Here is a 44,956-nt window from a genome sequence, read left to right as displayed (position 1 = left end):
GTTTTACACAAAGTGATAAAAAACGTAAAGGCGCTAAGGAGGTTTTGACTGCTATCAACTTATTATATATAGTATAGTGTTATGGGTTTTGATTTGAGTATTGACTTTTTACATCCTCCTAGCCCCCTTCGAAGAGGGAATTGCCTTGAGGTAAAGATGCAAAGTGACAAAGGTTCAAAGTGGCAAAGGCCCAAAGAATGTTTTGACTATTACTATATAGTGATGCCATATTCTTCGAGCTTCCCACTTCCGACTCCAAACTTCTCTACATCCCCCTAACCCCCGAAGGGGGAGTTGACATTGAACAAGAAACATAAAACAATAAACTTTTCAAACCTCAAACCACCTCCGCGTGAGGGATTGGAGTGGCATCCTTTGCGAGGTACGAGCAAAGATATAACGCAAAGCCCGACCCGATAGGGGCACGCCATTATAGAAAGTTGGGTGCTGGGTGTTAGGTATTAGGTTTTGGGTGTTGTGTATTGGGTTTGGGGTGTTGGAAATAAAATACTGAATACTGTAAACTGAACACTGAAAAACATCTACAAAACCTAAAGCAAAAAACATGGATTTTTAAAAAGATAAAACATACTTATATATAGTGTTGTATGCGTGAAGACTTCGACTTATCTTTGCAAACTGAAAAACAATATATATAATGATTAAGATTACTTTACCCGATGGATCGGTTAAGGAGTTTGAAAAAAACACAACTCCAATGGATGTTGCTAAAAGCATTAGTGAGGGATTGGCTCGCAATGTTATTTCGGCTAGTTTTAATGGTACAAAAGTTGAAACAGTTACCCCTTTAACCACCGATGGGAGTCTTGTATTATATACCTGGAATGACGATGAAGGGAAACAGGCTTTTTGGCATTCTACTTCGCACATTATGGCGCAAGCGCTTGAAGCGTTGTATCCTGGAGTGAAACTTACTATTGGTCCTTCTATTGATAATGGTTTTTATTATGATATAGATTTAGGCGACCAAACAATTTCTGAAAAGGATTTTCCTGCTATTGAAGCCAAAATGCTTGAAATAGCTCGCGGGAAACACGACTATAAAATGCGTGCTGTAACAAAAGCAGAAGCATTGGATTTCTATAAAAAGCAAGGAAACGAATTTAAGGTGGAACTTATTGAAAACCTTGAAGACGGAACTATTACTTTTTGCGACCACGATACCTTTACCGATTTATGTCGTGGAGGACACATTCCGAATACTGGAATTGTAAAAGCAGTTAAACTATTGTCGGTTGCTGGTGCGTATTGGAGAGGTGATGAAAACAAACCGCAACTTACACGTATCTATGGAATCTCTTTTCCGAAGCAAAAAGACTTAAAAGAGTATTTAGAGCTTTTAGAAGAAGCCAAAAAACGTGATCATAGAAAACTTGGAAAAGAGCTTGAACTTTTCACTTTCTCACAAAAAGTAGGTCAAGGGCTCCCGTTATGGCTTCCTAAAGGAGCTGCACTTAGAGAGCGCCTTGAAAACTTTTTAAAGAAAGCTCAAAAACAGGCTGGTTATGAACAAGTCGTTTCGCCACATATCGGTCAAAAAGAATTGTATGTAACCTCTGGGCATTATGCCAAATACGGAGAAGACAGTTTTCAACCAATTCGAACTCCAAAGATGGATGAAGAATTTTTATTGAAACCGATGAACTGTCCGCATCACTGCGAGATATACAACAGTCGCCCGTGGAGTTACAAAGAACTACCAAAACGTTATGCTGAGTTTGGTACGGTTTATAGATATGAACAAAGTGGAGAGTTACACGGACTAACTCGAGTGCGTGGATTTACTCAAGATGATGCCCATATATTTTGTACTCCAGACCAATTGGATGAGGAATTCAAAAAGGTAATCGACCTTGTATTGTATGTATTTGGATCTTTAGGATTTGAAAACTTTACTGCTCAAGTATCGTTACGCGATCCTGAAAAACCAGAAAAGTACATTGGTAGTGATGAAAATTGGGAAAAAGCAGAAGCTGCAATTATTAACGCAGCAAAAGAAAAAGAACTTAACTACGTTATAGAAACTGGTGAAGCGGCATTTTATGGCCCAAAGTTAGACTTTATGGTGAAAGATGCACTTGGAAGAAGTTGGCAGCTTGGAACCATACAAGTAGATTACAACTTGCCAGAACGCTTTGACCTAAACTATAAAGGAAGTGATGATAAATTACATCGCCCAGTAATGATACACCGTGCTCCGTTTGGAAGTATGGAACGCTTTATCGCTATTTTATTAGAACACACCGCAGGAAACTTCCCGTTATGGCTAATGCCAGAACAGGCTACCATCCTGTCTATCAGTGAGAAATACGAAAAATATGCCGAAAAAGTTTTAAATTTATTGGAAAATGCCGAAATTCGCGCCCTTGTAGATAATAGAAACGAAACAATTGGTAAAAAAATACGAGACGCAGAAATGCAAAAAACCCCGTATATGCTGATTGTAGGAGAGCAAGAAGAGAAAGATGGCACAGTTTCTGTAAGAAAACATGGTGAGGGCGACTTAGGTACATTAACCATAAAAGAGTTCTCAGATTTGATAAATACAGAAATCAATCGTACATTAAAGAAGTTTTAAAATAAAGTTTAATTAAAAAATTATAAGCCATAGCAATTAAAAGATTTAACAGAAACGCTCAAAAGAGAGAAGTTAAGAATCCGCACAGAACCAACAGAGAAATTCGTGTTCCAGAAGTAAGACTGGTAGGCGATAATGTTGAGATGGATGTTTACCCAACTAAAGAAGCTTTAGCTAAAGCTGAAGAATTAGGATTGGATCTTGTTGAGATTTCACCAAATGCTAAACCTCCAGTTTGTAAGATAATGGACTATAAAAAGTTCTTATACGAGCAAAAGAAGAGAGAAAAAGCATTGAAGGCGAAAGCTTCAAAAGTGGTTGTAAAAGAAATTCGTTTTGGTCCGAATACAGATGACCATGATTACGACTTTAAAAAGAAACATGCAGAAAAGTTCTTGAAAGAAGGAGCCAAATTAAAGGCGTATGTATTCTTTAAAGGACGTTCTATTGTTTACAAAGACAAAGGAGAAATTCTGTTACTTAAGTTAGCATCAGAATTGGAAGATATTGGAAAAGTAGAACAAATGCCTAAGTTAGAAGGAAAGCGTATGACAATGTTCATCGCTCCTAAAAAAACTAAATAAAGTACAAAGTTAAAAGTACGAGGTACAAAGTTTTACTATTCAGAAGAATAAAAGTAATAAGCGGAATTATTAAATAAATATTAGGATTATGCCTAAAATGAAAACTAAATCTAGTGCTAAGAAGCGTTTTAAGCTTACAGGTACTGGTAAAATCAAAAGAAAGCACGCTTTTAAAAGTCACATCTTAACAAAGAAGTCTAAAAAGCGTAAGCTTGCACTTACTCACTCTGGTTTAGTAGATAAAGCAGATGAGAACAGTATCAAAGAACAATTACGTTTAAAGTAATCGTTCTTTCGGTTCAATTATTATTGTTTAACCCTGGAGTTAGGCCACAACCAAGTATGAAGTTATAAATACAAAGTTGTGAAACAAAGTGTCGAAAGACCGCCTACTACAAAAAATTAAAATTATGCCAAGATCAGTAAATTCAGTAGCTTCAAGAGCACGAAGAAAAAAAGTGTTGAAGCAAGCAAAAGGCTACTACGGTAGACGTAAAAACGTTTGGACGGTTGCCAAGAATGCGGTTGAGAAAGCAATGTCTTACTCATACAGAGACCGTAGAAACAAGAAAAGAACTTTCCGCGCTTTGTGGATTACTCGTATCAATGCGGGTGCTAGATTACACGGAATGTCTTATTCTCAGTTCATGGGAGGAGTTAAAGCTGCAAACATCGAATTAAACCGTAAGGTTTTAGCCGATTTAGCTATGAACCACCCAGAAGCTTTCAAAGCAATTGTTGAAAAAGTAAAGTAAACGTTTAACAACATATTTTTCCGCTTATTTAAAAATCCAGTCTTGAAAAAGGCTGGATTTTTTTATTTGGGCGTTCCCCAAGTCCGTTATCACTACCTTGGGTCGCGCTTTCCGCGCTACACGGTAGCTTGCTACAATCGCTAACGCAGAGAAGAAAATACAAAGAGTAAAAATCAACACCCAATAGCTAATAGATAAAAAAAAAACAATCTCATCCTAACAAACAATTAACGCAAATTAAAATCAGAAACTATATTTTTGCTCCTTATCAAAACTATATGGATTTATCAAAAGTTAAGTTGGTAGTAACCGATATGGACGGCACACTGCTCAACAGCAAAGGCGAAGTTAGCAACACATTCTATAAACTGTTTGAAAAATTCGAGCAGCACCAAATTCATTTTGTTGCCGCAAGCGGAAGACAATACAGTAGCATTACAAACAAACTAGCACCAATTGTAGACCAAATAACTATTATTGCTGAAAATGGAGGAATTGCAAAACAAGGTGTAAACGAACTTCTAACTACCAATTTACCGACAGAAAAGATAAATTCGCTTATCGAGCTCCTTCGAAATATCGATAACACTTATATTGTTTTATGCGGAAAAAACTCATCGTATATAGAAACCAACAATACCGAATTTATCAATCTTTTCAATGAGTACTATGCAGCCTACAAAATAGTTGAAGACCTTACAAAAGTTACCAACGACGATTTTGTAAAGATTGCCGTATACCATTTTGACAGTTCTGAAGATTACATTTACCCCGCAGTAAAACATTTGGAAGAAAGTTTACAAGTAAAAGTTTCTGGTAAAAACTGGTTGGATCTTTCGCATCCAAATGCAAACAAAGGATATGCTTTAAAATTAGTACAAGAAAAACTAGGTGTTACAAAAGCAGAAACAATGGTTTTTGGAGATTACAACAACGATCTTGAAATGCTTGCTTTGGCAGATTTTAGTTACGCCATGGAAAATGCACATCCAAATGTAGTGAAAGTAGCCAATTACCAAACAAAGAGTAACGATGAAAACGGAGTTGAATACATTTTAGATAAACTTATTTCAGCAAAAGAGATGTAATTTAATTACCCATAGCGGTAATTACTACAGAACGCGCACCACCAAAATCACGATGCTCACAAAGGTAAATACCTTGCCAAATTCCCAGATTTAAACGTCCGTTTGTAATGGGTATTTGCACCGATGCCCCCATTAAAGATGCTTTTATATGCGCTGGCATATCGTCTGGCCCTTCATACGTATGAATATAATAAGGTGCATTTTCGGGAACCATTTTATTAATATGACTTTCAAAATCGACTCTTACCGAAGGATCGGCATTTTCATTTATGGTCAAACTCGCTGAAGTATGCTTGATAAAAACCTGTAATTGTCCGATTTTAATTTTTTTGATTTCTGGAATCGCATTTAAAACTTCATCGGTAATAAGATGAAAACCGCGCTTCTGTGCTTTTAATTTAATTTCTTTCTGAAAAAAATTCATGCAACATTATGTTTTTTGCTTCTTCTTTTTTGCTGCTGGAAACAATACATTATTCAAAATTAATCGATATCCTGGAGAATTTGGATGCAGTTCTAATTCGGTTTTCGGATCGCCTACCCTATGCTGATAATCTTCAGGATCATGACCGCCGTAAAAAGTAAAAAAACCTTTCCCTTTAATTCCATGAATGTAACGCGCTTCTCCATTTACTTTATTTTCTGCTAACACCAAAACAGTTGGTCTAATTGTATTTGGATCGTATGCGGTTGTTTGCCCCATAAACCCTTTTACCAAAGTAGTATGATTTTGGCAAAGCATGGTAGGAATTGGATCCCATTTTGCTGAAAAATCCATCAAGGTGAAATAATCGGTTTCTTTTTGGATGGTACGTCGTTTTTCTGTCATATCGATTGAAGAAAACTCATATTCCATCGGATTGCGCTTCAGTACAAAATCGCGAAAAGCAAAAGTCTGAGAGAAATCTAATTGCGCTTGATAATTGGGAGCTGCAGGGTCTCCGTCAAACATTGTTTCACAAATATCGGTTGTACTTGCTGCCAGTGCAATATCAAAACTATCGGTTGCAGAACACATCGCAAACATAAATCCGCCTCCAACAACATAATCGCGAATTGTGGTAGCCACTGCCAATTTTTCTTTTGAAACTTTATCGAAACCTAATTCTTTTGCCAAAGCTTCAGCCTCTTGCTTCCCTTGAATATACCATGGCGTTGCGCGATAAGCGCCGTAGAATTTTCCGTATTGACCTGTAAAATCTTCATGATGCAAATGCAACCAATCGTACAACAAAAGTTTTCCTTGAAGAACTTCGGTATCATACACCACATCGTATGGAATTTCAGCAAAAGTAAGCACCATGGTTACTGCATCATCCCAAGGTTGATTTCCTTTTGGAGAATACACCGCTATTTTAGGAGCTTTTTCTAAAACTACCGCTTCTTGATTTTTAGACGGACTACTTATTTCATCTAAAATTTGCGTAGCCTTTGCATCCGAAAGTACTTCAAAAGAAACTCCTCTTATTTGACATTCTCTACGCGTATCCTCGGTATCATTCAGCAGAAAAGAACCACCCCGATAATTTAATAACCATTTCGCTTTTTCATTTTTTGCTAAAATCCAGTAGGCAATTCCGTATGCTTTTAAATGATTTTCTTGCGTTTCTTCATCCATCGGAATTAAAATGTACGACGCAAAAGAAAATTGCAATCCGCAAAACAATAAAAAAAAGAGCACCCAATATTTCATGGAATGCTCTTTTTGTAATTTTATATACGATGCAATTGGTTTCATTTTTCAGTTTTATCAAATTTAAACTGAAAATTACAATTATAAATCGAAACCGATGTCTTTTCTGAAGTTCATTTTATCAAAAGAAATTTTTTCTAAACTCTCATAAGATAATTTCAAAGCGTCATTAAAATGCTCGCCATAAGAAGTAACAGCAAGTACACGACCTCCAGAAGAAAGCACTTTGTTATCTTTTAGTTGAGTTCCCGCATGAAAAACTATGGAGTCTGAAACAGTTTCTAATCCTGTGATCTCTTTCCCTTTTTCGTAGGCTTCAGGATAGCCTCCCGAAACGGCAACCACCGTTGTAGCAGTTCTTTCATCTACCTCCAAATCAATCGTATTTAAAGTACCGTTTGCAGTAGCTTGCAACAATGTAACCATATCGTTTTTAACACGTGGCAACACCACCTCGGTTTCTGGATCTCCCATACGCACATTGTACTCGATAACGTAAGGCTCCTCTCCCACTTTTATAAGACCAATAAACACAAAACCTTTATACGGAATTTCATCTTTTTGGAAACCTTCAATAGTTGGTTTTACAATTCTGTCTTCTACCTTTTTCATAAAAGTAGCGTCGGCAAATGGCACAGGAGAAACAGCTCCCATTCCACCAGTATTCAATCCAGTGTCACCTTCTCCAATACGCTTATAATCTTTTGCTGTTGGAAGTGTTAGGTAGTTTTTCCCATCGGTAAGTACAAAAACACTCAGCTCTATTCCGCTTAAAAACTCTTCGATAACCACTTTGGCACTTGCGTTTCCAAATTTGGCATCGACTAACATATTTTTGAGTTCAGCTTTGGCTTCGTTAAGGTCGTTTAAAATTAAAACCCCTTTTCCTGCTGCCAAACCATCTGCTTTTAACACATATGGCGCATTGAGCATTTCTAAAAATGCGTAACCTGCCTCTAAGCTTTCTGAAGTAAAACTCTGGTAGGCAGCAGTTGGTACATTGTGACGCGCCATAAACTCTTTAGCAAACTCTTTACTTCCTTCTAAAATAGCTCCACTTTTTTGTGGCCCGATAACAGGAATATTTTTTAGTTTTTCGTCATTTAAAAAGAAATCGTGAACACCTTGCACCAAAGGATCCTCTGGCCCTACAACCACCATTTCGATATTTTCGGTCAATACTAATTCTTTAATTGCTAAAAAATCTGTAACCGCAATATTAACATTGGTTGCTATCTTCGCAGTTCCTGCATTTCCTGGAGCTACAAAAAGATTGGTAAGTTTGTTACTTTGTGCAATTTTCCATGCAAAGGTATGTTCTCTACCTCCAGAACCGAGTATAAGAATGTTCATTTTTACTGAATTAAATAGACTTTATTTTAAAACCTCAAAGGTACATCCAGTAAAAGCAAAAACATAATTTATTAAGTGAAAAGTTTTTTATTGATTGTTGATTGCAGTTTGATTATAAATCTTTTTTTCAGCTTCTTTACATCCCCCTAGCCCCCTTCAAAGGGGGAAATACATTATCCCTTGAGGGAACTTAAAAGGATGTTTTTAGTTTTAATTTCATCCTTCTAGGTACTAAATTTGCACCTATGACTTATATCAGTCCTCTTTTATAATATTTATCCCCACAGGATATAATCGTGCGGTAGCGGAGGAAATTCATTGTCCCCTTGAGGGGACTTTAGGGATGTTTTATTCTAAACTCCCTCTTTGCTCCACTAAGTTTCAAACTTTACTTTCTATTTCTATCTGAAAAATCGCGATGCTCCTTTTTATATAATTCGCTTTCAGGAAGATTTTTAAAATAATCATAAGTGATTTTCATTCCTGTTTCTCTTGAAGTTTTAGGTTCCCAACCAAGTATCTCCTTAGCCTTTGTAATATCTGGACGGCGCTGCAAAGGATCGTCTGTAGGTAGCGGCTTGTAAACTACTTTTTGATTTGTCCCCGTCAGTTTAATAATTTCTTCCGCAAAATCTTTAATTGAAATTTCTGTCGGATTACCAATATTTACAGGCTCGTGGTAATTACTCATCAATAACCTGTAAATACCTTCCACCTGATCATCAACAAAACAAAAAGAACGCGTCTGACTTCCATCGCCAAAAACAGTTAGATCTTCTCCGCGTAATGCTTGCCCAATGAACGCAGGAATTACTCGACCGTCGTTGAGTCGCATTCTTGGACCATATGTATTAAAAATTCGTGCAATACGAGTATCTACACCATGAAAACGATGGTACGCCATTGTAATAGACTCCATGAATCTTTTGGCTTCATCATAAACTCCACGAGGCCCTACTGGACTTACATTTCCGTAATATTCTTCTGTTTGCGGGTGCACCAAAGGGTCGCCATAAACTTCAGAAGTCGATGCCACCAAAATGCGAGCCTTTTTGTCTTTGGCCAAGCCTAGCAGATTGTGAGTACCGAGCGCACCTACTTTTAATGTTTGAATTGGAATTTTTAAATAATCAATCGGACTAGCAGGAGAAGCAAAATGTAAAATATAATCTAACGATTCAGAAACATCAACAAATGTTGTTACGTCGTGATTACGAAACTCAAAATTTTCATTGCTTTTTAAATGTTCGATATTTTTAAGGTCTCCAGTAATTAAATTATCCATTCCTATTACGTACATTCCTTCAGCAATAAATCGATCGCAAAGGTGAGATCCTAAAAAACCTGCAGCTCCTGTTATTAAAATTCGTTTCTTTTCCAATTTCAATTATTTGCAGACGAAGATACTTAAAAAATTGTTGTTGGCTGTTACAATTTGGGATTTGAAAAGTGTGATTAGGAGATTTAGATTTTACCTAAAATCATAGTTCTTTCTTTAGTTACAAAGATGCATAGACACAAAATTTCAAAGTATGAATGAAAACAAGTCTTCCTCTTTACTTATTTTTTTATTAACTTTCAATTCAACAATTAACCGATTAAACAATTCAACAACATGAGATATCTCGACTCCGCCTGTCTGCCGACAAAGGCAGGCTCGATATGACCGAATTTCACAAAGAGACAAAGAGACAAAGAGACAAAGTGGCTAAGTTTAAATAAAACAAATCTTTACTCTTTAACTTATTTACTTTTTGACTTTCAATTCAACAATTAACCGATTAAACAATTCAACAGATTGTGATATCTCGACTCCCTCTGTCTGCCGACAAAGGCAAGCTCGATATGACCGAATTTTACAAAGTAAAAAAGGAACAAAGTGGCAAAGTTTAAACAAAACAAATCTTTACTCTTTAACATATTTACTTTTTGACTTCCAATTCAACAATTAACCGATTAAACAATTCAACAGCATGAGATATCTCGACTCCGCCTGTCTGCCGACAAAGGCAGGCTCGATATGACATAACAAAAAACCTCAGCATTCACTTAAAAAGCAAACCTGAGGTTTTGTTATTTAATCTTTTAAATAAGGTAATTAAAAATCTAATTTATCCACATTTTGAGGATCCGCAGTCTTTACAGGTTAAACAACCTTCTTGATACACCAAATTGCTACCTTCACAATTGCTGCATTTTTGTCCTTTTGCAGCTGTACCGTCTTGCACGTAACGTTTTAAAGCTCTAGCAACTCCATTTTTCCAAGTGTTTATCGATTCTGAATCGAGTTGCAAACTATTAATTAAATGCACAACACGCTCAATCTCCATTCCGTGGCGAAGTGTACTCGAAATTAATTTTGCATAATTCCAAAATTCAGGGTTAAATTTATGTGAAAGTCCTTCAATAGTGGTTTTATAACCTCTTTTATTTTGATACTGAAAATCGTAACGCGAAGTTCCGTCTTCATTTCTATTTTTAATAATTACCCCGTTTTCAACCCAACGCGGAATCAAAATTCCATCTTCATCATCAGCCAAACCTGTAAATATCTCATACGGAGCACCGTCAATTAATCCGATAAAGGCAATCCATTTCTCTTTACTGTTTTGGAAACGAACTACATCTGCCTCTAAAACCTCTGGTCTTTTAGCTGTAAAAGCTCTTTTTTCTGAAGTTTCTTCTTCCTCTTTTTTCTCTTCATTAGAAATTAAAACACCGCTTCTAGAGCCATCTCTGTACACTGTAACTCCTTTACAACCTACCTTCCAAGCTTCTAAATATAGTTGCCCCACCAACTCTTCCGTAGCATCGTTTGGCAAGTTAATCGTCACACTAATAGAATGGTCTATCCATTTTTGCACGGCACCTTGTAACTGTACTTTACTCATCCAATCAACATCATTTGACGTTGCCTTGTAATATGGCGACTTTTGAATAAGCGCATCAATTTCTTCTTGACTGTAATTTTTGGTAGTATCGATGCCGTTTACTTGCATCCACTCTTTAAAACGGTGATGAAAAACTACATATTCTTCCCACGAGTCTCCTACTCCATCAATAAAATCAACACGTACATTTTTATCATTCGGATTTACTTTACGTCTTCTTTTATAAACAGGTAAAAACACTGGCTCAATTCCAGAAGTGGTTTGTGTCATCAAACTTGTAGTTCCTGTTGGTGCAATCGTTAAAAGCGCAATATTTCGACGTCCGTGTTCGAGCATTTCGTAGTACAACTTCTCGTCGGCTTCTTTTAAACGAAGAATAAATGGATTGTCTTTCTCACGATCGGCATCAAAAATACTAAAAGCACCACGCTCTTTTGCCATTTCTACTGAAGCTCCATAAGCAGCCAAAGCAATTGTTTTATGCACTTCTACTGAAAATTCATTCGCATCTTTAGACCCATAACGGTAACCTAATGCTGCCAACATATCTCCTTCCGCAGTAATTCCAACTCCAGTACGTCTTCCTTCGTAAGCTTTTTTACGGATATTCAACCAAAGGTTTTTCTCAACCAATTTCACTTCGTCACCCTCTGGATCTGCATCGATTTTTGCTAAAATATTATCGATTTTTTCAAGTTCTAAATCGATGATATCGTCCATAATTTGTTGTGCATATCCAACATGTTTTTTGAACAAGTCGAAATTAAAACTAGCCTTGTCTGTAAACGGATTTTCAACATACGAATACAAATTAATAGCTAGTAAACGACAAGAATCGTAAGGGCACAAAGGAATTTCTCCACACGGATTTGTCGACACAGTTTTGTAGCCTAAATCGGCATAACAGTCTGGCACCGACTCTCTCGCAATGGTATCCCAAAATAGAATTCCAGGCTCGGCAGATTTCCATGCATTGTGCACAATTTTATTCCAAAGTTTCGACGCCTCAATGTGTTTAGACACTTTTGGCTTTGCACTATGTATCGGGTATTTTTGCGTATAGTTAAGTTTTCCATCAACAGCTTTCATAAAATCGTCGTCGATACGAACTGAAACATTTGCTCCAGTAACTTTTCCCTGCTCCATTTTTGCATCGATAAAATCTTCTGCATCCGGGTGGTTTATAGATACTGAAAGCATCAACGCCCCACGACGACCATCTTGCGCTACCTCTCTAGTAGAATTTGAATAACGCTCCATAAACGGAACAATTCCTGTTGAAGTTAAAGCTGAATTTTTCACTTCGGACCCCTTCGGACGAATATGCGATAAATCGTGTCCCACACCACCACGACGCTTCATTAATTGTACTTGCTCCTGATCTATTTTCATAACTCCACCGTACGAATCGGAGTTACCATCGTTTCCAATTACGAAACAGTTTGACAAAGAACCTACCTGATACGGATTTCCAATTCCAGCCATCGGGCTTCCTTGCGGAACGATATATTTAAAATCTTTTATTAAATCAAAAACCTCATCTTCTGTCATTGAGTTAGCATACTTTTGCTCAACTCTTGCAATCTCTTTTGCAATTCTACGGTGCATATCGTTTGGAGTTGCTTCATAAATATTCCCTTGAGAATCTTTAAGTGCATATTTATTAACCCAAACGGTTGCCGCTAAATCGTCTCCTTTAAAATACTCCAAAGATGCTTTTATTGCTTCTTCTTGCGTATAGGTTTTTTTCAAACTAGAGGTCTCTGTTTTTTGCATTTCTTATTGATTTTGTGTGGATAATTAAACTATACGGGGGATTGCCAATCAGTTATAAAAAATTACAACTTTTCAGCAATACAAAGCTAACTAAAATTAAAACACGAATTGAAATTATTTTTAAAAAGTTTACAAGAAAAATAAATTAAAACACTAATTATCAATAAATTATAAATTTACTAACAACAAAAAGTTTACAACTTTTTAAATTTAATTAAAAGATAAAATGTTAAAATTCAATATTTTATTATTTTCAAACCTTTCTTGAAGATGATGAAGAATTAGCAATACTTATCATAAAAAGCATCGTTATTACAACCTATTTAACATGCGTATATTTTCTACAAAAAAACCTCTTACTGAAAAATAAGAGGTTTCTGTATGATTATGTTACGCTGAGTTTAATACTCAAAAGTTCCGTATGTACTATTTATGGTGAGTTTTTTGGTTTCCGACGCTTCCACACGCCCGATTACTTGAGCATTTACATTAAAAGATTTCGATATTTCGATAATATCTTGTGCAATACTTTCGTCTACGTACAACTCCATTCTATGTCCGCAGTTAAACACTTGGTACATTTCTTTCCAAGAAGTTTTAGATTGCTCTTGAATGAGTTTAAAAAGTGGTGGTACGTCAAACATATTGTCTTTTATCACGTGTACGTTATCGACAAAATGAAGTACTTTAGTTTGTGCGCCTCCGCTACAATGCACCATTCCGTTTATCTCTGAAGCGGTGTATTTTGCTAATATTTTCTGAATGATAGGCGCATAGGTTCTCGTAGGAGATAACACTAATTTACCAGCATCAATTGGGGCGTTTTCAACTGCATCCGTTAGTTTTACTTTTCCTGAATATACCAATTCTGAAGGTACCGCGTGGTCAAAACTCTCTGGGAATTTTTCAGCTAAATATTTATCAAACACATCATGACGCGCAGAGGTAAGTCCGTTACTTCCCATTCCACCGTTGTATTCGGTTTCGTAAGTTGCTTGACCAAACGACTCCAACCCAACAATTACATTTCCTGGTTTGATATTGGCATTGTCAATTACATCGCTACGTTTCATACGAGCCGTAACCGTTGAGTCAACAATAATTGTACGAACTAAATCTCCAACATCGGCAGTTTCACCTCCTGTTGAATAAATCTTTACACCGAACTTATCTAAATCGGCAATCAGTTCTTCTGTACCGTTTATTATTGCTGAAATAACTTCTCCAGGAATTAGGTTTTTATTACGCCCAATTGTTGAAGAAAGCATGATGTTTTGCGTTGCACCAACACAAAGCAAATCGTCTATGTTCATAATCAAAGCATCTTGCGCAATTCCTTTCCACACAGAAATATCTCCTGTTTCTTTCCAATACATATACGCCAAAGACGACTTTGTCCCTGCTCCATCGGCATGCATAATGATACAATGTTCGTCGCTTCCTGTTAAATAATCGGGAACAATTTTACAAAAGGCCTTTGGGAACAATCCTTTATCGACATTTTTTATAGCGTTATGAACATCTTCTTTGGATGCTGAAACCCCTCTTTGTGCGTACCTTTTGCTAATTTCTGAACTCATGTATCAATGTTTTGTGCAAAAATAGCCATAAATAAAAAGCACACAAACAAAAGTTGTGTGCTTCTTGATATCTTCTTTTAATTCTTTTAATATTGTCTGTGCTGTTCTATATAAATCCAATTTTAAAAAACACGGTAATTTTTCAATATTAGTATTTCATTTTTGTCTTGACACAAAAACGAAACAAACCTGCCTGCGGAAGGCAGGAAAGTCAAGACTGATTTAAAAAGCTCTGAAAATCTACGGAACCTTCCTCCACAGATCAAAAAAACTCGCTTCGCTCAAACAGTTTTTGATCTTTTACCCTTACTGCTTCCTTGATTTTCTATGCTTTTTAAATAGGTCAACCCTACATGAAAGTAGAACTTCAATTACTTTGTAAAAAGCAACTCTCTGTATTTTGTTAATGGCCAAATATCATCATCTACCAACAACTCCAATTTATCACAATGGTAACGGATTTGGTCAAAATACGGCAACACTTTATCGCAATACGCTTCGGCTTTTAATTGCGCCTTTTCGAGTCGGTTTGCCTTTTTACGCTCTTCAATCATAAACTTCACTTTCGAATTTATTTCAGAAATATGACTCGATATCTCTTCGATTAAATCGATTTGCTCTGGCGCTAACTTTTTAAAGTCATTTCCGAAAACTTCCTTTAACCCTTGTACATTTTTAATTAGTGTATTTTGATATTTAATTGCTGTCGGAATTACATGGTTTCTAGCAATATCACCCAACACACGACCTTCAATTTGTACTTTGTGCGCGTATTCTTCAAGCTCAATTTCTTGGCGTGCAATAATTTCTACCGAATTCATCACCCCCATTTCTTCATACAAATCAATTGCCTTTTTAGAAACAACCGCTTTTAGAGCTTGTGGCGTTGTTTTGTTATTGCTCAGTCCGCGTTTTTCAGCTTCTTTCTCCCAAGCTTCACTGTAGCCATCGCCTTCAAATCGTATTTTTTTGGATGCTTTGATATATTCGCGAAGCACATTAAAAATAGCTTCATCTTTCTTTAAGCCTTTCTTATCAATTAAAGCATCAACTTCAATTTTAAATTCTTTTAATTGCTTTGCCACAACAGTGTTTAAAACCGTCATTGGTTTAGCGCAATTAGACTTCGATCCAACTGCTCTAAACTCAAATTTATTTCCTGTAAAAGCAAAAGAAGAGGTTCGGTTTCTATCAGTATTATCTAAAAGGATTTCTGGAATTTTCCCAACGACATTCAACTTTAAATCGGTTTTTTCCTGTGGAGACAACTTCCCTTTCGACACATCTTCCAACTCATCCAAAACCTTGGTAAGTTGCGAACCTATAAATACTGAAATGATAGCGGGAGGTGCTTCTCCAGCTCCCAAACGATGATCGTTGGTAGCGGAAGCAACAGACGCACGAATAAGCTCTTCGTTATCGTGTACGGCTTTGATGGTATTAATAAAAAAGGTTAAAAACTGAAGGTTTTTTGTTGGTGTTGTGCCCGGACTTAACAAATTCACACCACTATTTGTAGCCAACGACCAGTTGTTGTGCTTTCCAGAACCGTTTACTCCTGCAAAAGGTTTTTCATGAAAAAGAACTTTAAAATTATGTTTATCGGCAGTTTTGTCCATCAAATCCATTAAAAGCGAATTATGATCGACCGCTAAGTTTGCTTCTTCAAACAAAGGCGCCAATTCAAACTGATTGGGTGCCACCTCATTATGACGAGTTTTTACAGGAACACCAAGCTTAACACAATCGTGCTCCAATTCGCGCATAAAATTTAAAACTCGGTCTGGAATCGATCCGAAGTAATGATCGTCTAACTGTTGCCCTTTTGCTGGCGAATGCCCTAAAAGTGTTCGCCCTGCCAACACTATATCTGGACGCGAATACACCAAAGCCTTATCAATTAAAAAGTACTCCTGCTCCCAACCTAAAGTTGCATTTACTTTTGTTACACTTTTATCAAAATAACGCGCCACCTCGGTAGCTGCAATATCGATTGCATGCAAAGCTCTTAACAAAGGTGCTTTATTGTCTAGCGCTTCGCCTGTGTATGACACGAAAACCGTAGGAATACACAAGGTTGTACCATAAACAAAGGCTGGCGATGTAGGATCCCAGGCGGTATATCCTCTAGCCTCAAAAGTATTTCGGATTCCACCGTGCGGAAAACTAGAAGCATCTGGTTCCTGTTGCACCAATTGGTCGCCACCAAATTTCTCTACCGCTTGCGAACCATTTATAGGCTCAAAAAAAGAATCGTGCTTTTCGGCAGTTGCGCCCGTTAAAGGCTGAAACCAATGTGTATAATGTGTCGCTCCTTTTGAAACTGCCCAATTTTTCATGGCAGAAGCAATCTCATCAGCAAGTTTTCGGTCTATTTTTCCACCGCCTTCGATAGCACTTGTAACACTTTCAAAAGCTTCTTTCGACATTACCTGGCGCATCACCATTTCATTAAATACATTTTCACCATAAATATCAGAACGATTTCCTTGTACATTTATAGGATGTGGTTTTCTTTCAAACGCCTTTTTTAAAGCTTTAAACCTGATTGTCGACATATATCTTCGTTATAAAAAAGTTGATTTTAAATTCTAAATGTTTTATTGATAACAAAAGTGTAATTAATGTAAAATTACAGCTATCTTCAAGTAAATAAAATATTAAATTATTATTAACATTTTTTTTAATATTTATATAAAAAATAAAATACCCCTTTCAAAAATAGGGTATTCATAAAAATAATAAAGTTTTTTCAAAAATACCCCTTTTATTTTCGGTAGGCGAAACAAAAAAACATATTTTTGTCTGCGAGTAAAGTTCAATTAAAATTAATTCACAAAATGAGTAAGGCTAAACTTGAGTACATTTGGTTAGATGGATATTATCCAACCCAAAACATGAGAAGTAAAACAAAAATCGAAGACAACTTTAGTGGTAAATTAGAAGATTGCCCAATATGGTCTTTCGATGGTTCATCTACAAAACAAGCTGAAGGAGGATCTTCTGACTGTTTATTAAAACCTGTTGCTATTTATCCAGATCCAACAAGAAGAAACGGATATATCGTAATGGCTGAAGTTTTAAATGCAGACGGAACTCCACATGAATCAAATGCAAGAGCCACTATTGATGATGAAAATGATGAAGATTTCTGGTTTGGATTCGAGCAAGAATACTTTATAATGGATACTAAAACACAACTTCCTTTAGGTTTCCCTGTTGGTGGATATCCAGGACCACAAGGTTTATACTACTGTTCTGTTGGTGGTTTAAACACTCACGGTAGAGAAGTTGTAGAAAGACACGCAGATCTTTGTATTGACGCTGGTTTAAACTTCGAAGGAATTAACCAAGAGGTTGCTTGCGGACAATGGGAGTATCAAATTTTTGCAAAAGGTGCTAAAAGAGCTGGTGACGAAATTTGGGTTTCTCGCTACTTACTTGACAGATTATGTGAAGAGTACGGATACTATATTGAGTACCACCCAAAACCTGTAAAAGGTGATTGGAATGGTTCTGGTATGCACGCAAACTTCTCAAACTCTCTTTTAAGAACTTGTGGATCTAAAGAGGTTTACGATAAAGTATGTGAAGCATTCAGGCCTGTAACAAAAGAACATATTGCTGTTTACGGAGAGTTTAACGACGAGCGTTTAACTGGTAAGCATGAAACAGCTTCTATAAACGACTTTAGCTATGGAGTATCAGATAGAGGTGCTTCTATCCGTATCCCAATTATTACTGTTGAAAAAGGATACAAAGGATGGTTGGAAGACAGACGTCCAGCTTCTAACGCTGATCCATATAAAGTAGCAGCTAGAATTATTGAAACAGTAAAAACTGTTGAAGCTTAATTCCTGATATTTGATTTATTATACAAAAGCCGAAAAAGCGACCATATGGTCGCTTTTTTTTATAGTAATGTGGTCGCTACAAAGCCCAAATATAGCAGTAACAATACAATACCTTCACGCCAACCTAACTGCATTTTTTTAGGCATAAAAACCAATGGAAAGATTACAAAAGAAATACCCAACATCCAATACATATCGTTTGTAAGCAAGCCTTTATCATTTACCGCTATTGGCTGAATAATAGATGTAATTCCTAAAACTGCCAGAATATTAAACATATTCGAACCTATTAGGTTTCCTAAAGAAATAGCTTTTTCCTTTTTTACAACAGCAATTATAGAAGCCGCTAACTCGGGTACACTTGTACCGATTGAAACTACTGTTACTGCAATAACTCGCCTACTCACTCCGTAAAATTCTGCCATTCCAACTGCGCCACTAATTAATAATTCTGAGCCTCCCCATAGAGCCAATCCTCCTAAAAGTAATAAGCTTGATGTTTTTAAAGCAGACATTGCTTCTTCGTTATTTGAAGCTTCATCGGAAACAACTGCTGGTTTTTGCACTCGCAATAAATACACTAAAAACACAACTAGAAAAACAACCAACACAATCCCCTCATAACGTTGCAACACATGGTCGGTTACCACAAAACCATAAAGCATACACGACGAAATCATCATGATAGGCCAATCGGTTTTATAAAAACTTTTTTCGACCTCAATTCGAGACAACATAATGGTTACTGCCAACACCAACCCTAAATTTGCGACATTCGAGCCGACTACATTTCCCATTGCCAAATCTGGAAATCCGTTTAAAGCCGACTTTACACTTACAATTAATTCTGGCGCCGACGTTGCAAAAGAAACCACCGTCATCCCGATTACAATTTTAGGAATATGCATCCGCAATGAAATACTTACTGCCGATTTTAACAACCAATTTCCACCTAGAATCAATAAAATCAGTCCAGAAACAATAAAGAGTGTGTTCATATATTCTTTTTAATTTAATCTCAGTTCAATATAAATATCAGTATAGAAAAATTACAACTATTTATATTTTATTATTCTTTCATTTTTGTCTTGACACAAAAACGAAACAAACCCGCCTGCCGGCAGGCAGGAAAGTCAAGACTGATTAAAAAAGTATGACAAAATCTACGGAAACAACCGCCACAGATAAAAAGAACTCGCTACGCTCAAACAGCTTTTTATCTATCAGCCCTCACTGCTTCCTTGATTTTCAATACTTTTTAAATAGGTCAATTTTATTACTCATTCATAATTCTTATATCGAACTCACGTCAATTTAATCTCAGTTCGTTAGAAATTCAGTAATAAAACGTTAAAAAACGAACTCTAATTAGCTTATGATTGTCCGCAATCTGTTATAATTCACTGTCACCTCGAGCGTAGTCGAGAGGTCATTTAGCTTAACATCGTTAAATAGAGTCTCGACTACACTCGACCTGACATTTTAATCTTGACATGAAACATTATGGATATTCAAAATTTATTAACCAACTCAGAAAATCTAATACAAAGATACCTCTTTCCTAGGGTTTAAGTACGTTTCAAGCACTAAATAACAAACAATTAGCATTTATAAAAACTAAATAAATAGTTAAAAAACTACAAAAATAGTTGCTTAACTAAATTTATAGTTATACATTCGTCAGCATAGATACACTAATCCACTTGATGATGCAAAAACTCACCAATAAAGAAGAAGAAATCATGAAGATTTTATGGAAGCTCGAAAAGGCTTTTGTAAAAGAAGTTCAAGCTGAAATTAAAGAAGACAAACCGCATTACAACACCTTGTCTACCATTATTAGAAACTTGGAAGACAAAGGTTATGTTGCGCACAACGCCTTTGGAAACACGCATCAATATTACCCAATTGTAGAAAAAGAGGTTTACCGAAAAAAGTTTGTTTCGACTGCTATTGAAGAATACTTTAATAACTCTTATAAAAACTTGGTTTCGTTTTTTGCAAATGAAAAAAAGATAAGTGTAGACGAGCTAAAAGACATTATCCAACAAATTGAAAACAAAAACTAATGGAAACATTTTTAATATATCTTATAAAAGCTTCGGGGGTTTTGACACTGTTTTGGTTGGTGTATCAAATAGTATTAAAACGAGAAACATTTTTTACTGCCAACAGATGGTTTTTAAATGCAGGTTTAATTGTTTCTATCCTCCTTCCGCTACTCTATTTTAAAACAGTAAAAGTAATTGAGGTTCCTGCAAATTTGAATTTTGCAATCAATGAAACTTCCGCAGTAAATATAGAAACGGTAAGTTGGCAAACACAGCTTCTTACATTTGCTTTATATACATACGTAGTGGGTGTGGTATTTTTCAGTATAAAATTTATTGTTCAGTTGATTTCTTTATATCGATTTATCAACAAAGGAACAACTCAAAAAGAAGGTTTTAATTATGTGCTGACAAATGAAGATTTGAGTCCGTTTTCATTTTTCAACTACATAGTTTACAATCCGTCGATATATAAAGGAGACGAATTAAAAACCATTCTAACTCACGAAAAAATTCACGCTAAACAATTCCACTCGTTGGATGTAATTTTGCTTCATTTGTACACCATTGTATTTTGGATAAACCCAATAGTTTGGTTGTATAAAAAGGTACTCACACAAAATTTGGAATACATAACCGACCACCAAACCACCAAAGAACTTAACTCAACCAAAGAATATCAATATTTACTATTAAAACAATTAAGCGGAATACCGTATTCCGTTAGTAATCCTTTTTATAATTCATTAATCAAAAAACGAATCGTTATGTTACAAAAACAACAATCAAATTCGAAAAGCGCATGGAAGTACGCTTTAATCCTTCCATTATTAGCAGGTTTTACTTTTGCATTCAACGTAAAAACCATTGCCCAAACCAAACAAATAGTTATTGAAGAGAAGTCGCCTGCTTCTGAAATTACTTCAACAGCCGCCCATAAAACACAAAGTATAACAAGTGACGGCACAGACCCTATTTATGTACTTAATGGGAAAATAATTACCAGAGAACAACTAGAGAGTGTCGACCCAAACACTATTGAATCTATTAATGTTTTAAAAGATGAGAATGCAATTAAGAAGTATGGTGAGAAAGCAAAAGATGGTGTTGTTGAAATTAATTTAAAAGACAAATCAGACACTTCTAAAAACAATGTCGAGGAAGTTACAAAAGTTGGTGATTATGAAATTTCTTTCAGTTCGAATGTTATAACTCCAACGCAATTAATTATTCTTGACGGAAAAGAAATAAGCTTTGAAGAGTTTAACAATATTGACCCTGAAAAAATTGATATCGTTTCAGTATTTAAAACCGATGCGGCTGTAGAAAAATATGGTGAAAAAGGTAAAAATGGCGTTATCGTAATTCAAACAAAAAAATAGAGTTTAGCACATACTGAGTTATTTACAAAATCATCTAAGTTTTACATTTAGATGATTTTGTGTATTTTAGCCTATTAGCAAATCAAGCCAAAAATTAAATTGAACTTACCAAACAATGAAGAAAAAGCTATTTAAACTACTCGCTAAAATCAACAAAGCAATTTTACCTTCTTTCAGTAAAAAACAACTCGATTTGGCCAAGGCTAGTAAATTTCAACTTGCCATTATTGGCTGGCGTGCTTATGTTACCAAAAATGCTTTGTAAGGATAAATGAGTTTGACGAAAACAAATTCACGCCAAGTAAAAATGTTTTCATTTTCCTTTTTACCTTGATACAAAAACGATAAAAAATTAATACGTTAATACCGAGGCTACCGAATGGTTTTTAAGTTTGTCTCGCCCAGAAAGAAAAGCCAACTCCATTAAAAAATTACATTGCACAACTTCGCCACCAAGCTTTTCAACCAATTTACACACAGCTTCTGCCGTTCCTCCGGTAGCCAATACATCGTCGTGTATTAGTACTTTATCGCCCTTTTTGATGGCATCGGTATGTATTTCGAGCGTATCTTCACCGTATTCCAACGCATAGGTTTCCGAAGTAGTTTCCGCAGGAAGTTTATTAGGTTTTCGTACAGGAATAAAACCACAACCGAGTTTTTGAGCCAATAATGTTCCGAAGAAAAACCCTCTACTTTCCATCCCAACTACCACATCTACTTGCGCGCCTGCTATTTGCACAAACAAGGCATTTACAGCAATTTCTGTTGCTTTCGCATTTAATAACAGTGGCGTTATATCTTTAAAAACAATTCCGGGTTTTGGAAAATCGTGTATATCTCTAACGAAATCTGTAAGCTGCATAACTGTTAATTTTTTAAAACATTAGCATTTCAAACAATAAATATAACTTAATCTTAAATTTTAAGCATTCTCTTACACAAATATTTCTTTTAATAGTTCTTTATACTTATTTTTATCGACACGCTATTCTACTAATTTACAGCAACCTAAAAATTGAAAATTTTAAAAACCCTCATACTTGCAATTGTACTCTTTTTGTGCAACCAAATATTTGCTCAAAAGGAGTCGGCTTATTGGTATTTTGGTGAAAATGCAGGGTTAAATTTTAATACCGAACCTCCTACTCCACTAACAAACGGAAAGATAAACTCTCGTGAAGGTTGTACCGCTATTTCCGATCCTAACGGAAATTTACTTTTTTATACTGATGGCGTTACAGTGTGGGACAGAAATCATACCCCAATGCCAAATGGCGAAGGACTATTTGGACATATTTCAAGCACAGAATCGGCTATAATTATACCGAATCCAATGAGCAAAACTTCGTATTATATTTTTACTATTGACATGCCTAGTTTATTTGGAAAAAAAGGCAGAGTTACCATAGAAGGTGTAAACTATTCTGAAGTTGACATGACGCTAAATAGTGGCTTTGGAGACATTGTTGAAGGCAAAAAAAACATTCATTTAATTACCTACGACAGAAATGATTCGGCACAAAAAGAATTTAAATCTTCAGAAAAAATAACAGCTGTTACCAATAATGATGGAACAGCCGTTTGGGTAATAACTCATTTTGTAAACAAATTTTATGCGTTTAAAGTTGATGCAAATGGTGTTAATGATAAACCTATAATCTCAACCACACAACAAACTGTAAGTCCAAGACTTTTTACTGAAGGAGATTCTAAAGGTGCCAACCCAACTGCAATAGGATATTTAAAAGTTTCTCCCGACGGAAAAAAAATTGCCATAGCTCACAGTTCCACCAGTCTTGGTAGCCCCAGAACAGGAACGAAAACAAGCGGGAAAGCATTATTATATGATTTTGACAATGCTACAGGAAGAGTAACAAATCAAGTGACATTACTGGATAACGAATATCCATATGGAATAGAGTTTTCTCCAAATTCAAAAGTATTATATGTAACTTCAGCTACCTATGTTTCACCAAGAATTAACCCTTCAGAACCAGTTGAGAATGGGTTTTTATATCAGTTTGATTTAAATAATGGTTTAAAAAAAACTACAATTGATAATTCAAAAACAGTACCTGGCGCACTTCAATTAGCACTTAACGGAAAAATATACCGTACTGGCTATCCTGGTATTCAAGAATCTACAAGTATTTCAGTAATAAATAAACCTAATCAAATCGGAAGCTTGTGTGATTATTCACACGAAGTTGTTAGCTTAAATAATAGAGTTACCAAACAAGGGCTCCCTCCATTCATTCAATCAATATTTTATTATTCGTTTGATTATGAAAATACTTGCTTAGGAGATAATACTCAATTTACCATTACTTCTGAAGATCCATACGATACAGTCGAATGGGATTTTGGTGATAAATCTCCAACGAGTAGTGTTCAAAACCCAACTCATCAATATTTGGCAGCCGGTACATATACTGTTACGTTAACCTTATCTATTAATGGTAAAAAATACGATCCGTTAATTAAACAAGTTACCATTTCGGAGCCTCCAAATGTAATTGCAGGACCTTATCTTTTTGAACAATGCGATTTAGACAGTAATCCAAGTGATGGATTATCAACATTTAACCTTAGTAATACTATTACAGAACTTACTGTAAATAGTACTGAAATTGTAAATGCAAATTTTTACAAAACTCAAAAAGACGCAATAGACGATACCGAAAACACTGAATACCTAGATCCAATTTACACCAACTCAGTAGTAAATGAAAAAGTATATGCCAAAGTATTTGGTAGCAATCCAGACTGTTATAGTATTGTTGAAATTGAACTATTAACAACCACCCCTAACACCATAACTACAAACGATTTTTTTGGATGCGATTATAGTAACGACGGAAAAGCTATTTTCGATATTAAAAGTATTACTGAAGAAATTCAGGATAACGAAAAAAAAGCAAATGGAATTGACATAACCGTTACCTTACACGAAACTCAGCGAGATGCAGCTATTGGCGTCAACCCATTACCAGATCATTACGAAACCACACAAACTACAACAGTTTACCTAAAAGCCGTAAGTGGAAACAACTGTTATGGCGGAGGCGAAGTTAAGCTCGTACCAGAAGCATTTCCACAAATTGATGAGCAAGCAATTACAGTATGTCCGCAAGATTTTCCAATAACAATTTACACTGGTATAAGTCCGTCCCAAACTAGTAATTATACTTATGAGTGGAATACAAATCCAAAAGAAACGACCAGTTCTATTCAGGTTAATTCCGGAGGGATCTATGAAGTAACAGTAACCAACAAAAAAACAGCTTGCAGTAAAACTATTGCCATCACCGTAACCGAAGTTCAAGTTGCTGTTTTGAATACAATTAATATAGATGACAACGATATTGAAGTTATACTGCAACCAAGCACAAATACCACCTATGAATATGCGGTAGACTTAGAAACTGGAATATACCAATCGAGCAATACATTTAACGACTTAGCCCCTGGAGATCACAAGTTGTTTGTGAGAGACTCCAATAATTGCACAACTATTTCACAAACCTTTTTGATAATAGAGTTTCCTAAATTACTCACTCCTAACAATGACAGAAGTAATGACGTCTGGAATGTTCGAGGAATAAATTCATCAACAGTTGGAGGGAATGCACAAATGTATATTTTTGATCGCTACGGAAAGCTTCTATACTCATTTAACCCATTAACTTCTTCAGGTTGGGATGGCACTGTAAACGGACATCTCTTAAAACCAGACGATTACTGGTACCACCTTATTCTTCCAAACGGAATTGATTACAAGGGGCATTTTGCAATTAAAATTTAAAATTAAACACAAAATTTACTACTTTTAGATTTCATTCAAGGATAAAAATAAATATATGAGCATATTTTTTTATTAAATTAATAAAATAATCATTACTATTGCATACGTTTCCCACTTAAAACTTACAAAAGTTTTATTACTAACAAATTTCAATAAAAAATGAAAAAACTAATTGCAGAATTTATTGGTACCCTATGGTTGGTACTTGGAGGGTGTGGTAGTGCAGTACTTGCTGCTGGATACCCAGAACTAGGAATCGGATTTGCAGGAGTAGCTTTAGCCTTCGGTTTAACAGTACTTACAATGGCGTATGCCATAGGCCATATATCAGGATGCCATTTAAATCCAGCAGTATCTGTAGGATTATGGGTTGGTGGAAGATTTGATGGTAAAGACCTTATTCCTTACATTCTTGCACAAGTACTTGGAGGAATTGCAGGTGCTGGTATTTTATACCTTATCGTTACCGGAAAAGACGGAGCCTCTATCGGAAGCTTTGCTGCCAACGGTTACGGAGCTCATTCCCCAGATGGATACAACATGACGGCTGCACTTATTACTGAAATCGTAATGACATTTATGTTCTTAATTATCATTTTAGGAGCAACACACAAAAATGCATCAAGTGGATTTGCAGGCGTAGCCATCGGTTTAGGTTTAACCTTAATCCACCTTATCAGTATTCCTGTTACAAATACATCTGTTAACCCAGCACGTAGTACAAGTCAAGCTCTATTTGTAGGAGATTGGGCTATGGGACAACTTTGGTTGTTTTGGGTAGCTCCAATTATTGGTGCTGCAATTGCGGGTGTTGTGTATAAATTTATCGCACCAAACAACGATTAATTCGCACTTCAATAACATGATAAAGAAAGTCCCTTTTTTAATATTGGGGCTTTTTTTTGTTCGCCGTTTGTAGTATCTTAGTACTTTATACTTTCCTCCTTATCGCTATTTTTCATAAAAAAACTGTATTCGCTAGTAGGGTTTAGCGTGTACAAAATCAAATAAAGCAATAAAAATAATCACATGAAAAAAATTCTATTTGCCATTTGTATGTTGTGTACCTATACGGCAATTTCACAAAACAACCAGTCGGTTATAGACTCTTCGGCTATAAATATTTTGGACAAAATGGGCTCCTATATCGGCACCCTTGACGCATGTACTTTTACCTTGGAACGCTCTTTAGACCACGAAGGGTATTACGGTTTAGAAAAGCACTTTTATACAGATGAAGTTACTATGGTTGGACCTAATAAAATGGTCGTTAAAACTAGAGGAACCCAGTATAACAAAGACTTTATGTACAACGGAGAAAAGTTTGTGTACTATTCTGTAGATGAAAACAACTATTGTGTACTCGATGCTCCGGATAACATTATCGATATGATTGACAGTTTCCATAAAACTTTCGGTATTCGTTTTCCTGCTGCTGATGTATTTTACCCGAGTCTTACCGACGACATGATTGAAAATTTTGACAACATTATTTATATGGGGAACGATTACATTAACGGAGTATTATGTTTTCATATTTTAGCTTCTAATGATGATTTAAATGTGCAACTTTGGATTGAAAATGATGAAGATCCGCTACCTGCAAAAATGGTTATAATCCATAAAGACGGAAACCACAATCAGTACGAAGCTACTTTTACAGCTTGGGATATCAACCCTGAAATTGATGCTGAAGTTTTTGATTTCTATCCGCCGGAAGATTCAAAACTCATCAATATTATGGCACAAAAATAAATAATTACGACTCTTAACAAGTAAAAGAAAATACATGAAAACTCAATCATTCAACATAGCAAATGTTAGCAAATTGATACTATTTGCACTGTTACTAATTGCTCCTTTAACTATCGAGGCGCAACGATTTGGACACGGAGCAAGTATGAGCAGAGGTGGTGGCGCTTCACGACCATCTACAGGAAGACAAACCATTAACGGAGGTTTTCACAAACAACCAAGTAGATCTATTCCGAGTACCAGACCTTCTACGCTTCCTAGCAGAAAACCATCAACAACAAGACCAAGCACGTCTAGACCGTCTACCAGTAGGCCTACCACAAGTAGACCTTCTACAAGCAGACCAACGGTTAATCGTCCTTCAACAGGAAATAATTCATCTAGACCAAGTGTAAACCGTCCGAGTAACAACAATTCACGTCCAGGCAATAACGGAAATTTATCAAACTCGACAGTGGTAAATCGTCCGAATAACAGCCATCACAACAACAATGTAAATATCAATGTAAATAATAACCACCATAATACTATTGTTAGACCAAATCCAAGACCTTATCACCGTCCACCATACGCATACGGAGGTTTCCATTATTACAGTTATCACCCGTACTATTACCATCCGTACAGACCATTTTACTGGGGGCCAGTTTGGCATCCTTGGGGCTTCTTTGTTGCTTCTTTAGCTACTACAGCTATTATTATCAGCATTGAAAATCAGCAATATTATTACGACCAAGGAAACTATTACGTACACCAAAATAACGGATATACCGTTGTGCAAGCACCAGTGGGAGCTACTATTAAAGTTCTTCCCGATGGCTACGAAGTGGTAGACACCGGAAACACAACCAACAATTATTACTATGGTGGTGCGTATTATGAAAAATCGAATGACGGGTATACGGTTGTTCCTCCAACGGCAGGAACCATTGTTGAAAATCTTCCAGAAGGTGGAGAGGAAGTTAGAATTGGCGACCAAACCTATGTACAATATGGAGATACTTACTACCAACCTGTTCAAATTGATGGAAAAAACCAATACGAAGTGGTAGAGGTAAAACAAGAAGATTAATTATACATTTATATAATTTTATAAACGCCTCGTGATGTATCTTCGCGAGGCTATTTTTTTAATATGAATTGGATACTTTTAATAATTGCAGGATGCTTTGAAGTAGGTTTTGCAACCTGCCTAGGAAAAGCAAATCAAAGTGAAGGAACCCTCGCTACCTATTGGTATATTGGTTTTATAGTTTGCCTTACCATAAGTATGCTTTTATTAATGAAAGCTACACAAACACTACCAATAGGAACAGCATATGCGGTTTGGACAGGAATTGGAGCTGTAGGAACGGTACTTGTAGGGATTTTCTTTTTTAAAGAACCTGCTGATTTCTGGAGGATTTTCTTCCTATCAACGCTTATCATTTCTTTAGTAGGATTGAAATTTGTTTCGCATTAAAACGGTATTTCGTACCTTAGAATTTCTAAAAAAATTCAACATGAAAAAACTACTTTTAGCAATTACTTTTACAATCTCACTACTTTTTGGAAGTTGCCAAAACCAAGCTACACCTCCTGGAACCATTACACATACTGTGTTTTTTAAACTGAAACACCCAAAAGGCTCTGAAGCTGAAAAACTTTTTATAGAAAAAGCAGTAGCGCTAAAGTCTATTTCTACAGTTATGAACATGACTAGCGTTAAAGAAATTGGTCAAAAAAACGATTTTGAATGGGGACTTACGATGCAATTTAAAAATCAAGAAGATTACGACACCTATAGCAATCATCCAGACCATGTGGCATTTGTTGAAAATGTATGGAAAAAAGAAGTTGTCGACTTTATGGAGATAGATTACGTCGACAACAATTAAGATCGCCTTTTAAATTTAAAACATAAAAAAAGCTGAGTTCCTATTTAAAATAGAAGCTCAGCTTTAATTTTTTATATAGAAGATTTTAATTTACTGGTTTTCCGTATAAATCAAAATCGGCTGCATCTTCAATTAAAATATCTGCAAACTCCCCTGTTTTTAAGTAATATTGTGAAGCATCAATAAGCACTTCATTATCAACATCTGGAGAATCGAATTCAGTACGTCCTACAAAATAATTACCTTCTTTTCTATCAATTACGCAACGGAAAGTCTTCCCTATTTTTTCCTGGTTTAACTCCCACGAAATTTGCGATTGTATATCCATAATTTCCGAAGCACGTTGTTGTTTTACTTCTTCTGGAACATCATCTTCTAAATTATACGCATGCGTATTTTCTTCATGACTGTATGTAAAACATCCCAAACGCTCAAAACGCATTTCCGTAACCCAATCTTTCAACGTTTGGAAATCTTCTTCTGTTTCTCCAGGATATCCAACAATTAAAGTCGTACGAATTGCCATTTCCGGTACTGCTACTCTAAAATCATTTAAAAGTTTGGTAGTTTTCGCTTTAGTCGTTCCTCTACGCATTGATTTTAAAACAGGATCAGCAATGTGTTGCAACGGAATATCGATATAGTTACAAATTTTAGGCTCCTGTTTCATCAGTTCTAAAACATCCATCGGGAAACCTGTCGGGAACGCATAATGCAAACGTATCCATTCGATACCTTCTACCTTTACCAATTCTTTCAACAACTCAGCTAAAGCGCGTTTTTTATACAAATCTAAGCCGTAGTAGGTTAAATCTTGAGCAATTAAAACCAACTCCTTCACTCCATTTGCGGCCAATTTTTCAGCTTCTTTTACAAGATCTTCAATAGGTGTACTTTTGTGTTTACCGCGCATTAACGGAATTGCACAAAAACTACACGGGCGATCACAACCTTCAGCAATTTTTAAATATGCATAGTTTTTTGGTGTTGTTGTTAAACGCTCACCAATAAGCTCATGCTTATAATCGGCTCCCAAAGCTTTTAACAAACTTGGCAATTCGGTAGTTCCAAAATATTGATCTACATCTGGAATTTCCTTCTCCAAGTCTGGTTTGTAACGTTCGCTTAAACATCCTGTTACAAAAACTTTATCAACAGCTCCTTCTTGTTTTTTCTCTAAATATTCAAGAATAGTGTTTACACTTTCTTCCTTAGCATTATTAATAAATCCGCAGGTATTAATAACTACAATATTTCCTTCATCTTCATGAACAACTTCTTTTCCTCCGGCTTTTAATTGCCCCATAAGCACTTCGCTATCATACACATTTTTTGAGCATCCTAGCGTAACTACATTAATCTTGTTCTTTTTTAAAGATTTTGTTCTCATAACAACCTATTCTTTTATTTTCTCTGCTGAAAAACTTCAGCAACAAACAGCAACACTGCTTGTTTTAAAACAGTGGGCAAAATTACAACTTGAAAGTGTATTAAACGAAGATTATAAGATTAAAATTACTTTTAGCCTAAAAGTTCTTGTAAATAAGGTAATAATGAAGGTTCGTAGTACCGAAGTGCCGATAGTAAGACTACACAAACACCTAAGTACAACCAATTGTATCGCTCTGTTTTCATGATCCAAAAACCTAAAGCAGCGATAATGGCTAGAAAAATCCCGATGAGTAAATTTGGCCACAACCACAATCCGCTAATAACGGCATATAACTTTACAGCTGCATAAAACATACAGTAAAATGTAATGATTTTGGTAACTGTAACCAGAAGTCTATTGGGCATTTTTTACTGTTTAAAAAACGAATCTACAAACTCGTATTTATTAAACACTTGCAAATCTTCAATTCCTTCACCTACGCCGATGTATTTTACAGGAATTTGGAATTCATCGGAAATACCAATTACAACGCCACCTTTTGCGGTTCCGTCGAGTTTGGTTACCGCCAATGAAGTAACTTCGGTAGCTTTTGTAAACTGCTTAGCTTGTTCAAAAGCATTTTGCCCTGTCGAACCATCTAAAACCAAAAGTACATCGTGAGGAGCATCTCCTACAACTTTTTGCATTACGCGTTTTACTTTGGTAAGCTCGTTCATTAAGTTCACCTTATTATGAAGTCGTCCAGCGGTATCTATAATTACCACATCGGCATCTTGATTTACAGCCGATTTTAAAGTATCAAAAGCAACAGATGCAGGGTCACTACCCATTTGTTGCTTTACAATTGGGATATCTACACGATCTGCCCAAACTTGAAGTTGATCGATAGCTGCTGCCCTAAAAGTATCAGCAGCACCTAAAACAACTTTTTTTCCTTGCTTTTTAAACTGATAAGCCAACTTACCTATTGTGGTAGTTTTTCCAACACCATTTACTCCAACAACCATTAACACATATGGTTTTTTATCTGCAGGAATGGTAAACTCTTTTTCTTCTCCAGAATTAGTTTCCGAAAGGAGTGCAGCTATTTCTTCTCTTAAAATAAGATTAAGCTCGTCGGTACCTAAGTATTTATCTTTGGCTACACGTGCTTCGATTCGTTCAATTATTTTTAATGTTGTATTTACACCAACATCGCTCGTTACTAAAACTTCCTCTAAGTTATCAAGTACCTCATCGTCTACTTTAGACTTTCCAGCGACTGCTTTTCCTAACTTAGAGAAAAAACTAGATTTCGACTTCTCTAGACCTTTGTCTAAAGTTTCTTTTTTTTCTGATGAAAATATTTTCTTAAAAAAACTCATTTTACAACGAATACGTTAATTGATCAATTCGAATTACACAGTTCAAAGATATAAAAACAAAAGGCTACTTTCGTATAGAAAGTAGCCTTAATATATAATAAGTTGTGAACTTCTTATTTTGAGTTTAACCAGTCGTTAACTTCTTCTGGAGCCATTACAGCTTCTACAAAAGTGTACGCACCAGTTTTAGGAGACTTAACCATTTTTATAGCTTTAGTTAATCTCTTTGAACTTGTCTGTAAGGTTGCTACTGTCTTCTTTGCCATGGCTTATAATTATTTAATTTCTTTATGAACAGTCATTCTCTTAAGAATAGGATTAAATTTTTTAATCTCTAGTCTATCTGGAGTATTCTTTTTATTTTTCGTAGTGATGTAACGAGAAGTTCCTGGCTGTCCAGATTCCTTATGCTCGGTACACTCTAAAATAACTTGTATTCTATTACCTTTCTTTGCCATCTTTATATCGTTTTAATGGAGCTATTAATTACTTAATAAATCCTTTTTCTTTAGCTTCTTTTAAAACTGCAGTAATCCCCTTCTTGTTAATGGTTTTTAACGCAGAAGTTGATATTTTAAGCGTAATCCAACGATCTTCTTCAGGTAGGAAGAAACGTTTTTTGATAAGGTTAGCATCAAATTTACGCTTTGTTTTGTTCATCGCGTGAGAAACATTATTTCCCACCATCGCTTTCTTTCCAGTAAGTTCACAAACTCTTGACATTCTTCTAAAACTTTATGTTATTTAAAAACAGGGTGCAAATTAACGAATTTTTCACTTGTAAGACAAGCAAATACTCTATTTTTTTAAAATTTCTTTCCAAAGTATTTCAAAACCTTTGTTAACCGCCTTATTTATTACCCTCTCCCGATGTTCACCAAAATTAAATTTTTCTGAAAATACACCCTCAGGAGATGCAATTGCAATAAAAACTGTTCCTACCTCAGCATCAGAATCTCCTTTTGTAGGTCCTGCGTTACCTGTTGTTGCTATTGCATAGGTTGTTTTAAAGAGGTTTTGAGCACTTACAGCCATAGCCTCAGCAACTTGTGCACTCACAACAGAATAATCTTCAATAAGTTGAGGGGCAATCTTTAAAACTTCAATTTTTACTTCCGTAGCATAACTCACAACGCTTCCTTTAAAATAAGCTGATGCACCAGGCACTGCCGTAATAGCTTCTGCAAGCTTCCCTCCTGTGCAACTTTCGGCAGTTGCTAAGCTTTCATTTTTTTCAATTAACAGCTTCCCAATTTGCTTTTCCATCACAGCATCTTCTTCCACAGCAAAGAAAATATCGCTTATAAGTGGCGTTAATTTCTCTATTTGTGCTGACACCGAAACTTCTAACAACTCCTTATCTACACCTTTGGCTGTAAGTCGTAGTCGTACTTTTCCTAAATTTGGTAAATATGCCAAACGAATGTAAGCTGGTAAATTGTCTTCCCACGCCTCGATGCGTTCTGCCAATGCACTTTCCCCCAAACCATAAGTCATTATAGTTTTGTGCAGTATAAACGGACGCTCGTATTTTTCTTGAATTTTCGGAATTACCGCTCCTTCAATCAATGCCTTCATTTCAAAAGGAACGCCTGGCAATGAAACAAAAGCTTTATTTCCCTTTTCTATCCACATCCCAGGGGCTGTACCGAACTGATTATTTAAAACAATAGCTTTGGAAGGCACCAATGCTTGTTTTCTATTTAAGTCTGAAATTGGTGTAGAAAGGTACTTTGCAAACAACATTTCTACATGTGCTAGTACTTCGGAATTTTCAACGAGTGTATCGTTGAAATATTCGCAAATTGTATGCTTGGTAATATCGTCTTTTGTAGGACCTAAACCTCCCGTTATGATAATGATGTCTGCACGCGCTTCGGCTTCTCTTAGTGCCTGAAGGATATGCTCTTTTTCATCCTGAACAGAAGTGATTTGATATACCGAAACCCCAATAAGATTTAATTGTTGTGCAATAAATGCCGAATTGGTATCGACTATCTGCCCGATAAGAATCTCATCGCCAATCGTAATTATTTCAGCAAACATTAGGCTTCTAAATATTCTTTAAATGCAGTAAATGCGTTTTGAAGTTCTTCGGATGCTCTTTTAAAATGAAAGTTGATTTCATCCATATCTTGGTCGCCAATTGCATGTCCTTCTATGGTTAACATATCATGGCGCACTTCTTCTACTCCAAGCAAATCTGCGTTTGGTTTTATTTTATGCGCAAACTGGTATATTAATTTAAAAGCTTTATTTTCTACTGCATCTTTTAATTTTGCTAGGTCTTCGGGGGTTTCCAACAAAAAAGTCTCTATCACAGAGGCATTAAACTCTTGGTCGCCTCCCGATAGTTCGTTTAATTTGTCTAAGCTGTATTTCATTGATTTAATTTCTATTTTGGGTGTTTTGTAATAGTCTTTATTTATTTCACTTTAATAGAAAACATTTTTTTATCTTCTAAAAAGCCTTGCAATTTATCTTCTGGTGCAACTTTTCCTACACCTGCAGGAGTTCCTGTAAAGATAATATCGCCAATTTTAAGTGTAAAATATGTTGAAATATACGAAATTAACTCATCTACCTTCCAAAGCATCAACGAAGTATTTGCATTTTGAACAACTTCGCCATTTTTTGTTAGCTGAAAATTTAAATTATCAACAGCAGGCAACGTGTCTTTAGATACCCATTTCCCAACTACAGAAGCCCCATCAAAGCCTTTTGCTTTTTCCCAAGGTAGCCCTTTTTCTTTTAACTGACTTTGTAAATCACGTGCTGTAAAATCGATTCCCAAACCTATTTCACTATAATATTTATGAGCAAATTTAGGCTCGATAAACTTTCCTACTTTACTGATTTTCACAAGCACTTCGACCTCATAATGAACATCATTTGAAAAATCTGGAATGTAAAAATCGTGTCCGTTTTTTAAAACAGAACTATCTGGTTTTATAAATATAACAGGGTCTGTAGGCTTTTCGTTTTGCAACTCCTTAATATGGTCGGTGTAATTTCTACCAATACAAATTATCTTCATTTGGGCAACAATACTTAATTTAACTTATTGTTTAGCTTTCTCAATTTGATAGCTGTAAGTACTTTTTTGGTATACAGCGGAAAATCAGCATTTAGCAACCAACCAAAATACCCTGGCTCTTGCTCCATTACATCTTCCACTCTTTTTCCTTTGTGTTTCCCAAAAGAAAAAACCTCTTCTCCTTGTTTGTTATAAGCTATAAATCCAGCAAAATCGGCTGTTTTTTTACGGGTTGTAAAATCGCTTAAAAACTTCATGTTATTTTCAAGCTCTTCATATTTATCAAGTTGTGCTTTTAACACTTCGTAAGTCGCATTTGTATCGGCTTCTGCGCTATGCGCTCCCTCTAAATTTTGTCCGCAGTAAAACTTATAGGCTGCAGAAAGCGTACGCTGTTCCATTTTATGAAAAATGGTTTGCACATCTACCGCCACACGACTTCCCATATCAAAATCGATATCGGCACGCAACAATTCTTCTGCTAAAACAGGAATATCAAACCTATTGGAATTATACCCTGCCAAATCACTGTCTTTTATCATATTATAAATGGTTTTAGACAGTTCTTTAAACGTAGGTTCGTTGGCTACTTTATCATCGGTAATTCCATGTATTGCGGATGTTTGCGGTGGAATTGGCATTTCTGGATTTACAAGCCAAGTTCTGCTCTCCTTGTTTCCGTTTGGATATACTTTTAATATTGATATTTCTACGATTCTATCTTTCGCGACATCGATTCCTGTGGTTTCTAAATCGAAAAAACAAATCGGTTTTGATAAACTTAATTCCATGATTGTATTTTAATCCTTCATTGAAGGTATAATTCCTCGAAAGTTATCCTCCGAGTTGGTTGGTTATTTTACAATTCTTTATCGGCATCCCAAGCTTCAAGATATTCGGCAACACGCTGAATAAATTGTCCGCCTAGCGCTCCGTTTACAACGCGGTGGTCGTAACTGTGCGATAAAAACATTTTATGTCTAATTCCAATAAAATCGCCTTCTGGAGTTTCGATTACAGCAGGTACTTTTCGGATAGCTCCCAAGGCCAAAATTGCTACTTGAGGCTGATTGATAATTGGCGTTCCCATTACACTTCCGAAGGTTCCTACATTGGTAACCGTGTAAGTTCCGTCTTGAATTTCGTCTGGCTTCAGTTTATTTTCACGAGCACGACCTGCTAAATCGTTTACACGTTTTGCCATTCCAACTAAATTTAACTGGTCAGCATTTTTAATAACAGGTACAATTAGATTTCCATCTGGTAGCGCTGCTGCCATTCCTAGATTGATATTTTTCTTTTTGATGATTTTATCTCCATCAACAGAAATATTTATCATTGGGAAATCTTTAATCGTCTTTGCAATAACTTGCATAAAAATTGGAGTGAAGGTAAGTTTTTCTCCTTCTCGCTTCTGAAATTCATTCTTCACTTTATTTCTCCAATTCCAAATATTGGTAACGTCTACTTCAATAAAACTCTGTACATGCGCCGAAGTTTGCACACTTTGCACCATATGATGAGAAATCAATTTCCCCATACGAGACATTTCGATAATTTCGTCTTGTCCGTTTACTGAAACAGGCACCGCTTTTGGTTGCGGTACAGATGGTGCAGGCGCAGCCTTTTGTGCAGGAGCTTCTTTAACTTCTGTATTTACAGCAGGTGCTGGAGTAGTTTTACTACCACGAGTTTCAATGTATTTTAAAATATCGTCTTTGGTTACACGACCGTCTTTTCCTGTTCCTTGAACCCCCTCCAATTCATCAAGACTGATATTTTCTTCTTTAGCAATGTTCTTCACCAATGGCGAATAAAACCTCTCAGTATCGCTATAATCTACCACTGGAGCAGTAACATTTTCTTTCACTACAGCTATTTCTTCTTCAATTGCTGTTGCTGTTTCTTCGGAAACTTCATGGGTAGTAGTTTCTTCAGTAGTTGATGCTACCTCTCCTCCATCACCGTCGGTTTCAATAATCGCCAATACGTCGCCTACTTTTGCCACCGCATCAACTTCAAAAAACTTTTCTACTAAAACACCATCCACCTCACTAGGCACTTCAGAATCTACTTTATCGGTTGCAATTTCTAACACTGCCTCATCGGCTTCTATGGTATCTCCAATTTCTTTCAACCAAGAAGTTATTGTTGCTTCTGCGACACTTTCTCCCATTTGCGGGAGCTTTAATTCAATTCTTGCCATATCAATAATTTGTAGCTATTTTAAGTTGCTTATTTTGCGAAAATAATAAAAAATAAGCTTTTTTGTTATTAATTTTTCTTTGAGATTTCACAATCTATTGTTAATCACTTTTTAAAGAATTTTCAAACGGAATCCTATGTAAAATACTGCGCCCTAATGTAACCTCATCGGCATATTCAAGCTCGTCGCCTACTGCAATACCTCGCGCAATTGTAGAGGTAACAATTTTGTAAGGCTCCAACTGTTTAAAGATATAAAAATTGGTGGTATCTCCCTCCATTGTAGAGCTCAAAGCAAAAATTATTTCGTCAACTTTACCTTCTTTTACTTTTTCAACAAGCGTAGCGATGTTCAAATCTAAAGGTCCCACACCGTCCATAGGCGATATTTTTCCGCCAAGAACATGGTAAATTCCGCGAAACTGACCCGTATTTTCAATGGCCATTACATCTCGAATGTCTTCCACTACACAGATTAGTTTTTCTTCTCGCTTCGGATTGGCACATATCTCGCAAAGTTCTACATCAGAAATATTATGACAGCTTTTACAAAATTTCACTTCTGTTTTAAGCGTAACTAAAGCAGATGCTAAATTGGTAGTTTGACTTTCTGGCTGACGCAATAAGTGTAGCACCAAACGCAAAGCCGTACGTTTGCCAATGCCTGGAAGTTGCGAAACTTCGTAGACTGCATTTTCTAATAATTTAGATGAAAATTCCATTGTTGCGAAATTACAATTTTAAGCGTTGTAAATAAATTTTATAACATAGTTTTGTATTTTCATAACACAAAAAAAACACATGAAGCCAATTTATATCCTCCTGATTATTGCCGCTTACTTCGGAATTTTAATTCTAGTTTCGTTTTTAACCAGTAAAGATGAAGAGAGTAACGACAACTTTTTTAAAGCCAACAGGCAGTCGCCATGGTATGTTGTTGCCTTCGGAATGATTGGTGCTTCGCTTAGTGGCGTTACCTTCATTTCTGTTCCTGGATGGGTAGAAGCCTCTAAATTTGGCTATATGCAAGTGGTTTTTGGATACATTTTAGGGTATTTAATTATCGGAACCGTACTCCTCCCACTCTACTACAAACTCAACCTAACATCCATTTACACCTATTTAGAAAAACGATTTGGTAATAATAGTTACAAAACAGGCGCTTCATTCTTTTTACTATCAAGAGTTGTTGGTGCTAGCTTCCGCCTATTCCTCGTTGCCAATGTTTTACAAGTTATCATTTTCAACGAAATGGGAGTTCCGTTTTGGGCTACTGTTACGCTGACCATTATTTTAATTTGGCTATACACTTTTAAAAGCGGTATTAAAACTATTGTTTGGACTGATACACTGCAAACACTTTTTATGCTGATAGCACTCGGCGTTGCCATTGTTACTGTTTATAACGATTTGAATATTACTGGCGAGACCATGGTTGATTATATTGCGTCGAGCGAACTTTCTAAAATGTTCTTTTTTGATGATTTTAAAAGCGGAAATTACTTTTGGAAACAATTCCTTTCAGGAGCATTTATATCGGTAGTAATGACAGGACTCGACCAGGATATGATGCAAAAAAACTTAACCTGTCGCTCTTTAAAAGACGCACAAAAAAACATGTTTTGGTTTACTATTGTCTTAACTGTTGTAAACTTTGTTTTTCTATGCTTAGGTTTATTAATGACGGTATATGCACAACAAAACGGAATCGATGCGCATAAAGACGATTTATTTGCCGTACTCGCAAAAGACTATCTCGGAATTGGTGTTTTTATATTTTTCTTAATCGGACTTATTGCTGCTGCATACAGTAGTGCCGATAGCGCACTTACATCGCTTACTACTTCGTTTAGTGTGGATATTTTAAATATTGAAAAAAAATACAATGTAAAAAATCAAGTGAAAATCAGAAAAAGAATTCATGTGTTATTCTCGTTGGTTTTAATTTTAGTAATTATTGCTTTTAAATACATTATTAAAGACGAAAGTGTTATTGCGAAACTCTTTGTTTTCACTGGGTACACCTACGGTCCTTTACTTGGTTTGTATAGCTTCGGACTCTTTACCAAACTGAAAGCAAATGATAAATGGGTGCCAATTGTTGCCATTTTATCACCTGTTTTAGCGTATGTAATTAGCACTTGGACACAAACTCAATTTGGATTTGAATTCGGATTTTTTGTTTTGATTTTAAACGGAGTACTTACTTTTATCGGTTTACTACTTATTTCAAGCAAACCAACTCCCGAAGAAAGAGAAATCTTATTTAATACTCCCCAATAGACAACAAAACCAACGTACACGCTACTTCATATTGAATATTATTTTCACGAAGCATTTCGTAGAAAACAGGATTTTCAGTACCCGGATTAAAAATCACACGTTTCGGTTTTAAACCAATTATATACTCGTAATACGCTTCTTGATTTTTTGGATTCAAATAAAGCGTAACGGTATCAATATCATTATACTGAAGTAACTCAGTGTCAATTTTCACATTTGCAATTTCGCCACTTCTCAACCCAAAGGCAACAACATCGTGCCCTGCTGTAACTAGCCTATTTACAGCCATAAAACTATATCGATTGGGTTTTAGAGATGCGCCCATAACTAAGGTTTTCTTCATCTGTTAAATTGTGTTAAAGTTTAAATATAGTGTAACAACACTTTCTAAAAATCGTCAATTAAGTAATCGTTTAATCTAAAACCTAGGCATAAATTTTAAAATACTCAAAATAGAATATTTTGGATTTACCCCCTCTAGGAAGATTAAAAATAAGTATTCATCATCAATCAAAAAAACACAATGAAAAATCTATTTTTTTGGTGTTTAGCTCTTATTTCAGCTACAACATTTGCACAGAACAATGCTCCCAAAACAAATTTTGCAAAACTAGGAACCATTACAGGAACTGTAATCGACAAGTCGTTACAACAACCTATTCCTTACGCTACGGTTGTGGTTAAAAAGGACGGCTCCACACTTGTTGGCGGAATTACAAACGACGACGGAACTTTTGAACTTACCAATATTGAAGAAGGCTCGTATCTCTTCGAAGTACAATTTATTGGCTACAACACATTTTCAAAGGCTGTTGTTATTTCAGCAAAAAATAAAACAGTTGCGCTCGGAACAATAACTCTAGAAGAAAATATTACCGAACTCGAAGGTGTAGATGTTGTTGCGGAGCGCTCGTCGATAGAGCAAAAAATAGACCGTAAGGTTATCAACGTTGGTAAAGATTTAACCACTCAAGGCGCAACAGCTAGCGATATTATGAACAATATTCCTTCGTTAAATGTAGACCAACAAACGGGCGATTTATCGATGCGTGGAAATTCGAATGTTCGAGTGATGGTCGACGGGAAACTATCAAACGTTCCTGTAGCGCAACTACTAAAACAAATTCCTTCTACTTCAATTAAAAAAATCGAATTGATTACCAATCCGTCTGCAAAATACAACCCAGAAGGAATGAGCGGACTCATAAATATTGTTCTCCACAAAGATGCCAATATTGGTTTTAACGGAAACGTTAATTTAGGGCTTGCCTACGAAGAAGAAGCTAAGTTTAACAGTTCCGCCGATTTAAACTACAGAAACGGAAAATTTAATGTGTATGGGAGCTACGGAAACAATATCGGGAAGTATGTAAATGGTGGTCGCCTCGACCGTTTTGATGATGCTAACACAACAAACTTCAACGAAAATCAAATTCAAAATTTTAGTTTTTTCAACAATAACAAATCGCATTTATACAAATTTGGGATAGACTTTTTCTTAAATGACAAAAACACCATTTCCGTTTTTACCAATCAAAATATTTATAACGGAAAAGGCAGTGGCGATACCGAAATTATCAATGCAGACCCTTCTGTAAACAATGTTTCGCAATTATTCACCAACGAAAATTCTAATCATAACGAACAATACAATTTCGATTACAAAAGAGATTTTAAAAAGGAAGGACACAACATTGAACTGGAAGTAGATTACAGTCGATTTTCTGATGATGAAGATGCTAATTTTAATTACGTCGGAACGAGCACACAACCAAATTATCAAGATTTTGTAGACACGAATAGAAAACAAACCATTGCAAATTTGGATTATGTGAATCCGCTTTCAGAAAAAACAAAACTCGAACTCGGACTAGAAACACGTAATTTTGAAACCAACGTTGATTATGCTTCTACTGGATTTTCGTTTAACAGTGGTGGCGAACTTGTACCGACTCCAGCTACCGAATTTATCTACGGAATGGATATTTATTCGGGGTACGCAACTTTCGGACAGACTTTTGAAAAATGGAGCTACCAAGTAGGCGCTCGCTACGAAAATGTTTCTGTTAAAGCAGACACCAACAGCGTTCGTAGCTTTACCGACGATTACTCGCAATTGTATCCTTCGGCTTTTGTTACCTATTCGCCTTCAGAAAAAAATCAATTTCAAGCAAGTTTTAGCCGAAGAGTGGACCGCCCTGGACTTAGCCAAGTCAACCCTATTAGAGAATGGAGTACTCCTGTTATTTCTTCCTACGGAAATGAGAGCTTAAAACCTCAATTTACCAATTCTTACGAAACCAATTACACCCGCCGTTTGGAGCACGGGAGCATTACTTTTGGATTGTACTACCGAAGTATTGAAGATGAAATTAATCGTGCAGTTTACATTGACCGACTCGATGTTTCAAAACAGATACTTACCTACGACAATTTTGACGATACACAGGCCTACGGATTTGAAATTTCTGCAAATTATAAACCGCTTGAATGGTGGAACATTAACGGAAGTTTTGACCTATACTCACAAACACAACGCGGACTTACAGAACTTCTAAGCGCGACCGACACTCCTACTGCCGACGATATTATAATTGAAGAAGTGGAAGTTGAAAACGTTGCCTATAACGCACGTGTAAACAACAATTTTACCGTAACCAAAAAGCTTTCATTATCCTTATTTGGTTTTTACAGAGGTGAAAATAAAGGAATCCAGATGAATGCAAAACCTATGTACTTTGTAAACACTGGTGCTCGTTACAGTTTTGCACAAGGAAAAGGGACATTCAGTTTAAACTTTAACGACATTTTTAATACGATGCAATTTAGCTTTGATGGCGACAGACCTTACGCTCATAAAGGGACTTTTAATTGGGAAAGTAGAACTGTTTTTGCAGGACTTTCATACCGATTTGGGGGTGGTCAAAACAGAAAAGCAGTTCGTAAACACAGAGATAATAACACAAAAGAAAGCAGTGGCGGTGCTTTTTAAAAGCTTAATAGCGACGCATATTTTTATAGTTGATGGTTACTGTTTTGCTCGCTATTAATAAAAAGCCCGAAAGAGTTTTCTTTCGGGCTTTGGATTTTTTTATACTTAAATCATTTAAAAACTAATAGTCAAAACGCTTAAAAGCCTCAATCGCCGCATAATCCGACAATCCTAAATTGCGATAATGTTCGGCTGTTTTTTTGTTTCTGTCTTCGGCACGTACCCAAAACTCTCGTAAATCTTCTCCTTGAAATAGCACGCCGTCTTTTTGTGTTTGATGAAAAAAGATTGCTTTTCGTTTTCGCAATACTTGATCTGGACTCATCGGTACAGCCATATCAATTTCATGAATTTCCCACTCGTGCCAAGCACCTCTATACAGCCACAACCAACAGTCGTTCATGTACGATTCTGATTTTAATTCGCCCATAGCTCTAAACACAGCATCCAAACACACTTTATGCGTTCCATGCGGATCTGCCAAATCGCCCGCTGCATACACTTGGTGTGGTTTTACATCAGCAATTAATTTTTTAACAATATCAACATCTTCCTGCCCAAGCGGACTCTTTTTTACCGCTCCAGTTTCATAAAAAGGTAAATTTAAAAAATGAACCTGTTCATCTGGAACATTAAAATACCGCGTTGCAGCAATCGACTCTCGTTTTCGTATCAACCCTTTTAATTCTCTAACAGAAAGCGGATCAATTTCATTTTCTTTCTTTGCATTGATTCCATCTACTACGCTTTTTAACTTTTCTAATTCTTCTCCCTGCGGAAGAAAATCCATCGCAACTTCGGCAAATTTTAAAGCATCGGCATTAGACACTGCAATATTTCCAGAAGTTTGATAAGCAATATGCACCTCATGACCTTGCTGCACCAAACGATCGAACGTTCCTCCCATCGAAATCACATCGTCGTCGGGATGCGGACTAAAAATAATAACTCTTTTCTTCTCTGGAGATTTTCGTTCTGGTCTGTTGGTATCATCTGCATTTGGTTTTCCGCCAGGCCAACCTGTAATGGTGTGTTGCAACAAATTAAACATTTCGATATTCAACTCATACGACGATCCTTTTTCAGCAATTAAAGAAGCTAATCCGTGTTCGTTATAATCTTTATCGGTAAGTCTTAAAATAGATTTTTCAACTTTATCGCACAACCAAACTACGGCACGTTTTGTCATTGAAGTGTTCCACTCAACGGTATCAACCAACCAAGGCGACTCAAATCTAGTAAGCATCGAAGCGGCTTCTGTATCGAGTACAAAAGTTGTATTTGGATGGTCTTGCAAATAGGTCGCAGGAATTTGAGCAGTTTCTTCTCCTTCGATAGTTTGCTTGATGATTTCTGCTTTTTTGTGTCCCCATCCTAAAAGCACTATTCGCTTAGCATTCATCACCGTTCCAACTCCCATGGTAATTGCCTTTTTCGGAACGTTTTCAATCCCTAAAAAAGAGCTAGCAGCATCTTCTCTTGTTAATTGGTCAAGCGTAATGCTTCTGGTAACCGAATTGTAATGCGAGCCAGGCTCGTTAAATCCAATATGTCCTGTACGACCAATCCCGAGTAACTGAAAATCGAGACCGCCACTTGCTGCAATTTTTTCTTCATAAGCGGTGCAGTAATCGTTTATTTCTTCCTGCGGAATTGTACCATCTGGAATATGAATTTGCGACTTCGGGATATCGATATGGTTGAACAAGTTTTCATACATGAAGTAATGATAACTATGAATACTTTCAGGGTTCATTGGGTAATACTCATCCAAATTGAAAGTAATTACATTTTTAAAACTCAAACCTTCCTGCTTGTGCATTTTTATCAACTCTTCATACACACGTATTGGCGACGAACCTGTTGCTAGCCCTAACACGCAATGCACTCCTTTTTCGGCTTTCGCCCGGATTAAATCGGCAATTTCTTTAGCAACTAAATAAGATGCTTTGGAAGACTTCTCAAAAACTACATTGTGAATTTTTTCAAACCTACTGTGCTCATAGGTTCCTACTTTTACGTATCTAATACTGTGCACTTCTTCAGGATTTGATTTCATTTTATAAAACGTTTTATTTCAAAAAAAAGCGAATTATAAATATACTGAATTACTGCCAACTATCTATTAATTAAATGTTATAAGAAAAGTTATTTCAGAATAAAAAATAGTAAAAACAAAAAAGCTACCTTAAGAGTTTTTAAAATGTCTTTCTGAATATACTTCAGAGTCTCAACAAAAAAATTTTGAGATACTGAGTCACGCTCAGTTTGACATTAAATTAAACTTTTAAGATAGCCTCTTAAAATTGTATCAACTTATATTACCATTTTATAATAGCACTTGCCCAAGTGAATCCACTTCCAAAAGCTGCTAAAACTACGGTATCGCCTTCGTTAATTTTTCCTTGCTCCCACGCTTCTGTAAGTGCAATAGGAATCGAAGCCGCTGTTGTATTTCCGTACTTCATAATATTGTTATACACCTGACTGTCTTGCAAGCCAAATTTCTGCTGAATGAATTGCGAAATTCTAAGATTTGCTTGATGTGGCACCAACATATCGATATCGGCAGGTGTTAAGTTATTTGCTTGTAATCCTTCATTGATTACTTCACTAAAACGAACTACAGCATTTTT

41 protein-coding genes (1 of these 41 only partly in view) are annotated in these 44,956 nt (G+C 36.0%); 17 read left to right on the top strand and 24 right to left on the bottom strand.

The annotated features are described in order from the left end of the window. The first annotated feature begins 658 nt into the window (after positions 1-658). The 5 genes from thrS to JMA43_RS09170 all read left to right on the top strand — a co-directional run bounded on the left by thrS (position 659) and on the right by JMA43_RS09170 (position 5,026). Positions 659-2,599, top strand: a complete 1,941-nt coding sequence (gene thrS, locus JMA43_RS09190) for a threonine--tRNA ligase (RefSeq protein WP_342156196.1) — start codon at positions 659-661, stop codon at positions 2,597-2,599. 35 nt (positions 2,600-2,634) lie between these two features. Next, entirely contained in the window at positions 2,635-3,183 is a 549-nt protein-coding gene (infC, locus tag JMA43_RS09185) for a translation initiation factor IF-3 (protein WP_342156201.1), read from the top strand. 88 nt (positions 3,184-3,271) lie between these two features. Next, positions 3,272-3,469 carry a 50S ribosomal protein L35 gene (rpmI, locus tag JMA43_RS09180; protein WP_178949541.1) on the top strand — a complete coding sequence of 66 codons (198 nt, stop codon included), beginning with the start codon at positions 3,272-3,274 and terminating at the stop codon, positions 3,467-3,469. A gap of 124 nt (positions 3,470-3,593) precedes the next feature. Beyond that, entirely contained in the window at positions 3,594-3,938 is a 345-nt protein-coding gene (rplT, locus tag JMA43_RS09175) for a 50S ribosomal protein L20 (protein WP_342156195.1), read from the top strand. A 278-nt stretch (positions 3,939-4,216) separates the two neighbouring features. Next, positions 4,217-5,026 (top strand): HAD family hydrolase, encoded by an 810-nt coding sequence (locus tag JMA43_RS09170; RefSeq protein WP_342156194.1) that lies wholly within the window; start codon positions 4,217-4,219, stop codon positions 5,024-5,026. A 1-nt stretch (position 5,027) separates the two neighbouring features. Here JMA43_RS09170 and JMA43_RS09165 read toward each other — a convergent pair whose 3' ends face one another. The 7 genes from JMA43_RS09165 to JMA43_RS09135 all read right to left on the bottom strand — a co-directional run bounded on the left by JMA43_RS09165 (position 5,028) and on the right by JMA43_RS09135 (position 16,877). Next, positions 5,028-5,450: a secondary thiamine-phosphate synthase enzyme YjbQ gene (locus JMA43_RS09165; RefSeq protein WP_342156193.1), complete on the bottom strand. Its 423-nt coding sequence runs from the start codon at positions 5,448-5,450 to the stop codon at positions 5,028-5,030. Positions 5,451-5,456: 6 nt separating this feature from the next. Continuing rightward, complete coding sequence (locus JMA43_RS09160; protein WP_342156200.1) at positions 5,457-6,719, bottom strand: asparagine synthetase B; 1,263 nt, start codon at positions 6,717-6,719, stop codon at positions 5,457-5,459. Positions 6,720-6,800: 81 nt separating this feature from the next. After that, entirely contained in the window at positions 6,801-8,072 is a 1,272-nt protein-coding gene (gene purD, locus JMA43_RS09155; protein WP_342156192.1) for a phosphoribosylamine--glycine ligase, read from the bottom strand. 388 nt (positions 8,073-8,460) lie between these two features. Then, positions 8,461-9,453: a UDP-glucuronic acid decarboxylase family protein gene (locus tag JMA43_RS09150; protein ID WP_342156191.1), complete on the bottom strand. Its 993-nt coding sequence runs from the start codon at positions 9,451-9,453 to the stop codon at positions 8,461-8,463. Between the two features lie 730 nt (positions 9,454-10,183). Next, positions 10,184-12,739 carry an adenosylcobalamin-dependent ribonucleoside-diphosphate reductase gene (locus tag JMA43_RS09145; protein WP_342156190.1) on the bottom strand — a complete coding sequence of 852 codons (2,556 nt, stop codon included), beginning with the start codon at positions 12,737-12,739 and terminating at the stop codon, positions 10,184-10,186. 401 nt (positions 12,740-13,140) lie between these two features. Then, positions 13,141-14,319 (bottom strand): AIR synthase related protein, encoded by a 1,179-nt coding sequence (locus tag JMA43_RS09140; protein ID WP_342156189.1) that lies wholly within the window; start codon positions 14,317-14,319, stop codon positions 13,141-13,143. Positions 14,320-14,690: 371 nt separating this feature from the next. After that, positions 14,691-16,877, bottom strand: a complete 2,187-nt coding sequence (locus tag JMA43_RS09135) for a glutamine synthetase III family protein (protein ID WP_342156188.1) — start codon at positions 16,875-16,877, stop codon at positions 14,691-14,693. 282 nt (positions 16,878-17,159) lie between these two features. On the opposite strand from JMA43_RS09135, the gene JMA43_RS09130 reads away from it, so the two are divergent. Continuing rightward, the gene (locus JMA43_RS09130) at positions 17,160-18,173 is read left to right on the top strand and encodes a glutamine synthetase beta-grasp domain-containing protein (protein WP_342156187.1); all 1,014 of its coding nucleotides are present in this window, start codon (positions 17,160-17,162) and stop codon (positions 18,171-18,173) included. A 59-nt stretch (positions 18,174-18,232) separates the two neighbouring features. Here JMA43_RS09130 and JMA43_RS09125 read toward each other — a convergent pair whose 3' ends face one another. After that, entirely contained in the window at positions 18,233-19,171 is a 939-nt protein-coding gene (locus tag JMA43_RS09125; protein ID WP_342156186.1) for a calcium/sodium antiporter, read from the bottom strand. Between the two features lie 711 nt (positions 19,172-19,882). Here JMA43_RS09125 and JMA43_RS09120 point away from each other — a divergent pair. The 3 genes from JMA43_RS09120 to JMA43_RS09110 all read left to right on the top strand — a co-directional run bounded on the left by JMA43_RS09120 (position 19,883) and on the right by JMA43_RS09110 (position 21,871). Next, positions 19,883-20,242: a BlaI/MecI/CopY family transcriptional regulator gene (locus JMA43_RS09120; protein WP_342156199.1), complete on the top strand. Its 360-nt coding sequence runs from the start codon at positions 19,883-19,885 to the stop codon at positions 20,240-20,242. Then, complete coding sequence (locus JMA43_RS09115; RefSeq protein ID WP_342156185.1) at positions 20,242-21,606, top strand: M56 family metallopeptidase; 1,365 nt, start codon at positions 20,242-20,244, stop codon at positions 21,604-21,606. Before JMA43_RS09120 ends, JMA43_RS09115 begins: the two co-directional genes overlap by 1 nt. Positions 21,607-21,721: 115 nt before the next feature. Next, a complete protein-coding gene (locus JMA43_RS09110) occupies positions 21,722-21,871 on the top strand; it encodes an SsrA-binding protein (protein WP_342156184.1) in 150 nt (49 codons plus the stop codon). Between the two features lie 87 nt (positions 21,872-21,958). Here JMA43_RS09110 and JMA43_RS09105 read toward each other — a convergent pair whose 3' ends face one another. Continuing rightward, entirely contained in the window at positions 21,959-22,471 is a 513-nt protein-coding gene (locus JMA43_RS09105) for an adenine phosphoribosyltransferase (protein ID WP_342156183.1), read from the bottom strand. A gap of 153 nt (positions 22,472-22,624) precedes the next feature. Between JMA43_RS09105 and JMA43_RS09100 the strand changes: the two genes are divergently transcribed. The 6 genes from JMA43_RS09100 (at position 22,625) to JMA43_RS09075 (ending at position 29,046) form a co-directional block, all read left to right on the top strand. Beyond that, complete coding sequence (locus JMA43_RS09100; RefSeq protein WP_342156182.1) at positions 22,625-25,414, top strand: T9SS type B sorting domain-containing protein; 2,790 nt, start codon at positions 22,625-22,627, stop codon at positions 25,412-25,414. A 159-nt stretch (positions 25,415-25,573) separates the two neighbouring features. Beyond that, on the top strand, positions 25,574-26,260 hold the full coding sequence (aqpZ, locus tag JMA43_RS09095; protein WP_342156181.1) for an aquaporin Z: 687 nt from the start codon (positions 25,574-25,576) through the stop codon (positions 26,258-26,260). Positions 26,261-26,443: 183 nt separating this feature from the next. After that, entirely contained in the window at positions 26,444-27,169 is a 726-nt protein-coding gene (locus JMA43_RS09090; protein WP_342156180.1) for a DUF2092 domain-containing protein, read from the top strand. Positions 27,170-27,203: 34 nt separating this feature from the next. Next, positions 27,204-28,241, top strand: coding sequence for a DUF6515 family protein (locus tag JMA43_RS09085; protein ID WP_342156179.1), 1,038 nt, complete (start codon positions 27,204-27,206; stop codon positions 28,239-28,241). Positions 28,242-28,304: 63 nt separating this feature from the next. Further along, positions 28,305-28,631, top strand: a complete 327-nt coding sequence (locus JMA43_RS09080) for a DMT family transporter (protein ID WP_342156178.1) — start codon at positions 28,305-28,307, stop codon at positions 28,629-28,631. Positions 28,632-28,671: 40 nt separating this feature from the next. Further along, positions 28,672-29,046, top strand: coding sequence for a Dabb family protein (locus tag JMA43_RS09075; RefSeq protein ID WP_342156177.1), 375 nt, complete (start codon positions 28,672-28,674; stop codon positions 29,044-29,046). A gap of 85 nt (positions 29,047-29,131) precedes the next feature. Here JMA43_RS09075 and rimO read toward each other — a convergent pair whose 3' ends face one another. The 12 genes from rimO to recR form a co-directional block, all read right to left on the bottom strand. Next, positions 29,132-30,436, bottom strand: coding sequence for a 30S ribosomal protein S12 methylthiotransferase RimO (gene rimO / locus JMA43_RS09070; RefSeq protein ID WP_342156176.1), 1,305 nt, complete (start codon positions 30,434-30,436; stop codon positions 29,132-29,134). Between the two features lie 131 nt (positions 30,437-30,567). Beyond that, positions 30,568-30,843 (bottom strand): hypothetical protein, encoded by a 276-nt coding sequence (locus JMA43_RS09065; protein WP_342156175.1) that lies wholly within the window; start codon positions 30,841-30,843, stop codon positions 30,568-30,570. Between the two features lie 3 nt (positions 30,844-30,846). Further along, positions 30,847-31,803 carry a signal recognition particle-docking protein FtsY gene (ftsY, locus tag JMA43_RS09060; RefSeq protein WP_342156174.1) on the bottom strand — a complete coding sequence of 319 codons (957 nt, stop codon included), beginning with the start codon at positions 31,801-31,803 and terminating at the stop codon, positions 30,847-30,849. A 113-nt stretch (positions 31,804-31,916) separates the two neighbouring features. Further along, positions 31,917-32,069 carry a DUF4295 domain-containing protein gene (locus tag JMA43_RS09055; protein ID WP_342156173.1) on the bottom strand — a complete coding sequence of 51 codons (153 nt, stop codon included), beginning with the start codon at positions 32,067-32,069 and terminating at the stop codon, positions 31,917-31,919. Positions 32,070-32,078: 9 nt separating this feature from the next. Continuing rightward, positions 32,079-32,261, bottom strand: a complete 183-nt coding sequence (gene rpmG / locus JMA43_RS09050) for a 50S ribosomal protein L33 (protein ID WP_339143222.1) — start codon at positions 32,259-32,261, stop codon at positions 32,079-32,081. A 28-nt stretch (positions 32,262-32,289) separates the two neighbouring features. Beyond that, positions 32,290-32,526 carry a 50S ribosomal protein L28 gene (gene rpmB, locus JMA43_RS09045; RefSeq protein WP_342156172.1) on the bottom strand — a complete coding sequence of 79 codons (237 nt, stop codon included), beginning with the start codon at positions 32,524-32,526 and terminating at the stop codon, positions 32,290-32,292. 75 nt (positions 32,527-32,601) lie between these two features. After that, positions 32,602-33,849 (bottom strand): competence/damage-inducible protein A, encoded by a 1,248-nt coding sequence (locus tag JMA43_RS09040; protein WP_342156171.1) that lies wholly within the window; start codon positions 33,847-33,849, stop codon positions 32,602-32,604. Next, entirely contained in the window at positions 33,849-34,187 is a 339-nt protein-coding gene (locus tag JMA43_RS09035; RefSeq protein ID WP_342156170.1) for an Hpt domain-containing protein, read from the bottom strand. The genes JMA43_RS09040 and JMA43_RS09035 overlap by 1 nt, the downstream gene beginning before the upstream one ends. Positions 34,188-34,228: 41 nt before the next feature. Then, the gene (locus JMA43_RS09030; RefSeq protein WP_342156169.1) at positions 34,229-34,840 is read right to left on the bottom strand and encodes a fumarylacetoacetate hydrolase family protein; all 612 of its coding nucleotides are present in this window, start codon (positions 34,838-34,840) and stop codon (positions 34,229-34,231) included. Between the two features lie 14 nt (positions 34,841-34,854). Next, positions 34,855-35,631, bottom strand: a complete 777-nt coding sequence (locus tag JMA43_RS09025) for a 3'-5' exonuclease (protein ID WP_342156168.1) — start codon at positions 35,629-35,631, stop codon at positions 34,855-34,857. Between the two features lie 68 nt (positions 35,632-35,699). Then, positions 35,700-37,046: a dihydrolipoamide acetyltransferase family protein gene (locus tag JMA43_RS09020; protein WP_342156167.1), complete on the bottom strand. Its 1,347-nt coding sequence runs from the start codon at positions 37,044-37,046 to the stop codon at positions 35,700-35,702. A gap of 100 nt (positions 37,047-37,146) precedes the next feature. Further along, positions 37,147-37,767, bottom strand: a complete 621-nt coding sequence (recR, locus tag JMA43_RS09015) for a recombination mediator RecR (RefSeq protein WP_342156166.1) — start codon at positions 37,765-37,767, stop codon at positions 37,147-37,149. A 79-nt stretch (positions 37,768-37,846) separates the two neighbouring features. Between recR and JMA43_RS09010 the strand changes: the two genes are divergently transcribed. After that, positions 37,847-39,328 (top strand): sodium:solute symporter, encoded by a 1,482-nt coding sequence (locus JMA43_RS09010; protein ID WP_342156165.1) that lies wholly within the window; start codon positions 37,847-37,849, stop codon positions 39,326-39,328. Here the strand turns inward: JMA43_RS09010 and JMA43_RS09005 are convergent. Next, entirely contained in the window at positions 39,312-39,671 is a 360-nt protein-coding gene (locus JMA43_RS09005) for a CoA-binding protein (RefSeq protein ID WP_342156164.1), read from the bottom strand. The genes JMA43_RS09010 and JMA43_RS09005 overlap by 17 nt on opposite strands. 180 nt (positions 39,672-39,851) lie before the next feature. On the opposite strand from JMA43_RS09005, the gene JMA43_RS09000 reads away from it, so the two are divergent. Then, entirely contained in the window at positions 39,852-42,320 is a 2,469-nt protein-coding gene (locus tag JMA43_RS09000; protein WP_342156163.1) for a TonB-dependent receptor domain-containing protein, read from the top strand. Positions 42,321-42,441: 121 nt separating this feature from the next. Here the strand turns inward: JMA43_RS09000 and nagB are convergent, their stop codons facing one another. Next, positions 42,442-44,379: a glucosamine-6-phosphate deaminase gene (nagB, locus tag JMA43_RS08995; RefSeq protein WP_342156162.1), complete on the bottom strand. Its 1,938-nt coding sequence runs from the start codon at positions 44,377-44,379 to the stop codon at positions 42,442-42,444. 262 nt (positions 44,380-44,641) lie between these two features. Further along, positions 44,642-44,956 carry the 3' end of a 3-oxoacyl-ACP synthase III family protein gene (locus JMA43_RS08990; protein ID WP_342156161.1) on the bottom strand. Its footprint extends 693 nt past the window's final position, so only the last 315 of its 1,008 coding nucleotides appear in the window; its start codon lies beyond the right edge, outside the window — the gene reads right to left on this strand; the stop codon is at positions 44,642-44,644.

Source organism: Joostella sp. CR20 (assembly GCF_038433465.1).
Lineage (GTDB): Bacteria > Bacteroidota > Bacteroidia > Flavobacteriales > Flavobacteriaceae > Galbibacter.
The sequence above is the reverse complement of the archived record's forward strand: the minus strand, read 5'-3'. Positions and strand labels throughout refer to the sequence as shown.

What these genes read in the sequence shown, in the direction of transcription:
- JMA43_RS09005 (WP_342156164.1), bottom strand. Translation starts at nt 39,671, where the DNA reads ATGAAGAAAACCTTAGTTATGGGCGCATCTCTAAAACCCAATCGATAT.
- JMA43_RS09040 (WP_342156171.1), bottom strand. Translation starts at nt 33,849, where the DNA reads ATGTTTGCTGAAATAATTACGATTGGCGATGAGATTCTTATCGGGCAG.
- JMA43_RS09140 (WP_342156189.1), bottom strand. Translation starts at nt 14,319, where the DNA reads ATGAGTTCAGAAATTAGCAAAAGGTACGCACAAAGAGGGGTTTCAGCA.
- JMA43_RS09170 (WP_342156194.1), top strand. Translation starts at nt 4,217, where the DNA reads ATGGATTTATCAAAAGTTAAGTTGGTAGTAACCGATATGGACGGCACA.
- JMA43_RS09160 (WP_342156200.1), bottom strand. Translation starts at nt 6,719, where the DNA reads ATGAAATATTGGGTGCTCTTTTTTTTATTGTTTTGCGGATTGCAATTT.
- purD (WP_342156192.1), bottom strand. Translation starts at nt 8,072, where the DNA reads ATGAACATTCTTATACTCGGTTCTGGAGGTAGAGAACATACCTTTGCA.
- JMA43_RS09125 (WP_342156186.1), bottom strand. Translation starts at nt 19,171, where the DNA reads ATGAACACACTCTTTATTGTTTCTGGACTGATTTTATTGATTCTAGGT.
- rimO (WP_342156176.1), bottom strand. Translation starts at nt 30,436, where the DNA reads ATGAGAACAAAATCTTTAAAAAAGAACAAGATTAATGTAGTTACGCTA.
- JMA43_RS09000 (WP_342156163.1), top strand. Translation starts at nt 39,852, where the DNA reads ATGAAAAATCTATTTTTTTGGTGTTTAGCTCTTATTTCAGCTACAACA.
- rpmG (WP_339143222.1), bottom strand. Translation starts at nt 32,261, where the DNA reads ATGGCAAAGAAAGGTAATAGAATACAAGTTATTTTAGAGTGTACCGAG.
- JMA43_RS09010 (WP_342156165.1), top strand. Translation starts at nt 37,847, where the DNA reads ATGAAGCCAATTTATATCCTCCTGATTATTGCCGCTTACTTCGGAATT.
- rplT (WP_342156195.1), top strand. Translation starts at nt 3,594, where the DNA reads ATGCCAAGATCAGTAAATTCAGTAGCTTCAAGAGCACGAAGAAAAAAA.
- JMA43_RS09080 (WP_342156178.1), top strand. Translation starts at nt 28,305, where the DNA reads ATGAATTGGATACTTTTAATAATTGCAGGATGCTTTGAAGTAGGTTTT.
- JMA43_RS09105 (WP_342156183.1), bottom strand. Translation starts at nt 22,471, where the DNA reads ATGCAGCTTACAGATTTCGTTAGAGATATACACGATTTTCCAAAACCC.
- JMA43_RS09090 (WP_342156180.1), top strand. Translation starts at nt 26,444, where the DNA reads ATGAAAAAAATTCTATTTGCCATTTGTATGTTGTGTACCTATACGGCA.
- JMA43_RS09110 (WP_342156184.1), top strand. Translation starts at nt 21,722, where the DNA reads ATGAAGAAAAAGCTATTTAAACTACTCGCTAAAATCAACAAAGCAATT.
- thrS (WP_342156196.1), top strand. Translation starts at nt 659, where the DNA reads ATGATTAAGATTACTTTACCCGATGGATCGGTTAAGGAGTTTGAAAAA.
- recR (WP_342156166.1), bottom strand. Translation starts at nt 37,767, where the DNA reads ATGGAATTTTCATCTAAATTATTAGAAAATGCAGTCTACGAAGTTTCG.
- JMA43_RS09075 (WP_342156177.1), top strand. Translation starts at nt 28,672, where the DNA reads ATGAAAAAACTACTTTTAGCAATTACTTTTACAATCTCACTACTTTTT.
- ftsY (WP_342156174.1), bottom strand. Translation starts at nt 31,803, where the DNA reads ATGAGTTTTTTTAAGAAAATATTTTCATCAGAAAAAAAAGAAACTTTA.
- JMA43_RS09120 (WP_342156199.1), top strand. Translation starts at nt 19,883, where the DNA reads ATGCAAAAACTCACCAATAAAGAAGAAGAAATCATGAAGATTTTATGG.
- nagB (WP_342156162.1), bottom strand. Translation starts at nt 44,379, where the DNA reads ATGAAATCAAATCCTGAAGAAGTGCACAGTATTAGATACGTAAAAGTA.
- JMA43_RS09020 (WP_342156167.1), bottom strand. Translation starts at nt 37,046, where the DNA reads ATGGCAAGAATTGAATTAAAGCTCCCGCAAATGGGAGAAAGTGTCGCA.
- JMA43_RS09135 (WP_342156188.1), bottom strand. Translation starts at nt 16,877, where the DNA reads ATGTCGACAATCAGGTTTAAAGCTTTAAAAAAGGCGTTTGAAAGAAAA.
- JMA43_RS09065 (WP_342156175.1), bottom strand. Translation starts at nt 30,843, where the DNA reads ATGCCCAATAGACTTCTGGTTACAGTTACCAAAATCATTACATTTTAC.
- JMA43_RS09030 (WP_342156169.1), bottom strand. Translation starts at nt 34,840, where the DNA reads ATGAAGATAATTTGTATTGGTAGAAATTACACCGACCATATTAAGGAG.
- JMA43_RS09115 (WP_342156185.1), top strand. Translation starts at nt 20,242, where the DNA reads ATGGAAACATTTTTAATATATCTTATAAAAGCTTCGGGGGTTTTGACA.
- JMA43_RS09035 (WP_342156170.1), bottom strand. Translation starts at nt 34,187, where the DNA reads ATGAAATACAGCTTAGACAAATTAAACGAACTATCGGGAGGCGACCAA.
- JMA43_RS09165 (WP_342156193.1), bottom strand. Translation starts at nt 5,450, where the DNA reads ATGAATTTTTTTCAGAAAGAAATTAAATTAAAAGCACAGAAGCGCGGT.
- JMA43_RS09025 (WP_342156168.1), bottom strand. Translation starts at nt 35,631, where the DNA reads ATGGAATTAAGTTTATCAAAACCGATTTGTTTTTTCGATTTAGAAACC.
- aqpZ (WP_342156181.1), top strand. Translation starts at nt 25,574, where the DNA reads ATGAAAAAACTAATTGCAGAATTTATTGGTACCCTATGGTTGGTACTT.
- JMA43_RS09145 (WP_342156190.1), bottom strand. Translation starts at nt 12,739, where the DNA reads ATGCAAAAAACAGAGACCTCTAGTTTGAAAAAAACCTATACGCAAGAA.
- rpmB (WP_342156172.1), bottom strand. Translation starts at nt 32,526, where the DNA reads ATGTCAAGAGTTTGTGAACTTACTGGAAAGAAAGCGATGGTGGGAAAT.
- JMA43_RS09130 (WP_342156187.1), top strand. Translation starts at nt 17,160, where the DNA reads ATGAGTAAGGCTAAACTTGAGTACATTTGGTTAGATGGATATTATCCA.
- JMA43_RS09055 (WP_342156173.1), bottom strand. Translation starts at nt 32,069, where the DNA reads ATGGCAAAGAAGACAGTAGCAACCTTACAGACAAGTTCAAAGAGATTA.
- rpmI (WP_178949541.1), top strand. Translation starts at nt 3,272, where the DNA reads ATGCCTAAAATGAAAACTAAATCTAGTGCTAAGAAGCGTTTTAAGCTT.
- JMA43_RS09085 (WP_342156179.1), top strand. Translation starts at nt 27,204, where the DNA reads ATGAAAACTCAATCATTCAACATAGCAAATGTTAGCAAATTGATACTA.